Source organism: Rothia sp. CCM 9419, assembly GCF_048512815.1.
In the GTDB taxonomy this organism is placed as follows: Bacteria; Actinomycetota; Actinomycetes; order Actinomycetales; family Micrococcaceae; genus Rothia.
In genome coordinates, this window is the sequence record NZ_JBLXXY010000006.1 from 57,672 (window position 1) to 115,342 (window position 57,671).

Annotated in this window: 53 protein-coding genes (2 of these 53 cut by a window edge); 44 read left to right on the plus strand and 9 right to left on the minus strand. The window is 48.5% G+C overall.

The window, feature by feature from the left end; genetic code table 11:
* The 4 genes from ACN08W_RS06270 to dxr form a co-directional block, all read left to right on the plus strand.
* Positions 1 to 86: the 3' end of a phosphatidate cytidylyltransferase gene (locus tag ACN08W_RS06270; protein WP_419103284.1), read on the plus strand. 763 nt of this gene lie to the left of the window's left edge; 86 of the gene's 849 nt are visible here — the last part of the coding sequence; its start codon lies off the left edge, out of view; it ends in the stop codon at positions 84 to 86.
* 55 nt (positions 87 to 141) lie between these two features.
* Entirely contained in the window at positions 142 to 729 is a 588-nt protein-coding gene (locus ACN08W_RS06275) for a cell division protein DivIVA (RefSeq protein WP_419103283.1), read from the plus strand.
* Positions 730 to 880: 151 nt separating this feature from the next.
* The gene (locus tag ACN08W_RS06280) at positions 881 to 1,141 is read left to right on the plus strand and encodes a GlsB/YeaQ/YmgE family stress response membrane protein (RefSeq protein ID WP_419103282.1); all 261 of its coding nucleotides are present in this window, start codon (positions 881 to 883) and stop codon (positions 1,139 to 1,141) included.
* A 136-nt stretch (positions 1,142 to 1,277) separates the two neighbouring features.
* Positions 1,278 to 2,603, plus strand: coding sequence for a 1-deoxy-D-xylulose-5-phosphate reductoisomerase (gene dxr / locus ACN08W_RS06285; RefSeq protein ID WP_419103281.1), 1,326 nt, complete (start codon positions 1,278 to 1,280; stop codon positions 2,601 to 2,603).
* A gap of 121 nt (positions 2,604 to 2,724) precedes the next feature.
* On the opposite strand, the gene pflA is transcribed toward dxr, so the two are convergent.
* From pflA to pflB, 3 genes are all read right to left on the minus strand, one after another.
* Positions 2,725 to 3,576 carry a pyruvate formate-lyase-activating protein gene (pflA, locus tag ACN08W_RS06290; RefSeq protein ID WP_419109059.1) on the minus strand — a complete coding sequence of 284 codons (852 nt, stop codon included), beginning with the start codon at positions 3,574 to 3,576 and terminating at the stop codon, positions 2,725 to 2,727.
* A 44-nt stretch (positions 3,577 to 3,620) separates the two neighbouring features.
* The gene (grcA2, locus tag ACN08W_RS06295; RefSeq protein WP_419102155.1) at positions 3,621 to 3,875 is read right to left on the minus strand and encodes an autonomous glycyl radical cofactor GrcA2; all 255 of its coding nucleotides are present in this window, start codon (positions 3,873 to 3,875) and stop codon (positions 3,621 to 3,623) included.
* Positions 3,876 to 3,978: 103 nt separating this feature from the next.
* On the minus strand, positions 3,979 to 6,087 hold the full coding sequence (gene pflB / locus ACN08W_RS06300) for a formate C-acetyltransferase (RefSeq protein WP_419107247.1): 2,109 nt from the start codon (positions 6,085 to 6,087) through the stop codon (positions 3,979 to 3,981).
* Positions 6,088 to 6,645: 558 nt separating this feature from the next.
* Here pflB and ACN08W_RS06305 point away from each other — a divergent pair.
* From ACN08W_RS06305 to ACN08W_RS06320, 4 genes are all read left to right on the plus strand, one after another.
* Entirely contained in the window at positions 6,646 to 7,977 is a 1,332-nt protein-coding gene (locus ACN08W_RS06305; protein ID WP_419103278.1) for a M50 family metallopeptidase, read from the plus strand.
* A 222-nt stretch (positions 7,978 to 8,199) separates the two neighbouring features.
* Positions 8,200 to 9,369 (plus strand): flavodoxin-dependent (E)-4-hydroxy-3-methylbut-2-enyl-diphosphate synthase, encoded by a 1,170-nt coding sequence (ispG, locus tag ACN08W_RS06310; protein WP_419103277.1) that lies wholly within the window; start codon positions 8,200 to 8,202, stop codon positions 9,367 to 9,369.
* Between the two features lie 78 nt (positions 9,370 to 9,447).
* A complete protein-coding gene (locus ACN08W_RS06315; RefSeq protein WP_419109060.1) occupies positions 9,448 to 10,611 on the plus strand; it encodes a GNAT family N-acetyltransferase in 1,164 nt (387 codons plus the stop codon).
* A gap of 153 nt (positions 10,612 to 10,764) precedes the next feature.
* A complete protein-coding gene (locus ACN08W_RS06320) occupies positions 10,765 to 12,579 on the plus strand; it encodes a proline--tRNA ligase (RefSeq protein WP_419103275.1) in 1,815 nt (604 codons plus the stop codon).
* A 92-nt stretch (positions 12,580 to 12,671) separates the two neighbouring features.
* Here the strand turns inward: ACN08W_RS06320 and ACN08W_RS06325 are convergent, their stop codons facing one another.
* The gene (locus tag ACN08W_RS06325; protein WP_419109061.1) at positions 12,672 to 13,523 is read right to left on the minus strand and encodes a hypothetical protein; all 852 of its coding nucleotides are present in this window, start codon (positions 13,521 to 13,523) and stop codon (positions 12,672 to 12,674) included.
* A 182-nt stretch (positions 13,524 to 13,705) separates the two neighbouring features.
* Here ACN08W_RS06325 and rimP point away from each other — a divergent pair, with 182 nt between their 5' ends.
* The 9 genes from rimP to ACN08W_RS06370 all read left to right on the plus strand — a co-directional run bounded on the left by rimP (position 13,706) and on the right by ACN08W_RS06370 (position 22,727).
* Complete coding sequence (gene rimP / locus ACN08W_RS06330) at positions 13,706 to 14,296, plus strand: ribosome maturation factor RimP (RefSeq protein WP_419103273.1); 591 nt, start codon at positions 13,706 to 13,708, stop codon at positions 14,294 to 14,296.
* A 138-nt stretch (positions 14,297 to 14,434) separates the two neighbouring features.
* Entirely contained in the window at positions 14,435 to 15,430 is a 996-nt protein-coding gene (nusA, locus tag ACN08W_RS06335) for a transcription termination factor NusA (protein ID WP_419103272.1), read from the plus strand.
* A 173-nt stretch (positions 15,431 to 15,603) separates the two neighbouring features.
* Positions 15,604 to 15,909 carry a YlxR family protein gene (locus ACN08W_RS06340; RefSeq protein ID WP_419103271.1) on the plus strand — a complete coding sequence of 102 codons (306 nt, stop codon included), beginning with the start codon at positions 15,604 to 15,606 and terminating at the stop codon, positions 15,907 to 15,909.
* A gap of 199 nt (positions 15,910 to 16,108) precedes the next feature.
* Positions 16,109 to 19,027 (plus strand): translation initiation factor IF-2, encoded by a 2,919-nt coding sequence (gene infB, locus ACN08W_RS06345; protein ID WP_419109062.1) that lies wholly within the window; start codon positions 16,109 to 16,111, stop codon positions 19,025 to 19,027.
* A gap of 187 nt (positions 19,028 to 19,214) precedes the next feature.
* On the plus strand, positions 19,215 to 19,658 hold the full coding sequence (gene rbfA, locus ACN08W_RS06350) for a 30S ribosome-binding factor RbfA (RefSeq protein WP_419102167.1): 444 nt from the start codon (positions 19,215 to 19,217) through the stop codon (positions 19,656 to 19,658).
* A gap of 3 nt (positions 19,659 to 19,661) precedes the next feature.
* Positions 19,662 to 20,738 carry a tRNA pseudouridine(55) synthase TruB gene (gene truB, locus ACN08W_RS06355; RefSeq protein WP_419109063.1) on the plus strand — a complete coding sequence of 359 codons (1,077 nt, stop codon included), beginning with the start codon at positions 19,662 to 19,664 and terminating at the stop codon, positions 20,736 to 20,738.
* Positions 20,735 to 21,109, plus strand: coding sequence for a hypothetical protein (locus tag ACN08W_RS06360; protein WP_419103268.1), 375 nt, complete (start codon positions 20,735 to 20,737; stop codon positions 21,107 to 21,109). Before truB ends, ACN08W_RS06360 begins: the two co-directional genes overlap by 4 nt.
* A gap of 109 nt (positions 21,110 to 21,218) precedes the next feature.
* Positions 21,219 to 21,629: a hypothetical protein gene (locus ACN08W_RS06365; RefSeq protein ID WP_419103267.1), complete on the plus strand. Its 411-nt coding sequence runs from the start codon at positions 21,219 to 21,221 to the stop codon at positions 21,627 to 21,629.
* Positions 21,630 to 21,758: 129 nt separating this feature from the next.
* On the plus strand, positions 21,759 to 22,727 hold the full coding sequence (locus ACN08W_RS06370) for a bifunctional riboflavin kinase/FAD synthetase (protein WP_419109064.1): 969 nt from the start codon (positions 21,759 to 21,761) through the stop codon (positions 22,725 to 22,727).
* A 70-nt stretch (positions 22,728 to 22,797) separates the two neighbouring features.
* On the opposite strand, the gene ACN08W_RS06375 is transcribed toward ACN08W_RS06370, so the two are convergent.
* Entirely contained in the window at positions 22,798 to 23,625 is an 828-nt protein-coding gene (locus ACN08W_RS06375) for an aldo/keto reductase (RefSeq protein ID WP_419103265.1), read from the minus strand.
* A gap of 19 nt (positions 23,626 to 23,644) precedes the next feature.
* Positions 23,645 to 24,394, minus strand: a complete 750-nt coding sequence (locus ACN08W_RS06380; protein WP_419109065.1) for a 5'-methylthioadenosine/adenosylhomocysteine nucleosidase — start codon at positions 24,392 to 24,394, stop codon at positions 23,645 to 23,647.
* Between the two features lie 133 nt (positions 24,395 to 24,527).
* Between ACN08W_RS06380 and ACN08W_RS06385 the strand changes: the two genes are divergently transcribed.
* From ACN08W_RS06385 to ACN08W_RS06405, 5 genes are all read left to right on the plus strand, one after another.
* Entirely contained in the window at positions 24,528 to 24,893 is a 366-nt protein-coding gene (locus tag ACN08W_RS06385) for a hypothetical protein (RefSeq protein WP_419107254.1), read from the plus strand.
* A gap of 153 nt (positions 24,894 to 25,046) precedes the next feature.
* Positions 25,047 to 26,414: an amino acid permease gene (locus ACN08W_RS06390; protein ID WP_419109066.1), complete on the plus strand. Its 1,368-nt coding sequence runs from the start codon at positions 25,047 to 25,049 to the stop codon at positions 26,412 to 26,414.
* A gap of 185 nt (positions 26,415 to 26,599) precedes the next feature.
* Positions 26,600 to 26,869 (plus strand): 30S ribosomal protein S15, encoded by a 270-nt coding sequence (gene rpsO, locus ACN08W_RS06395; RefSeq protein WP_419102176.1) that lies wholly within the window; start codon positions 26,600 to 26,602, stop codon positions 26,867 to 26,869.
* Between the two features lie 289 nt (positions 26,870 to 27,158).
* On the plus strand, positions 27,159 to 29,402 hold the full coding sequence (locus tag ACN08W_RS06400; RefSeq protein ID WP_419103261.1) for a polyribonucleotide nucleotidyltransferase: 2,244 nt from the start codon (positions 27,159 to 27,161) through the stop codon (positions 29,400 to 29,402).
* 205 nt (positions 29,403 to 29,607) lie between these two features.
* A complete protein-coding gene (locus tag ACN08W_RS06405) occupies positions 29,608 to 30,939 on the plus strand; it encodes a M16 family metallopeptidase (protein WP_419107255.1) in 1,332 nt (443 codons plus the stop codon).
* 44 nt (positions 30,940 to 30,983) lie between these two features.
* On the opposite strand, the gene ACN08W_RS06410 is transcribed toward ACN08W_RS06405, so the two are convergent.
* Positions 30,984 to 32,981, minus strand: a complete 1,998-nt coding sequence (locus tag ACN08W_RS06410; protein ID WP_419109067.1) for an acyltransferase family protein — start codon at positions 32,979 to 32,981, stop codon at positions 30,984 to 30,986.
* Between the two features lie 183 nt (positions 32,982 to 33,164).
* On the opposite strand from ACN08W_RS06410, the gene dapB reads away from it, so the two are divergent.
* From dapB to dapF, 14 genes are all read left to right on the plus strand, one after another.
* Entirely contained in the window at positions 33,165 to 33,920 is a 756-nt protein-coding gene (gene dapB / locus ACN08W_RS06415; protein WP_419103258.1) for a 4-hydroxy-tetrahydrodipicolinate reductase, read from the plus strand.
* A 5-nt stretch (positions 33,921 to 33,925) separates the two neighbouring features.
* Positions 33,926 to 34,522, plus strand: coding sequence for a hypothetical protein (locus ACN08W_RS06420; protein WP_419107258.1), 597 nt, complete (start codon positions 33,926 to 33,928; stop codon positions 34,520 to 34,522).
* Positions 34,523 to 34,589: 67 nt separating this feature from the next.
* Positions 34,590 to 35,525, plus strand: coding sequence for a 4-hydroxy-tetrahydrodipicolinate synthase (gene dapA / locus ACN08W_RS06425; protein WP_419107259.1), 936 nt, complete (start codon positions 34,590 to 34,592; stop codon positions 35,523 to 35,525).
* An 80-nt stretch (positions 35,526 to 35,605) separates the two neighbouring features.
* A complete protein-coding gene (locus tag ACN08W_RS06430; protein ID WP_419103255.1) occupies positions 35,606 to 37,327 on the plus strand; it encodes a ribonuclease J in 1,722 nt (573 codons plus the stop codon).
* Between the two features lie 110 nt (positions 37,328 to 37,437).
* Entirely contained in the window at positions 37,438 to 40,560 is a 3,123-nt protein-coding gene (locus ACN08W_RS06435) for a DNA translocase FtsK (RefSeq protein WP_419109068.1), read from the plus strand.
* A 31-nt stretch (positions 40,561 to 40,591) separates the two neighbouring features.
* The gene (gene pgsA, locus ACN08W_RS06440) at positions 40,592 to 41,191 is read left to right on the plus strand and encodes a CDP-diacylglycerol--glycerol-3-phosphate 3-phosphatidyltransferase (protein ID WP_419109069.1); all 600 of its coding nucleotides are present in this window, start codon (positions 40,592 to 40,594) and stop codon (positions 41,189 to 41,191) included.
* A complete protein-coding gene (locus ACN08W_RS06445; RefSeq protein WP_419103252.1) occupies positions 41,188 to 41,661 on the plus strand; it encodes a CinA family protein in 474 nt (157 codons plus the stop codon). The genes pgsA and ACN08W_RS06445 overlap by 4 nt, the downstream gene beginning before the upstream one ends.
* 240 nt (positions 41,662 to 41,901) lie before the next feature.
* Positions 41,902 to 42,345, plus strand: coding sequence for a helix-turn-helix domain-containing protein (locus ACN08W_RS06450; RefSeq protein WP_419103251.1), 444 nt, complete (start codon positions 41,902 to 41,904; stop codon positions 42,343 to 42,345).
* Positions 42,346 to 42,420: 75 nt separating this feature from the next.
* On the plus strand, positions 42,421 to 42,645 hold the full coding sequence (locus ACN08W_RS06455) for a DUF3046 domain-containing protein (protein WP_419103250.1): 225 nt from the start codon (positions 42,421 to 42,423) through the stop codon (positions 42,643 to 42,645).
* A 201-nt stretch (positions 42,646 to 42,846) separates the two neighbouring features.
* The gene (gene recA, locus ACN08W_RS06460; protein WP_419103249.1) at positions 42,847 to 43,950 is read left to right on the plus strand and encodes a recombinase RecA; all 1,104 of its coding nucleotides are present in this window, start codon (positions 42,847 to 42,849) and stop codon (positions 43,948 to 43,950) included.
* A gap of 115 nt (positions 43,951 to 44,065) precedes the next feature.
* On the plus strand, positions 44,066 to 44,746 hold the full coding sequence (locus ACN08W_RS06465; RefSeq protein WP_419109070.1) for a regulatory protein RecX: 681 nt from the start codon (positions 44,066 to 44,068) through the stop codon (positions 44,744 to 44,746).
* A gap of 143 nt (positions 44,747 to 44,889) precedes the next feature.
* Positions 44,890 to 46,413: a tRNA (N6-isopentenyl adenosine(37)-C2)-methylthiotransferase MiaB gene (gene miaB, locus ACN08W_RS06470; RefSeq protein WP_419103320.1), complete on the plus strand. Its 1,524-nt coding sequence runs from the start codon at positions 44,890 to 44,892 to the stop codon at positions 46,411 to 46,413.
* A gap of 25 nt (positions 46,414 to 46,438) precedes the next feature.
* On the plus strand, positions 46,439 to 47,383 hold the full coding sequence (miaA, locus tag ACN08W_RS06475) for a tRNA (adenosine(37)-N6)-dimethylallyltransferase MiaA (RefSeq protein ID WP_419109071.1): 945 nt from the start codon (positions 46,439 to 46,441) through the stop codon (positions 47,381 to 47,383).
* A gap of 58 nt (positions 47,384 to 47,441) precedes the next feature.
* The gene (gene dapF / locus ACN08W_RS06480; RefSeq protein ID WP_419107265.1) at positions 47,442 to 48,371 is read left to right on the plus strand and encodes a diaminopimelate epimerase; all 930 of its coding nucleotides are present in this window, start codon (positions 47,442 to 47,444) and stop codon (positions 48,369 to 48,371) included.
* A gap of 61 nt (positions 48,372 to 48,432) precedes the next feature.
* Here dapF and ACN08W_RS06485 read toward each other — a convergent pair whose 3' ends face one another.
* Positions 48,433 to 49,053: a class I SAM-dependent methyltransferase gene (locus ACN08W_RS06485; RefSeq protein ID WP_419109072.1), complete on the minus strand. Its 621-nt coding sequence runs from the start codon at positions 49,051 to 49,053 to the stop codon at positions 48,433 to 48,435.
* Positions 49,054 to 49,177: 124 nt separating this feature from the next.
* On the opposite strand from ACN08W_RS06485, the gene hflX reads away from it, so the two are divergent.
* Both hflX and ACN08W_RS06495 read left to right on the plus strand, forming a co-directional pair.
* Positions 49,178 to 50,794, plus strand: coding sequence for a GTPase HflX (gene hflX / locus ACN08W_RS06490; RefSeq protein WP_419109073.1), 1,617 nt, complete (start codon positions 49,178 to 49,180; stop codon positions 50,792 to 50,794).
* Complete coding sequence (locus ACN08W_RS06495) at positions 50,791 to 52,830, plus strand: ATP-dependent DNA helicase (protein ID WP_419103243.1); 2,040 nt, start codon at positions 50,791 to 50,793, stop codon at positions 52,828 to 52,830. Before hflX ends, ACN08W_RS06495 begins: the two co-directional genes overlap by 4 nt.
* 73 nt (positions 52,831 to 52,903) lie before the next feature.
* Here the strand turns inward: ACN08W_RS06495 and lexA are convergent, their stop codons facing one another.
* Positions 52,904 to 53,614, minus strand: a complete 711-nt coding sequence (lexA, locus tag ACN08W_RS06500) for a transcriptional repressor LexA (protein ID WP_419103242.1) — start codon at positions 53,612 to 53,614, stop codon at positions 52,904 to 52,906.
* A gap of 283 nt (positions 53,615 to 53,897) precedes the next feature.
* On the opposite strand from lexA, the gene ACN08W_RS06505 reads away from it, so the two are divergent.
* The 6 genes from ACN08W_RS06505 to priA form a co-directional block, all read left to right on the plus strand.
* Complete coding sequence (locus ACN08W_RS06505; protein WP_419109074.1) at positions 53,898 to 54,287, plus strand: LysM peptidoglycan-binding domain-containing protein; 390 nt, start codon at positions 53,898 to 53,900, stop codon at positions 54,285 to 54,287.
* A 53-nt stretch (positions 54,288 to 54,340) separates the two neighbouring features.
* Positions 54,341 to 55,465, plus strand: coding sequence for a histidinol-phosphate transaminase (locus ACN08W_RS06510; RefSeq protein WP_419107267.1), 1,125 nt, complete (start codon positions 54,341 to 54,343; stop codon positions 55,463 to 55,465).
* Positions 55,466 to 55,595: 130 nt separating this feature from the next.
* Positions 55,596 to 56,219, plus strand: coding sequence for an imidazoleglycerol-phosphate dehydratase HisB (gene hisB / locus ACN08W_RS06515; RefSeq protein WP_419103239.1), 624 nt, complete (start codon positions 55,596 to 55,598; stop codon positions 56,217 to 56,219).
* A 2-nt stretch (positions 56,220 to 56,221) separates the two neighbouring features.
* The gene (gene hisH, locus ACN08W_RS06520) at positions 56,222 to 56,923 is read left to right on the plus strand and encodes an imidazole glycerol phosphate synthase subunit HisH (RefSeq protein WP_419107268.1); all 702 of its coding nucleotides are present in this window, start codon (positions 56,222 to 56,224) and stop codon (positions 56,921 to 56,923) included.
* Complete coding sequence (locus tag ACN08W_RS06525) at positions 56,920 to 57,090, plus strand: hypothetical protein (RefSeq protein WP_419103237.1); 171 nt, start codon at positions 56,920 to 56,922, stop codon at positions 57,088 to 57,090. Before hisH ends, ACN08W_RS06525 begins: the two co-directional genes overlap by 4 nt.
* A gap of 24 nt (positions 57,091 to 57,114) precedes the next feature.
* Positions 57,115 to 57,671: the 5' portion of a bifunctional 1-(5-phosphoribosyl)-5-((5-phosphoribosylamino)methylideneamino)imidazole-4-carboxamide isomerase/phosphoribosylanthranilate isomerase PriA gene (priA, locus tag ACN08W_RS06530; protein ID WP_419109075.1), read on the plus strand. It continues 193 nt past the right edge of the window; only the first 557 of its 750 coding nucleotides appear in the window; its start codon is at positions 57,115 to 57,117; its stop codon lies beyond the right edge, outside the window.

Sequence of the window (57,671 nt, forward strand, 5' to 3'; positions counted from 1 at the left end):
GTGGAGTGATGGACCGGTTAGATTCTATTGTTTTTTGTTTAGCTGTTGGATACGTGCTATTTACTGGTTTTGAATTCCTTTTTTAAGGTTTTACACGTGATGGAATAACATTTTCTTCACAGGTATTTTGAGGTGGTTTATATGGGAGAAAGACGTCAGCGCCTTCGTGAATTTCGTTTGGTTGAGCCGAAGAAACAGGGGTATTCTGCGCGTGAAGTAGACGCTTTCTTTGTTCAGCTGGTTGAGGATTTTGAAAATTTGCGTGCCGGACGAACTCACCCTGGGATGATGACCTCAACGACTATTCGCACCATGAGTTTTACACCGGTGCAGGGCGGTTACTATCCGGCTGACGTTGACGCGACCTTAGATCGTGTTGAAGACCGTTTCGCGTCTTTGGAACGTCGTCGTTATATTGAAAAATATGGTCGTCAGACATGGCGTCAGGCGGTAGAAGAAAGTGCTGAATTGGTGATGGGGCGTATCAACCGTGCTCCGGGTGAGCGTTTTCGCCGCCCTAGCTCTACACGGGTACAAGGGTATTTTGTCGATGATGTGGATGCCTTATGTGAGAAGCTGCGTCAGCATTTTCAAGGCGAGGGAGAACTTTCTGCGAGTCTGGTTCGTCGGGCAGTTTTTCGTAGCGCTGTAGGTTCTTTATGTTATGAAGAGACGCAAGTTGACGCATTTATGGACCGCTGTATTGAGCTTATGCTGGATTTAAAGTAGTTTTGTGTCGCTTTCATTACTCACCACAAACATAATTTCTTAAGAAAATATCACCCTGCTGACTATCTAGGTATAATGACTAATGGTTGAAGCATTTTCTGTCATCATACTTTCAGAGAGCGGAAACTCTCATAAAAATAGGGAGATAAAAATGGGTCTTATTACCTGGATTATTTTAGGCCTCATCGCTGGTGCACTCGCTAAGTTCATCATGCCCGGTAAACAAGGTGGAGGATTTATTGTCACCACCGCATTGGGTATTGTTGGTGCGTTCATCGGCGGATGGTTGGGAACCTTCATCCCCGGCCTTTCTAACGGAATCACTCAACTAAGCTTCGGCACTATTGTCACAGCTGTTATTGGTTCTCTTATTGCTCTCTTCATCTGGGGCAAACTAGGCGCAAAAAACTAAAAACTTATCACTACCGTGCGATGCGAGGCTGATAGCTCTCAACCGAGATGCTAGCACCCTCGCATCGTTATTTTAAACATGGCTACTGGTCCTAGCGTCCTCAAAGTGTTTCGGCAAAGACGGTAAACTACATACTATGAAATTTGGTGGCACAGCTGAACCGCGAACAAATACACATCCCCTAGAAACTCTCACTGACGAATACCTACAACATCTTGGAATAGGTCGAACTGTCAGTATTCTTGGCTCAACCGGTTCTATCGGAACTCAAGCCCTTCAAGTACTACGGCACTTATGCACCCTTTCTCAAACGCACCTACACGATGAGGGTGCCCCCCTTCGTGTCAAAGCTCTCTCTGCCGGAAGAAACTCCCTAGAACTATTAGCACAACAAGCGGTAGAGACCCGTGCAGAACTGGTTGCAACGAGCGGAACAGAACAAGACCGTATCACCTTACAAGAACTCATCCAACAGCACAGCACAGCACATGGATTATCTGGGTACAGCCCACAGATTATCTGCGGCGAAAACGCATCTTCTGAAGCTGCGAGCTGCGGTGCAGATATAGTACTGAACGGAATCACCGGTTCCATCGGTTTACGCCCCACCCTAGCAGGCTTAGCCTCTGGTGCTCAGGTTGCATTAGCAAATAAAGAGTCTCTCATCGCTGGTGGAGCTTTAGTCCGCCAAGCAGTAGATCAATCATCCCTTGAACAGCCACTTATCCCTGTTGATTCTGAACATTCTGCTTTGGCGCAGGCACTAGGCGCTGGTCACGATAGCGAAATTGAACGTTTAATCCTCACCGCATCGGGCGGGCCATTTCGTGGCATGACCAAAGAACAACTACAACATGTGACCCCTGAGCAAGCCCTAGCTCACCCTACGTGGGACATGGGCAAAGTGGTCACTACAAACTCTGCTTCGATGGTCAATAAAGCTCTTGAGGTACTAGAAGCACACTACCTGTTCGGTATAGACCTTGACCATATTGATGTGACGGTACACCCGCAATCAGTGGTACATTCTATGGTCCAATTTATTGACGGTACGACCATTGCCCAAGCTAGCCCACCGACCATGCTTTTACCCATTGCGTTAGGTCTTACCTGGCCGTATCGTATCCCTCGCGTTGCACCCGCCTGTAACTGGAATACCGCACAGAAATGGACTTTCGAACCTCTTGATGAAGAAGCGTTCCCAGCTGTTCGTATCATTAAAGAAGCTGGACGTCGTGGAGGAACCTTCCCTGCGGTATTTAATGCTGCGAATGAAGAAGCTGTAGAAGCCTTCCATGCGAAGAAAATTTCTTTTACCGCGATGATTGATACTGTTCAAAAAGTACTGGACGAACACGAATCCTCAAGTGCATATTGTTCCGAAAAAAACTTGACCTTGGACTCAGTTTTAGAAGCAGAGCGCTGGGCACGTATACGTGCCGGCGAAATACTGGCACAATAGTAGATGTACCAAAACGTGTTGACCACGGCGGCAAGCTCCTTGAGAACTTGCCGCCGTGGTCTTTAACAATACTTATTCGCCTGAGCTATCCAAAAAATGCGGAATCCCAGTAACACTCACCTTAGTAGACGGTAAGTCCGCGGTCCCGAAATTGTTGGCGTACCCGCTCTGTTTCTTCTTTGCTAGGAGGACGCACCTCTTCAAGCTTGTAGTCAAGACCCAAAGAACGCCATTTATCTGTTCCCATCTGGTGAAAAGGTAAAACTTCAACTCTGCGAACAGAACGAGGCCAACGGCATACAATATCTGCAACGTTCTCAACATTCTCATAAGAGTCGGTGTAACCAGGCACTGACACAAAACGAATCCACACATCTTTGCCCAGAGCATTGAGCCTATCACCAAAATCAATAGTTGGTTGTAAACGTCGTCCTGTCACACGATGGTAGGTTTCCTCATCGCCAGCTTTAACATCGAGAAGAACTAAATCTACTGACTCAAGAAAATCATCGGTAGCTGCTGCACCTAAATAACCAGAAGTATCAATACATGTATGGATACCTAAAGATTTAGCGCCCATAAGAACATTCCACGCAAAAGCACGTTGCATGAGAACTTCTCCACCAGAAATGGTCAAACCACCACCGGTAGATTTAAAAATTTTGCGATAACGCTTGATACGTTTGAGCAATTCTTGAGCCTCAACTGGCTGACCATCACGCATGTTAAACGTATCTGGATTATGACAGTACACGCACCGCAACGGGCAACCATTCATAAAAACTGTCATACGGGTGCCAGGCCCATCTACCGCGGTAACCAACTCCCAAGAATGAACAGAACCTAACTTCCCTTCTCTCATTCTTTTAAGCTGTTCGCTTCGTTCTAAATCGGTGAGTTCACCAAGACCCCACGTTCCAGCTCCTGCATGACGAGACGCTGGGGGAGCAAAGCCTTGTTCCCCCAACGGCATCGTTTCTACTGTTGATGTAGACATCATTAACCAGCGGAAGAGAGTTATGCACTCTGATGGAAAGTCCGTGAGAGAACGTCAAGTTGCTGCTCACGTGTCAAACGCACAAAGTTTACGGCATACCCAGAGACTCGAACGGTGAGGTTTGGGTATTTATCGGGGTTTTCCATTGCGTCTTCGAGGGTCTCACGGTTGAGGACGTTGATATTTGCATGGTATAGGCCATGCTGATCTGCCGGGACGTTAGCTCGGTTAGCTTTCATCTCTGCAAGACGTTCTTCAAAGGTTTTGACTGCCATGATAATTTTCTCCTTAGATTTTTCAAGTGATGTGTTGGTATATGCCTCAGCATGAGGGCATATACCAACACGAGGTAACCCATGGGGTGACCGTTATATGCGGTTAGTCTTCTTCTGGTAAGAATCCTGCATCAAGGATTCCTACAAGGTTCTGAACCTGTTCTTCTTTGGTGCGTCCCAATGCGGTGGGGGTGATGGTGTTGGTCAACGAGATACCGTCGAGAGCATCTTGATAGTCAAGTTTGCCAACAGAAAGCATGGAAGCCACCATGCCGTGTGTATCCATACCGTTTTCGGGGTTTGCGCCGGGGGAGAAGGGTGTTCCTGCACGGTGTCCGGAAGGGAAGTTTCCGGTAGCTTTACCGTAGACAACGTTTGAGGTAATCGTGAGCACTGACTGGGTGGGGATAGCATCACGATAAAGCGGGATAGCTTTAATCTTGCTCATGACAGTGTGAACGATTGTTGCAGCAATATCGTCTGCTCTGTCATCGTCGTTTCCGTATGCGGGGAAGTCTCCTTCGGTGATGTAATCAACGATGAGTCCTGTTTCGTCGCGGACTGGAGTAACTTTCGCATATTTAATAGCTGACAGTGAGTCCGCAACAATGGATAGCCCAGCGATACCGCATCCCATAGCTCGAATGACGTCGGAATCGTGAAGCGCCATCTCAATGGCCTCATAAGCGTATTTATCGTGGCAGTAGTGAATGATGTTGAGTGCTTCAACGTATGTTGCAATCACCCAATCGAGCATTTCTTCATACTTTTGCCAGACTTCGTCAAAGTCGAGAGGCCCGTCACCGGTGATGGGTTCGTACCCTTCAACGATGAGCTTCCCGCTCATCTCGTCTCGTCCACCGTTGATTGCGTAAAGCAATGCTTTAGCAGCGTTGACACGAGCACCAAAGAATTGCATTTGTTTTCCGACCTTCATGGGGGATACACAGCATGCAATGGCGGCGTCGTCTCCCCAAGTGTTTCGGATTTGTGGGTCGGACTCGTATTGGATGGAGGATGTTTCGATGGAGATAGCAGAGCAGAACTCTTTGTATCCTGCGGGAAGTTTTTCGTCCCAGAAGATGGTGATATTTGGTTCTGGGGCTGGTCCGAGGTTGCGTAGAGTCTGTAGGAGTCGGAAGGATGTTTTGACGACGAGGGTTCGTCCGTCGTCTCCGAATCCTGCATCGGACCATGTTGCCCAGTATGGGTCTCCTGAGAAGATTTGGTCGTAGTCGATGGTGCGTAAGAAGCGGACGATGCGTAGTTTGATAACGAGCGCGTCGATCATTTCTTGTGCATCAGATTCGGTGATGGTTCCGTTGGCGAGATCTCGTTCGAAGTAGATGTCGAGGAAGCCAGAGAGTCGTCCGATGGACATAGCGGCGCCGTCTTGTGATTTGACGGATGCGAGGTATGCGAAGTAGGTCCATTGGACGGCTTCTTGTGCGTTTTTTGCGGGCCCTGAGATGTCGAATCCGTAGGCTTGTGCCATGTTCTTGAGTCGTTTGAGGGCTTTGATTTGTTCTGAGTGTTCTTCGCGGTATCGTGCCCAGTGTTCGGAGAATCCTTGGTCAGCGACTTTGTGTTTGTCGGCTTCTTTTTCTCGGATGAGGAAGTCTACGCCGTAGAGTGCTACACGGCGGTAGTCGCCGATGATGCGTCCACGTCCGTAGGCATCGGGTAAGCCGGTGATGATGTGTGATGAACGGGCTGCTCGGATACGTGGGGTGTAGATGTCGAATACTGCGTCGTTGTGGGTTTTGCGGTATTCGGTAAATATTTTTTTGATGTTTGGGTTGGGTTCTTTGCCGGCTTCTTTGATGGCGGTTTCGACCATGCGCCAGCCGCCGTTGGGCATCATGGCGCGTTTGAGGGGGACGTCTGTTTGTAGTCCGACGCAGACGTCGTCGTCTTCGCTGATGTAGCCGGCAGGGAATGCGTCGATTTCTGCAGGGGTGTTGGTGTCGACGTCATAGACGCGTTGTTTGCGTTCTACAGAGAGGTATTTCTTTTCGAGGGTGTCCCAGACTCTGAGTGTTTTGTCGGTGGGGCCGGCGAGGAAGGAAGCGTCGCCTTCATAGGGGGTGTAGTTGCGTTGGATGAAGTCTCTGAGGTCTACATGTTCTTGCCATGGGCCTGGTGTGAAATCTTTCCATGCGACGGCGAAGATGTCGTGCTCTGCTGTGTGCGATTCCGTGGGAACGGTCATGTCTGCACTCCTGTTTGCGGTACCGCGTTTATTTGTGTGTGCGGTGTTTTTATGTGACGTTTTTATCGTATCTATTGAGCTGTTGAATGTTAAAAGGTGTGGTGGTTTTGCGGTAATGACGATTTCTATATCTCATTAATAAACATGCTTTGACTAGCTGTTTTAAAAATATTAGAAAATGTTATTGTGCATTTATGTGATACGTAACGTCTATTGTGTTCTTTTGTGAAGTTTTTGTGTTGGTGACATATAGTTAAAGTTCTGCAAGGTGTTGCGCAGAGGGTTTTTGTGACCATAAGGAGATTGTGTTCTTATGGTTTCATCTTTTCTTGTGTTGTTTTATGGAGGGAGGGGAACAACCTGCACAAATAACACTCACGCCTCGGCCCCGCACACAATAACCACCAAAAATACTGTAAAAACTACGCTTAACATCCCAGAAAAAACTGTGTACTAGCTCAATGCACGGTGCGTAGCACTGCCACAACACTCGAAAACATGGTTTGATAGGTGAAGTTTAAAGAATTTCACCACGAACAGCGCAGAGAGGAAACAAACATGGGTACCGCCTTATTTATTGGGGGAGTTGTCATCATGACACTCGCCATCATTCTCTCTATCGCTTTACACGAAATAGGGCACCTCGTCCCCGCAAAACTCTTCAACGTCAGAGTGCCTCAATACATGATTGGGTTCGGCTCAACCATCTTCTCCCGAAAAGTAGGCGAAACCGAATACGGAATCAAAGCCATCCCTCTTGGCGGATACATATCAATGATTGGGATGTACCCACCCGCCTCAAAAACCACTCGTCACAACCGCCTATCGCAGATTTACCAAGACGCACGCGATATCGACGCCGAACGTATCACGCCAAACGACGACGGCCGATTGTTCTACCAACTGCCAGTCTACAAACGCATTATCATCATGCTCGGCGGGCCCACCATGAACCTCCTCATTGGGGTTCTCTGCATGGCAGTGCTCATCCTCGGCTTTGGAAAATACCAGCCCACAACCACCATCGAAACCATCTCACAATGCGTACATACCGTCACTGCCACTAACGTAGACCAAGCCAACCGTGCCAGCTGCACCAATACAGATCCCGATTCTCCAGCACACGCGGCAGGTCTTATAGCTGGAGATACTATTACTGTTTTTGCCGGTGAACAGGTCACCTCGTGGGAACAGCTCACCTCTCTCATTCAACGGAACGCAAACCACGCTGTTCCAGTAACCGTTGAAAAAGATGGACAAACCCGAGAACTGACCATCACCCCGTTGGAAACGGTGAGACCGGTCTATAACCAACTCACAGGACAATATGAAAAGAACCCCGACGGAACCTACAAAACTATGACCGTCGGATTTATCGGCGTCAGCCCCACTAGCGAACTAACACCAGGGCATATTAGCCAAGTTCTCCCCGAAGTGGGGAACACCCTCGAACGTATTGGCGCAACAGTCCTCAAACTGCCAGCACGCGTATTTGCCGTGGGTGAATCGCTGGTAACAGGAAGCGAACGCCCCGCAGACTCACCGGTTTCTGTTGTTGGTGTAGGTCGAGCAGCTGGCGAAATTGCAGCAACAGACCGCATCGATTTACGTTCTAAAAGCGCTACGCTCATTTCTCTCATCGGTTCCATGAACCTCATGCTATTCGTCTTCAACCTCATCCCACTTCTGCCACTTGACGGTGGACACGTAGCTGGAGCGCTATGGGAGGGCCTCCGAAAAGGCTGGGCACGTCTGAGAGGAAAAGCAGATCCCGGACCCTTTGACCCCGTAAAGCTTCTTCCACTGACATGGGTTGTTGCTGGAGCATTCATCCTGATGTCTGTGGTGCTCATCCTTGCTGATCTCATCAAGCCCATTAATATTTTCTAAAAATATTATCTGTGACAAAACCGACAGTCGCTCTCATAAGGGCTGTATATCGTGGAAGAACAAACCAACACTCAAGCTCTTAACATTGCGCTGAGAGCTATATCTACAGCAGAAACTCGTAGCGAAGCCCACTGCATTCGAAAAAACACCGGTATCTAGTGCACAATAGATAACGGTATCGGTGCGCATCGCGCACCACCGACAAGTCTTTGGAGGAACATCTTGGCTTCGGTCAGTTTAGGTATGCCCGCACCCGCCCCGCTTACACTTGCGCCCCGCCGCAAAACCCGACAATTCAAAGTCGGCTCCGTAGGCGTAGGCTCAAACTCTCCGGTGTCGGTGCAATCAATGACAACCACCAAGACACACGACATTGGTGCAACCCTCCAACAAATTGCTGAACTTACCGCTGCCGGTTGCGATATCGTACGTGTCGCCTGCCCCACCGACAAAGACGCAGAAGCGCTCCCTATCATTGCGAAACAATCACAAATCCCCGTTATCGCAGATATCCACTTCAAACCCAAATACGTGTACGCCGCCATTGAAGCAGGCTGTGGAGCCGTTCGCGTTAACCCCGGAAACATCCGCCAATTCGATGACCAAGTCAAAGAAATCGCGCAGATGGCAAATGACCACGGAACCTCCATCCGTATCGGTGTTAACGCTGGATCCCTCGACAAGCGCCTCCTCCAAAAATACGGCAAAGCAACCCCCGACGCTCTCGTAGAATCAGCAGTCTGGGAAGCCTCACTCTTTGAAGAACACGACTTCTACGATTTCAAAATCTCCGTTAAACACAACGACCCCGTCGTCATGGTCGAAGCCTATAAACGCCTAGCAGAACGTGGAGACTGGCCCTTGCATTTAGGCGTTACCGAAGCTGGGCCAGCTTTTCAAGGCACTATCAAATCCGCAACGGCTTTCGGGGCGCTCCTGTCTCAAGGCATCGGTGACACTATCCGAGTGTCGCTTTCTGCTCCTCCCGTTGAAGAAGTCAAAGTGGGTTCACAGATTCTTGAATCGCTCAACCTCCGCCCCCGAAAACTCGACATCGTATCTTGTCCCTCCTGCGGACGAGCACAAGTCAACGTTTGGGAATTAGCAGAAAACGTCACCAAGGGGCTCGAAGGCATGAAAGTGCCACTTCGTGTTGCCGTCATGGGCTGTGTTGTGAACGGCCCCGGTGAAGCCCGCGAAGCAGATCTTGGTGTCGCATCAGGAAACGGCAAAGGACAAATCTTCGTCAAAGGTGAAGTCATCAAGACCGTACCCGAAGACCAAATCGTTGAAACTCTCATCGAAGAAGCCAACCGTATCGCCGAAGAAATGGAAGCTAACGGCGAATATATCCCAGAAGACGGGCCTGGCGCACAAGTCATCGTTAAATAACACCGCAACTACTGGTCAGGGAAGTACTAAAACCCTGACCAGTGTTGTACGCCCAACCCGAAGAAAGCTGCTGTTACAGTGCTCTCATTTTTTCAACGCAATACAGACGATGTCTTGATTCGTCCACTGACCACCGATGACTGGGACGAACTCGAAAAGATGATAGCCCTTGACCCCATTAAAAACCTATATGCCTCAGAACATCTAGAACGCTTCGGACTGCCAACACCCTCAGCACTGAGCGGATACCGCCACAACTATGGGTTTATGGGAATCTTCCTCCCCGTCTACGAGAACGCACCATTAGCTCAGCACGGTGTAGAACTCACCTACGGCACGTCAGAAGAAGGCCGGAAACCACTAGGCGGTAGTGAAAAAATCGGGCACACCGTCAAAAGAATCACCGGAAAACTCGTCGAAAAAATTACCCCAGAACTATTACGCCCCATTCCTTTACCCAACGAGATTCTTGACTCTGCAGAAAAAGGCTCTCAAGAACAACCCGCAACTTTTTTCACCATGGTTGGAGCCTTCTGGCTAGGGTCAAACTGCGTACCCATCCTAATCCCCAAGGAGTACCGTAAACACGTCAGCACTGTTATTGCTCGTTCGCTCAAATACATTGCTTGCATCATCGGAGAAGCAGAAGATGCACTGGGGCTATGGTCACTGCTTCAATCTAAAACAGGAACACCACATTCGGTATGTGAAAATCAACCGCTACTGTACCTCGACCCACAAAAATCTTTAGAAACACTCACCACACAAAAAATTCAACCTCTCCAAGCAACTCTTGACGTCCCACCCATTGCAGAGAACCCCGTCCGCTGGGCGCGCACCTCCGACCGAGACTCACTGCTCAAAGCCTCCGTTGCAATGTTCATCGAAGAAATCGGCTACGACCCGATGGACAGAGACGCCATCGGATACGCTCAACGCGTTGAAGAATACATCAGAACAGGGAGAAGCCTCGTCGCTACAAACGATGACGGTGTTGTCATCTTCAAAGCAGACCTTGGGTTAGCGTACTCAGACCTCTGCCAAATACAAGGGGTCTGGTTACACCCTGCCTATCGTGGGGTAGGGCTTTCTGCACCTTTACTCGCTCAATCTATTGAACTAATCCGCCCACGATTCCCTCATATTAGCTTGTACGTCAATAACCATAACCAGCCTGCATACCGCTTATATCAAAGCCTTGGTATGGAACAACATGGTACCTTCGCTACCATCACGTTCTAAAAAACTATCGTTTCTTATCCCGCAACATCGTCGGTGCCTTGCCCCGTTAAGGAACATCATCAACAGAGCATCTACGCTAAAATAAGTACAAATATTCCTCAACAAGTGTCATAAACACTCATGAGCACCCCACAATAAGAATGGATGATTTTGGTGGCTATTCGCCTTTCACAACTCTTTTTGCGCACCCTGCGCGATGACCCCTCCGATGCAGAAGTTATCAGCCATAAACTCCTAGTTCGTGCCGGATACATTCGCCGTGCCGCACCAGGTATTTACACATGGCTACCACTAGGGCTCTCGGTGCTCAACAAAGTACAGAACATCGTCCGCGAAGAAATGAACGCTATCGGCGCCCAAGAAGTACATTTTCCAGCACTGCTCCCACGCGAACCCTACGAAGCCACGAACCGTTGGGATGAATACGGAGATAACCTCTTCCGACTCAAAGACCGCAAAGGCGCAGATATGCTCCTTGCCCCCACCCACGAGGAAATGTTCACACTCCTCGTCAAAGACCTCTACACCTCGTACAAAGACCTCCCCGTCTACCTCTACCAAATCCAAACAAAATACCGTGACGAAGCACGCCCACGTGCTGGACTTTTGCGTGGCCGCGAATTCGTCATGAAAGACTCCTATTCTTTCAACCTTGACGACAGCGGACTCGAAGAAGCCTATAACGCACACCGTGGCGCCTATCAGCGTATCTTTGAACGACTCGGACTAGAAATCGTCATTGTCCAAGCACAATCTGGTGCTATGGGTGGATCTCGCTCCGAAGAATTCTTGCACCCAACACCCATCGGTGAAGATACCTTCGTACGTTCTGCTGGCGGGTATGCTGCAAACGTTGAAGCTGTCACTACTTACCCGCTAGAAACTGTAGATGCGAGTAACACACCGGCAGCAAGCGTCCGCCAAACACCTCAAGCGACCACCATTGAATCTCTAGTGCAGGTATCAAACGAGCTTTACCCTCGTGAGAACCGCCCATGGGAAGCAAAAGACACCCTCAAAACCCTGATTGTTGCGGTTATTTTGCCTGATGGAGAGCGTCGTCTGGCTGCTATCGGCATCCCCGGAGACCGTAACGTAGATCTTTCTCGTGTAGAGGTGAACATTGGTACGCTACTAGGTGTTGGCGGTGAAGTTGAGGTAGAACCAGCAAACGAGAACGACCTCAAAGACTTCCCGCAACTGGTCAAGGGATATATTGGCCCAGGTGTATCACGAGAGCAACAACTCTTAGGTGAAGAATCTGCTACAGGTATTCCTTTCTATGTTGACCCACGTATCGTAGAAGGAAGTGCTTGGATTGCTGGCGCTAACCAAGCTGAACACCACGTATATGACGCTGTTGTAGGCCGTGACTTCGTTGCAGATGCCGTCATCGAAGCATGCGAAGTACGCGAAGGCGATATGGCGCCCGATGGCTCTGGCGAACTATACACCGCACGAGGCATCGAAATGGGACATATCTTCCAGCTAGGCCGTAAATACGCTGAAGCACTTGAGCTCAAAGTCCTTGACCACGACGGAAAACTACAAACCGTTACGATGGGCTCCTACGGCGTCGGCGTCACTCGTGCACTAGCTGCTATCGCAGAAAAAAATAATGATGAGAAGGGCCTTATCTGGCCTCGAAACATCGCACCAGCAGACGTACACGTTGTGGCAACTGGAAAAGGTGAAGAAATCCTTGCTGGCGCTCAGAAACTTGTTGATGAGCTTGAAGCTGCAGGAATCGAAGTCATCTTTGACGACCGCCCGAAGGTATCACCCGGCGTTAAATTTAAAGACTCTGAACTGCTCGGTGTACCGACCATCATTGTTGTTGGACGCGGATACGCAGACGGAAAAATCGAAATTCGTGACCGCCGAACCGGCTCCTCTCGTGAAGTAAACCTTGATGAAGCCGTTGCACAAGTACAACACGAAATAACGGCCGAAGACCTCTGTGCATAAGCATAAAACGCACTAGAATAAGGGTGTTCGTACGGTATAACAACCGCACGAACACCCTTATCTATGCCATCACCTAAAAAATAGCAGAAGAACTAATCTTCTAAGAAAATACGAGTTGATAGAAGAAAAACTGGAACATCACTAGGTACAGTGCTATCAGCAACAACTGCCAAAGCATTCTTCTGCACCGCATCAGAATGCTCTTCTAAAAAGGTGTACCCTTGTGCAACATCAACCGGATACGTAACCTGTTGTGCCGGTAACTGATACTGACAAGACACCGCCTGAACAAGACGCTGCTCTAAGACCTTCGCCTGCTGCTGTAAACGCTCAATACCTGATATTTCTTGGGCAGAAAACTCTTCAACATCAGTTCTTGCCCCAATGACCTCACTAGCATAACGATACGCATAGCTTGTCTGAAGAAGACGCGTAATACTCTCAGGGGCAGGAGTACGCTCTGAAAGAGGACGGCAAGCAACTGTCTTTGGAGCTTTCAGCGCAGAAAGCTTAATCTGATGTTCTTGAGCAAAATCTTGTAACTGCTGAACAAACTCTAACGGTTCAGAACGAACAAAATTTTGAGCTTCGGATTGTTGATCTGCATTGATAAAAACCTCGTGATATAGCTTTTGTACAGAAGAATCAAAGATCTTCTCCCACGAGGGAGAATCATCCTTGGGGTGATCCTTGCTCGCTAGAATATTTGCCGAATGAGGTAACGAATCTAGTTGTTGTTGAACCAAAGATTTTAGCTCATCAGATACGGGAGTTTGCTGTGAAGCTAAAGAATCTTGTACCTCAATGAGAGCGGTAGATATGCGAGTGTACGGTGCCAAAGACTCTGCCTGATGACGCTCCTCAACCTGAGACCACACCCCGAGCGCTAAAACTATGGCAAGGGAACTGCCTGTTAACGCGCTCGCTAAAGTAGAAGATTTCATCGTGGTATCAACCTTTTCCTGTCATAACTGGTGTTGAGAGTGTACGACCTGCCCAATCTACCTTCTCTTTTTGCGTTAGCTCTCACACACCACCGTATTAGGGGTGTTCTCATAGAAAAAGTAGCGCCATAGACGGTAGGCTTAACCGCTAGTTCGATTTAATCTGAAAAAGAAAGTAGCTGATGGTACAACCTTCTCAAAAGAATACTATGAATGCTAGAGAGCGTCGCGCAGCTGAACGTGCTTTAGCTCGAGTATCTACACCCGAACAACACGGCGCATTTCTCAATGTCGAGGATGTCAAAGAGACAATCGAATCAGTCGTTGCACAATTTGACTGCGTACTTGAAAGTCTTAAAGCTCAAGGTTCTGGTGCTCACCGCACTCTAGAAGTTGTCGTTGACTACACTGAAGACCGCACCGATATGCTCTCCTTAGACACCCTAGCTGAAATTTCTGGAGCTCTTTCGAGTGCACTCGACGAAGCAGAAGACGGAAACGTCCCATACTCTCTAGAAGTTTCCTCTCCTGGTGCAACACGTGCACTCACCGAACTCCGACACTGGAAACGTGCTCGAGGCCGTCTCCTCGAAATAACTCTTGACTCCGGCGAACAATTTTTAGCTCGACTCGACGACATCGAAGAAGACGGAGCCGTGATCCGCCGTAAAAAACAGACGAAAAAAGGTCAAAAAGAATCGTACAAAGAGAGCGAAAAACTCCTATGGGAGGCAATTTCTGCCGCAAAAGTAGAAATTGAATTCAATCACTAGTGGGAAAATTCGCTAGAATCACTAAGTAGAGAAAACGTTAAACACGAAGGTTCATGCGGTATCTTCCGCCTGAATGTAAGAGAAGGCGGAGCCGGGGTACACGCGTGCCCCGGTCTGTTGTAGAAGGAAAGGCCTGCCATGGATATTGATTTGAGCATCCTGCGAAAGCTCGAAAAAGAAGGGGATATCGTCCTCGACGAGGTTATTCCCATGATCGAGAACGCACTACTTCTGGCGTATCACAAACAGCCTGGAGCCATTCGCGAATCACGAGCAGAAATTGACCTCACCACAGGAACCGTCACTATCTGGGCACCAGAATTAGACGAAAACGACGAAAAAATTGGGGAATTTGACGATACCCCCAATAACTTCGGACGTATCGCTTCCTCTACCGCTCGACAGATTATTCAGCAACGCCTCCGCGACGCTCAAGACTCTCAAGTTCTCGGTGTATTCCGTGACCGCGAAGGAGAGATTGTTTCTGGCATCGTTCAACAAGGCCCTAACCCTCGCATGGTACACGTCGATTTAGGAACTATCGAAGCAGTTCTTCCGACCTCCGAACAAGTCCCCGGTGAACGCTACCCGCACGGTTTACGCTTCCGCTCATATATTCTTGAAGCCCGACGTGGACCTAAAGGCCCCTCTATCGTACTTTCTCGAACACACCCCAACTTTGTGCGCGGACTTTTTGAACACGAAGTACCAGAAATTCAAGAAGGCCTCGTCGAAATCATGGAAGTTGCCCGCGAAGCCGGACACCGCACAAAAATTGCTGTTCGCGCCACCAAACCTGGTATCAACCCCAAAGGTTCTTGCATCGGAGAAATGGGCGCTCGCGTACGTGCTGTGATGTCCGAACTGAACGATGAAAAAATCGACATTGTTGATTATTCTGAAGACCCCACAGAATTTATTTCTGCGGCCCTTTCACCGGCAAGAGTTAAACATGTAACGGTGATTGACCCTAAAACCTTCTCCGCGCGTGCGGTAGTGCCAGATGATCAGCTTTCTTTGGCTATTGGTAAAGAAGGTCAGAATGCTCGTCTTGCTGCGAAACTTACTGGTTGGCGTATCGATATTCTTTCAGAATCCCGTTATAACCAAGCCATCGGAGAAGACGAAGAATAACACGCAGAATGCGAGTTAACTAACAAAGTTTCAGTTCTATCGACGAAGAACGATAGACTGATAGTGGTGTTACTAAAAATATGCGCCATCGGCGCAACCGTTTTCGTGAGTTATTAACACTAGAAAACGGTATGGAATATCCGAATATAGCAAGAAGGGATGAGCTCATACTCGTGAAACCCCAACGAACCTGTATCGGATGCCGTGAAGTAACAGCACAAGAAGAATTGGTCCGAGTCGCTTTAGACAATATCATCGTGGGGCAACCGCCTCGCGTGGTATGGGATATGCGACGACGACTACCCGGACGTGGAGCATGGTTACACCATAACCATGAATGTTTGAATAAAGCCCAGAAAAAAGGGGCTTTCAATCGAGCGTTCCGCACACGGGTCAATGCCGTAGAACTCGTTGTCGAAACATCAACGTCAGCGATGCTCTCCTCGGCTCGTCATCAGGCGAGTCGGGTGGCGAACTAATGTAAGTCAACTAGTTTGACGACTTCTTATTCGAAAGCGAGTCAGAAAACTGATGGAAACCCTATGAGTGCCGCACGATGAGTACTATTACGTGCTCTGACACTGGCAAAACGATGGGTGGTTACAACCGTAATACACCCGTTTATCTCAAGTACTGAAGGTTCGCGCCGTCCTCGGCGTGAGCCAGGACAGGAGAAAAGTGGCTAAACCCCGCGTACACGAGATCGCGAAAGATCTCGGTATCACCTCTAAAGAAGCCGTCGCAAAGCTTCAAGAACTCGGCGAATTCGTCAAAAGTGCGTCTTCGACCGTTGAACCTCCCGTAGAGAAAAAACTACGTGCAGCGTTCCCCAAGAAAGAAAACTCTGCAGAAAAAGCTGAAAAAGCTCCGCAGAAGAGTTCTTCCCCTAAAACAACAGGTGCAGCGAAGCCTGCGCCTAAACCTTCTACCAGCTCAGCTGTTAAACCTGGACCTAAACCTCCAGCTAAAGCACCAGTTGCGGAAGCTAAAACTTCTCAGCCTTCACCTGTTGCTAAGCCTGCAGCGCAGCCAGAGAAACCCGCTCAGCCTAAGAGCTCTGCAAAGCCCTCTGGTCCTCGCCCCGGCAACAACCCCTTCTCTACGCAACAGGGAATGGCTCAGCAGGCACCCACACCGGCTAATACCCCTAAACCAGGTGCTGTCTCTGCTAAGCCTGGGCCTAAACCTGGCCCTCGCCCCGGCAACAACCCCTTCTCTACACAACAGGGAATGGGCAAGAGCTCTGAACGCGGTGGACGCCCCGAACGTGGCGGTAATGCTTCTGCTCGTGGCGGACGCAACCAGCGTGGTGGCAACAACGCTCCTCGCCCCGGTGGCGCAAACGCTGGAGCACGCCCCGGTGGTGGACGTAATCCACGTCCTGCCGGAAATGGTGCTCCTCGCCCCGCAGGTAATAATGCTCCTCGCTCCGGTGGTGCAAATGCTCCTCGCCCAGCGGGTAATAACGCTCCTCGTCCTGCAGCTAACGCAGGTAGCGGAGCAAACCGTCCATCACCTAATATGATGCCGACGAAGATGACCCCTGGTGCTAGCCCTCGTGGTGGCGGCGCTGGTGGCAACTCTCGCCGTGGCGGCAATTCCGGTGGCGGATTCAACCGCGGACCAGGACGTGGTGGCCCCGGTGGCGGACGTGGAAATGCGCAGGGTGCTTTCGGCCGCGGAGGTGCCGGCTCTAAACGCAAGAGCAAGAAGCGTGCACGCATCAATCGTGACCTTGAAGAGATTCTACTACCGCACTTGGCAGGTGTTCAGATTCCTCGCGGTGACGGAAACACTCTCGTTCGTCTTCGCCGTGGTGCATCTATTACCGACTTTGCTGAGAAAATCAATGCAAATCCTGCATCGTTGATTACCGTGCTATTCCGTCTTGGCGAAATGGCAACGCAAACTCAGTCATTGGATGAAGAAACCTTTGAACTGCTCGGCGCAGAACTCGGTTACGTTGTTAAAATCGTTTCCCCTGAAGACGAAGAACGCGAACTCTTTGAATCCTTCGACATCAACCTTGAAGCAGAAACTGCTGCAGAAGATGACGATGTCCTAGAGGTTCGTCCTCCAGTGGTAACTGTTATGGGTCACGTCGACCACGGTAAAACCCGTTTGCTTGACGCTATCCGTAATACGAACGTGATTGAGGGAGAAGCCGGCGGTATTACCCAGCACATCGGCGCGTACCAGATTCACACGACTGTTGAAGGCGAAAAGCGAGCTATCACCTTTATTGATACTCCCGGTCACGAAGCGTTCACCGCAATGCGTGCCCGTGGTGCTAAAGTCACTGACATCGCAATTTTGGTGGTTGCAGCAGACGACGGCGTAATGCCTCAGACTATTGAAGCTATCCGTCACGCACAGGCCGCTAAGGTTCCTATGATTGTGGCTGTCAACAAGATTGATAAAGAGGGCGCTTCACCTGATAAGGTTCGTGGACAGCTCACTGAATACGACCTCATCCCTGAAGAATACGGTGGAGACACCATGTTTGTGGATGTCTCAGCACGCGATAACCTCAACATTGATGCGCTCTTGGAAGCTGTCTGCCTCACTGCAGACAACACCATGGTCCTTAAAGCGAACCCCCATAAAGAAGCTCGTGGCGTTGCTATTGAAGCAAACCTCGACAAGGGACGCGGCGCTGTGTCCACTGTGCTGGTACAGTCCGGTACCTTGCATATTGGTGATGCGATTGTTGCCGGTGTGGCTTATGGTCGTGTTCGTGCAATGTTCGATGAGAACGGTCAAGCCCTTACAGAAGCTGGGCCTTCACGTCCAGTTCAGGTACTTGGTCTTTCTACCGTTCCTCGTGCAGGCGATACGTTCATCTCCACCGAAGAAGAACGTACTGCACGTCAAATTGCTGAAAAGCGTGAAGCTGCAGACCGTAACGCACAGCTTGCGAGCCGTCGTAAACGCGTCACCTTGGAATCCTTCGATGACGCAGTTGCTGAAGGCAAGATGGACACCTTGAACCTCATCATTAAGGGTGACGTCTCAGGTGCTGTTGAAGCTCTTGAAGAGTCCTTGATGAAGATTGAAGCTGGCGGAGATGAAGTTCAGCTCCGTATTATTCACCGTGGTGTTGGTGCTATCACTCAAAATGACGTGAACCTTGCAACCGTTGATAACGCTGTGATTATTGGCTTCAACGTTCGTCCGGCAGAACGCGTGGCAGAACTGGCAGAACGCGAAGGCGTAGAAATGAAGTTCTACTCCGTGATTTACCGTGCAATCGAAGAAATTGAGCTTGCTGTCAAGGGCATGCTCAAACCTGAATACGAAGAAGTGGAGCTTGGTTCTGCTGAGATTCGCGAAGTATTCCGTTCTTCCAAGTGGGGTAACATCGCTGGTTCTATTGTCAAAGATGGAATTATCAAGCGTAACGCTAAGGCTCGTCTGGTTCGTGATGGCTCCGTTGTTGCAGATAACCTCAACATCGAGTCATTGCGACGATTCAAAGATGACGCTACTGAAGTTCGTGAAGGCTACGAGTGTGGTATCGGACTTGGATCCTTCAACGATATTCACGAAGGCGACATCATTGAGACGTGGGAACTCCGAGAAAAGCCACGCGTCTAAAAAACATATGATGCTAGGGTGAACACTACGTTAGATAGATGTGGCGGTTCACTCCGCTAATCTATCAAGGGTGAGAGCGCAGGTGAATCTGTGCTCTCACCCTTGATAGTTTTTGAGTGCGTTGACCTTTAACCGGTAGACTGACATAAGAACCGGTATATTAAAACTATTTTTCAAGGAGAGACTGATGGCTGATGCAGCTCGCGCCGCACGCTTGGCAGATCGTATCAAAGTGATTGTGGCTCAGGCACTAGAACGTCGCATTAAAGACCCTCGTCTAGGGTTCGTGACAGTAACAGATGCTCGCGTTACCAACGATTTGCAACATGCAACCGTGTACTACACCGTATACGGCACCCCCGAAGAACAAGAATCAACAAAAGCGGCTTTAGAATCAGCTCGTGGTATCTTGCGTTCTGAGGTAGGAAAAAATATTACTGCTCGTCTGACTCCGACATTAACTTTTGTTCCTGACGAGGTGCCGGTCAATGCTTCTCATATTGAGGAGTTGTTGCGTCAGGCACGCAGCCGTGATGAGGCTCTGGCACAAGAATCTGCTCAAGCTCAGTACGCAGGTGAAGCTGACCCTTATAAAAAACCTGCTGAAGATACCGAAGACGAAGAAGCATAACCGGTGGCACGCCGAGCACCTAACGGACCTTCGGGAATTGTTGTTATTGATAAACCTGCAGGTCTAACGAGTCATGATGTCGTTGGGAAAGTGCGCCGTTTAGCGCAGACCCGACGGGTTGGACATGCCGGAACTTTAGACCCTATGGCAACGGGCGTTCTCATCGTAGGCGTTAATAAAGCAACTAAGCTGTTGACGTGGATTACGGGGGAGTCGAAGAGCTATACGGCAACCATTCGTCTGGGTGGTACGACTCATAGCGACGATTTTGATGGTCAGCTTCGTTGGTTATGTTCTTCTGAACATCTCAAGACCATACGTGATGAAGATATTGTTCAGCAGACACAGAAACTGACCGGAGACATTATTCAAGTACCTTCATCAGTTTCTGCTATTAAGGTCGATGGTGTGCGTTCTTATGCACGTGCCCACCAAGGTGAAGACGTTGAGCTTGCTGGGCGTGCCGTGCATGTGGCGGCGTTTGAGGTACTTGATATATCTCATCAGATGGTACATATCGGACAGATGTCCCGTGAACTATCTGATGATGTCGTATCAGAATATGCTGACGATACAATCGTTCCTGTCATTGATGTACGTGTTGACGTGTCTGTTTCTTCTGGTACGTACGTACGTGCTTTGGCTCGTGATTTAGGGAAGAGTCTTGGTACCGGAGGGTATTTGACAGAATTACGTCGTACCCGCATTGGCAGTGTGAACTTAGAACAATCGGTGCCTTTAGAAGAACTGGCTGCCCAAGAAGAGACTGACGGGAAGATACAGCTGATTTCTTTGGAAGATTCTGTTCGAGCTATTTTCCCTTCTCGTACCCTCTTAGCAGAAGAAGCGACAGACATTTCTTTTGGTCGAGCCATTAAAGCTCGCTCTGAGGACGTCGCTTTATACGTGGCCCCTCAAGAGCCGAATGAGCACCCCCGTACTGAAGGTGTAGAAGCCGTTTTTGCTCCTGACGGTACCTTGGTGGCGTTGGTAAAAAACCAGAAGAAGCGTGGAAAGGTCTTGAGCTTTCCATTATTGGTGTGGGAATCAGGAAAAATATTTGAGGATCCAGAATCATGATGTTTGCTGGTTTAGACCTATGGTTTTGGGGGACTGCACTTTTAGGTGGGGTATCTTCTCTCATCTGTTGTTGGCAGTTTTTGCGAGGCCGTGTTCCCGATGACTGGTCTCAAGGTTCTGTTCTTATCCTTGAGCTATGGCTGGTGATATATCTCATCGGTTCAGTGATCATGCAACTAACTACTGACGGTCCTCGCGGAGACTGGTTAGAATACTATGGTTATCTCATCACCGCGATGCTCATTCCTGCCGGAACTTTTTTCTGGTCACTGTCAGAACGCACCCGTTGGTCTACTTTAGTGTTGGCGTTAGCTGGCGCGGTTCTGATTGTGATGGTGCACCGGATGAATATGCTCTGGTACTACTATTAGGCCGAAGCGTTTCTGCTCTATAGTGCAGGGCGGATGGGGTGCCACACTACCATGCACCTGATAATGGTGCTCGGGTTCTTTCCGAAAGATAAGAAGAGAAAAAGAGAATATGTCTAATCTCCCCGCAACAAAGTCTCGTGGCTTTGGCAGACTACTCATCGTGATTTATTGGGTGTTTTCTTTGTCTGCAACTGCCCGAGCTGGATACCAGCTGATTCGTAAGTTTGACCAAGCTCCGGTGTCTATTACACTTTCTGCTATTTCTGCGGTGGTGTATATTGTGGCAACTATTTTTCTTGCTCGAAAAGATGCAACCTCGTGGAAGCTCGCTGTTGGGGCAGTCAGCTTTGAACTAGTAGGTGTTGTGTCGGTGAGTATCCTTTCGTATGCGCGCCCTGACTTATTTCCTCTAGCGAGCGTGTGGTCTCACTTCGGTCAAGGGTATGGGTATATACCGTTGGTATTGCCTATCGTTGGTCTTTGGTGGTTGATGCGTACTCGGAAGCTTTCTACACCTTAATGGTGCATGCTATACCAGCTCGTAAGCTCTGAAACTTTTCTGTGAGTGTGTCCTGAACCGTGATGTGTTCTTGTGGTACGGGGTTCATTGCGTAGGATAGAGATAAGAGAACCAAACTCAAGGAGAACTGTGGACGTCTACCGTCATCTCAACGATATACCTGAACAAGGTGCACCTTCTGTGGTGACTTTAGGGAACTTTGACGGTGTGCATACCGGTCATGTTGCTGTACTCAAAACTGTTGTTGAGTATGCGCAAAAACATGCGTTGCGGTCGGTTGCTATTTCTTTTGACCCTCACCCAGCGCGGGTTCATCGTCCAGAGGTTTCTTTGGAAGAGATTATGGGTCAAGAAGATCGCCAAATTTTCTTAGAAGAGGTGGGTATTGACCATTATCTTCTCATGGAATACACTCACGATTTTTCTCTTCAAAGTCCTGAAGATTTCGTAGAGTCTACTTTCATACAATCTCTTAACGCTAAATATGTGGTGATTGGTGAAGACGTACGTTTTGGGCGGAATAATAGTGGCGATTTAGCTACGATGCGCCAGCTTGGGCAACGTTATGGGTTTGACGTTGTGACCATTTCCGACCTTAAAACAGGTGATGGGCAGCGAGTGTCCTCGACCCGTATTCGTGAATTATTAGCGCAAGGTAAGGTACGTCAGGCTGCCGAGCTTCTAGGGCGTCCTCACCGTATGCGTGGAGAGATTGTTCATGGTGCAGCTCGTGGACGTTTATTAGGTTTTCCCACGGCAAATATGTCTGCTGAGGCTGAAGGCTTCATACCAGCTGATGGCGTTTATGCAGGATGGCTGATAGATGAACAGGGAACTCGTCACCCTGTGGCAACATCGGTTGGGACGAATCCAACGTTTGAAGGTATTACACGCCGACAAGTTGAGGCTCATGTGTTAGGTCGTCCTGATGAGCCTATTGAAAACTTTAATCTTTATGGCCAACATGTTGTTTTAGAGTTTACGGAGCATCTTCGGGACATGGTTGCTTATACCGGTGTTGACGCTTTGGTTGAACAGATTGCTCAAGACGTCGTTGATGCTGAACGTGTTCTCTTATCGAAAGACGTATCAGCTTAGAATAGTCGTGAATATACACGTGGGGGTGAACCGTTACAGGTTCACCCCCACGTGTATGGTCAAGGATTTTTTACATTTCTTCGTGCTCTCGTGGATCGTACCCTTTGCACGGGGCGACTTTATCGTATTCGGTAATACGTTTCATCTGTTCAGGGTTGAGTTCCCACGTGAAGACGTCGATATTCTCTTCCATGCGTTGTGGGTTAGCACTCTTAGGGATAGGTACCATCTGTTGTTGTACTGCCCAGCGAAGTGCAACCTGTGCTGGGGTGACCCCAAGCTGTTGTGCAATGTCAGCAAATACTGCGTCATTTTTGAGGGTTTTCATACGGCCTAGGGGCGACCAGCATTGGGTAATAATTGCATTTTGTGCGTTGTACTCGGAGAGCTCTTTTTGACGGTAGAAGGGGCTTAGCTCAATTTGGTTGACGGCGGGGGTGACACCGCTGTCTGCCACGATACGTTCAATATGTTCGGGGAGGAAATTTGAGACTCCGATAGAACGAATTTTTCCTTCTTCTTGCATACGTACTAACGCTTTCCACGTGGGTACGTAGAGGTTTTGAGAAGGGTTAGGCCAGTGAATGAGGCACAGGTCAAGATACTCAACTTTGAGACGTTCTAAAGATGAGTGAACCGAATTAATCGTGGCGTCAAAGCCGTGGTCACGCCCTGGTATTTTGGTGGTGACGAAAAGTTCTTCTCGATCAACTCCGCATCGTTGAATAGCTTGCCCTACACCGTGTTCGTTGCGATAGTTTTGTGCGGTGTCAATGAGTCTGTAGCCTCGTCGGATAGCTTCTGCAACGGCAACTTCTGCTTGCACATCGTCCATACCGTAGGTGCCTAAGCCGATGGGCGGAATAGTATTTCCGTCACGCATAATGTGGTCTTGCATCTTAACCTTCCCCTGACAATTATTTCTTTATTTTTTCTATCATACGGAGTATGTATTGCGCTGAACGTGGAGCGACGATGTCCATGGAAAGATGAAAATCTTGGTCTGCAGCTGGTCCGCAAAGATCTGAGACGCATCGGACTGCGATAAATGGTACGCGATAGCTATAGCATACTTGGGCGATTGCGGTGCTTTCCATATCGGTAGATAGGGCAGCGGGGAAGACCGCTCGCGTGTCTTTGACGTTATGTGCAGTGACGAAAGAACCGCCAGCTAACATTAATCCAATTTTGACCGAGTGAGTGCTTTCTGCTTCTACAGTGCGTGCATTCTCTAGGAGTTCGGTATTGCTGTCGTAGTATGTTGGCATGCTGGGTACTTGTCCGCGTTCGTACCCGAATGCGGTGGCGTCTGCATCGGTGTAGGTGTATTGTGTGCCGATGATGACATCCCCAACGTTAACGTTTTGGTGGAGTCCTCCGGCTGTTCCACCGCATAGGACTGCGCTGGGATGTTTAATCTGTGAGAGGGCGAAACTGGTCGCGCTGGCGGCATTAACTAACCCGATTTTTGAGCGCACAAGCAAGATGGGGTGTGCTGTTTCTTGGTGCATATAGTAGCGGGGGAAGAACTCTGCTTCTCCGATGGTGTAGCTAGATGCCGCTTCGACGGTGCTATCGAGTAGCGGTGCAGCTTCTTCGTCCATAGCGACTTGGACGATGACAGCGTGCGAGAATGCTTCTGGTAGGTCAGGTGTTGTATGTTCCATATGTCTTATTCTCTCTCACCTCTATGTTTTTAGCTACTGGGGTGGGTATCTCTCATCTTGTTTGGGCGGGGTGCGAGAGATTATTCGGGTTTTACTCTGGTGTTTCTCAGGAGTGAACCATAGACTACAGAAGATGACTTTTGGCAGGTCGATACAAGAAAAATGTATTGACTGTGATTCCTTTGAGGAGAATAAGATGAGCGTGATGGTTCCTACGATTGCTAGCGTTACTGGTTTGATGGGCGGTTATAAGATTGCTCGTGTGACGGGTGTTCGTGCTCTTGGTGGTGTTGTGCTTGCTGCCGGTGGTGCTGTTGCGTATTCGGGGTGGAAGAAGAATGCGGGAACCTCTACTGCTCTTGCTTTAACGGGTGTGTATCTTGGTAGTTTTGGTTATTCTCATGTTCTTGCTCATAAGATTGGGGCGTGGCCTTCGGTGTGTGCTGTAACAGGTGCGACGGCTGCTGCCTCTGTGGTGTTTGGTCGTCAGGGGCGTTAACGTCTTGTATGGGGTTTTGTGACGGTAGTTGTCGTAGTTTTTTGAGTTTTAGTGTTTCTTATATCTCATATATGAGAATAACTATGCATTATTTTGTGTATTTATGTAACAATGAGGGGTCAGATTGATTCCCTAATTATTCAGGAATAGCTCATGAATGCTACCGCCTCCCCATCAACACCGGATACTTCCTCAGCGCTGAGGCGAGGACTATCTCTTCGCCACATCCTTTTTATCGCCCTCGGTTCAGCCATCGGAACCGGACTCTTCTACGGTTCTGCCTCAGCCATTTCTCTTGCTGGGCCCTCCGTCCTTTTGGCATATATGATCGGCGGCGCAGCTGTTTTTATGGTCATGCGCGCGATGGGGCAGATGGCTCTAGCACATCCTGTCTCAGGTGCATTCTCTGAATACGCCACTCGATACCTTGGCCCTTGGGCAGGCTTCACCACCGGATGGACCTACGCATTTGAAATGGCACTTGTCGCTATCGCAGACGTGACAGCTTTTGCCGTTTACATGCAGTTTTGGTTTCCATCTTCTCCTGCATGGGTATGGATTGGCGTAGTTCTATTGCTCATCATGGCCATTAACCTTGTCCAGATTAAAGCTTTCGGAGAAAGTGAGTTCTGGTTTACCACCATCAAAGTCGGCGCAATTATTGCGATGATTGCCGGTGGTATTGTGCTAATGCTCGTCGGCACCCAATCCGTTGCCGGAAACACCGCCTCCATTACAAATCTTTGGAGTCACGGGGGATTCTTCCCTCACGGCATTGCCGGTTTTGTCGCTTGCTTCACCGTCGTGATGTTCGCCTTCGGTGGTATTGAAACAATTGGTATTGCTGCTGGAGAAGCAGAAAATCCTCAAGTTTCTATTCCGAAAGCCGTCAATACCACGCCTGTGCGTATTCTTCTTTTCTACGTTTTAGCGCTAACTGTCATTATGTCTTTGATTCCTTGGAGCCAGATTCAAGGGCAGAGTTCACCTTTCGTACAAATTTTTAGCGCATTAGGTATTCCAGCAGCAGCTCATATTCTTAACTTTGTTGTGCTCACAGCGGCTGTTTCTGCTATCAACGCTGATGTTTATGGTGCTGGTCGTATGCTGTATGGTCTTGCCCAACAAAAAATGGCACCTCAGACGTTTACTCGTACCGCGAAAAATGGGGTTCCCTACATGACTGTTGTATGCACAGGTTTAGTCCTTATCGTGGGTGTTTTCGTTAACGTCTTCTTTGAAAATGCGTTCTTAGTGGTTGCTTCTCTTGCAACTTTTGCAACGGTCATGGTGTGGGTCATGATTCTCCTATCTCATATCGCTTTTGCGCGAAAGAGCCAGCATAACGTTTCTTCGCGTGGCTCTTATGTGGCATTGGCATTCATGGCCTTTATTGTGCTGCAATTTGCGTTCTTTGCAGATACCCGTTTAGCACTGGTTGTTGGTTCTATTTGGTGTGTATTCCTTGGCGTATTTTATGTAACTTTTGTCAAAAAGAATCAAGGAAGTTCGCTCCTGTAGTTCTCCTAGCGTTTTCTTTCAGGTAGAGTAAGAGAGATATGAGACTGCAGTCCGTGGTTGTCTCATAGTGTTCTTATTGCTTCTCGGCTCTTAGCGTTGCTAAATCTGAGGCGTAATATAACGAATCCCCGACAACAAAAATGTTGTTCGGGCCGTACACGGCACTAACTCTAGGAGTTATAACAGTGGCGCTAGATCCCGCAGTTAAACAGGAAATTATCAAGGAATACGCAACTCACGAAGGTGACACCGGTTCGCCCGAGGTGCAGATTGCAGTTTTGACTCGTCGTATCACCGACTTGACCGAACACTTGAAATTCCACAAACACGATCACCACTCTCGTCGTGGCTTGATGATCCTCGTTGGTCGTCGCCGCAACATGCTTGGCTACCTCAAGAGTGTTGACATCGAACGTTACCGTGCTCTTATCGAGCGTCTCGGTATCCGCCGATAAACAATAAACTTTGGGAGGGCGAAACCGGTGTAACATACTCTAACGGCTACGGCGATAAGAGTATGAAACGTCGGTGACGCCCTCTTTCGGCTTTAGAGAGTTTCCTAAACCTCTCAAAAGCCGTCACCTACTAAAAACAAAAAATAAGAACCGATACTCACTCAGAGGATTGACCGGTCCTCGGTTGCGGTTTGCGGAGCACCACATCAACTCGTGCGTGTGCCGAAAACTTCCATCGAAGATCGATCTTGTCTGAGAGAGATACCGGCAGAGAAGAAATGGAGGAACCTTGGAAGGTCCCGAAATTAAATTTGCAGAAGCTATTATCGACAACGGAAAATTCGGTACTCGTACCGTCCGTTTTGAAACTGGACGTCTCGCAAAACAAGCAGCAGGTTCAGCTCTCGTCACCATCGACGAAGACACCACCTTGCTTTCCGCTACCGCTATTAGCAAATCCCCGCGCGAAGGCTTTGACTTCTTCCCGCTGACCGTAGACGTCGAAGAACGCATGTACGCAGCAGGAAAGATTCCTGGCTCATTCTTCCGCCGTGAAGGACGGCCCACCACCGAAGCAATCCTTGCAGCACGCCTCATCGACCGCCCACTTCGTCCAGCCTTCACCAAAGGTATCCGCAACGAAGTTCAAGTAGTCGTTACCGTTCTGACCATTGACCCTGACGAAATCTACAACACCGTAGCAATCAACGCAGCATCATGCTCCACCACTCTATCGGGCGCTCCATTTAGTGGTCCTATCGGTGGTGTGCGTATCGCCCTCATCGACGGACAATGGGTGTGCTTCCCGAAACATTCACAGCTGGAAAACGCCGTTTTCGATATGGCTGTTGCTGGTCGTATCGTCACCAAAGCTGATGGAACAGAAGATGTTGCCATCATGATGGTTGAAGCAGAAGCAACCGACAATTCTTGGACACTCATTAAAGATAACGGTCAGCAAGCACCCACTGAAGAGGTTGTTGCACAAGGCCTCGAAGCAGCAAAACCTTTCATCAAAGCGCTATGCGAAGCTCAGCTAGCCCTTAAGAATGAAGCAGGTAAAGAGCCTCTTGATCTACCAACTTTCGGTTCACACGACGAAGACGTAGACAACGCTGTCAAGAACTTTGCAGCAGACAAGCTCGTTGAAGTGTACTCTATCGCTGGTAAACAAGAACGCGAACAGGCTGCTACAGAACTACAAACTGCGCTACTTGAAGCACTTACCGCTGAAGGACAAGAGTTCGAAGGCCGTGAAGACGAAGTAGAAGCAGCTTTTGCCGCTTTGACAAAACACACGGTGCGTCAGCGTATTCTTACCGAACAGGTACGTATTGATGGACGTGGTCTCACCGATATCCGCCAGCTGACCGCCGAAGTTGAAGTTCTTCCTCGCGTACACGGCTCAGCAATCTTCGAACGCGGAGAAACCCAGATTATGGGTGTCACCACGTTGAACATGCTCAAGATGGAACAGCAGCTTGACTCTCTACACCCTGTCAAAGCAAAACGCTACATCCATCACTACAACTTCCCTCCATACTCCACCGGCGAAACCGGCCGTGTGGGCTCACCGAAACGACGCGAAATCGGACACGGTGCTCTAGCAGAACGTGCGCTTACACCAGTGCTGCCTTCTCGTGAAGAGTTCCCTTACGCAATCCGTCAGGTTTCTGAAGCTCTTGGCTCCAACGGCTCCACATCTATGGGTTCTGTATGTGCTTCAACCCTTTCTCTACTCAACGCTGGCGTACCGCTACGTGCACCTGTTGCAGGTATTGCTATGGGACTTGTCTCCGATGAGGTTGACGGAGAAACCCGCTACGCAGCATTGACCGACATCCTTGGCGCAGAAGATGCTCTAGGCGATATGGACTTCAAAGTTGCCGGAACCAGCGAGTTCGTCACCGCAATTCAGCTCGATACCAAACTCGACGGCATCCCCGCATCTGTTCTTGCCGCAGCGCTAACTCAAGCTCGTGAAGCACGCCTTCATATCCTCGAAGTTCTCAACGCAGCTATCGACGCCCCCGACGAGATGAGCGACTACGCTCCTCGCGTGATTTCGGTACAAGTTCCTGTCTCAAAGATTGGTGAAGTCATTGGTCCTAAGGGCAAGATGATTAACCAGATTCAAGAAGATACCGGAACCGATATCTCCATCGAAGATGACGGAACCGTCTACATCGGCGCAGTGGACGGGCCTTCAGCAGAAGCTGCTCGTGCGGCAGTGAATGCTATCGCGAACCCACAGGTTCCCGAAGTCGGCGAACGCTACCTCGGAACCGTCGTCAAGACCACAACTTTTGGGGCGTTTATCTCTTTGACCCCCGGTAAAGACGGTCTGTTGCACATTTCTGAACTTCGTAAGCTCAACGACGGCAAACGAGTCAACGATGTTGAAGACGTTGTCTCAGTGGGACAGAAGATTCAGGTTGAAATCGCCAAAATCGATGATCGTGGCAAGCTATCTCTTGCTCCTGTCGTCGCCGGCGAAGAAAACACCGACGAAGAAGAAAACGACAACGAATAATCTCGTAGGTCGTCTCTGAAAAGACGCTACATCTGTAGCGTATTGTTTCAGTAGCCTGCATAAGTGTCTTGTGTACTTGTGCAGGCTACTCTTTTATAAGTTTTTAACCTTTCTAGAACAACGCCCAAAAACATACCCCCCCATCTAACGGTAAAAGCTGAGCGGGCTGAATAACACACTTAAAACACACACATTTAGGGGAATAATGGCTATATTGCTTCCAACTTCATGGAACGAACTTCGTGATGAACTAGACTACGAAAACGGAAAAATCATCGAACAAGGAGAAGGCGGCCACGAAGTCCGTCGTTCTGTTCTACCTGGTGGTATTCGAGTCATCACCGAAAAAATGCCAGCATTACAAAGTGTCTCTTTAGGTTTTTGGGTAGGTGTCGGCTCACGAGATGAACAAGCTGGAATGTACGGTTCCACCCACTTCCTCGAACACCTCCTCTTCAAAGGAACCGCTCAACGAACAGCTCTAGATATCGCCGAAGCCTTTGACAGCGTCGGCGGAGACTCCAACGCCTTCACCGCAAAAGAACAGACCTGCTACTATGCTCGAGTTCTGACAAAAGATATGCCCCTCGCCATAGACGTCATGGCAGATATGCTGGCGCACTCTTTACTGGATGAAGAACTTTTAGAAAAAGAACGCCAAGTGATTCTTGAAGAACTTGCTATGGGACAAGACGACCCTGTAGACGTAGCATTCGAAAGTTTCACAGAACAACTCCTTGGCACACACCCATTAGGGCGACCCGTGGGCGGTACGGTAACCGAAATTGAAGATGTACCTCGCCAATCTGTGTGGGAACACTACCGCCACTACTACACCCCTGAACAGCTAGTTATTACCGCCGCTGGTGGGTTAGAACACCGCGAGGTCGTCCAACAGGTTCTCGAAGCATTCTCTCGGTACGGCTGGGAACTACCCGAGAACACTGCTCCTATTGAACGACGCGCTCAAGGAATCAGCCACATCGCTGATGGAATAAACCACAAAATTATTGATAAAGGTTGCGAACAAACACACATCTTATTGGGCGTTCACGGCATTATCTCTCAAGACGATAGACGCTATGCACTGAACGTTTTAAACTCAGCTTTTGGGGGAGGGATGTCCTCACGTCTTTTCCAAGAAGTTCGTGAAAAACGTGGACTAGCATATTCGACCTCTGCCTTCTCGAACTCATACTCTGATGCCGGAATTTTTGGTATGTACGCAGGATGTTTACCCGATAAAGCTGAACAGGTACAAGAAATCCTCCGAACAGAATTCGATAAGCTAGCTCAAGACGGCCTACACCCAGAAGAGCTGAAAAAAGTAATTGGGCAGATGCAAGGCTCTATGTTGCTTGGTTATGAAAGTCCTGAATCACGTATGACTCGTTTAGGGGTTATCGAATTAGGTTCAGGTATCTATCGAACGTTAGAAGAAAGCAGCCAGAAATTATGTGAGGTCACTTTAGAGCAGGTACAAGAGCTAGCACAATTTCTCGCCCAACAAGAGATGACAACAACAATCGTCCGATAGAACACCTCAAATCAGTGTGCCTATCAGATACTCGACAAAGACCCTTACCATGCGGGGGAAGTGGCTGGCTGAACAGGTTCTGCCAGCTCTTCCTCCGCCGTATCTTGGCGCTCTAAATCTTTTTCCGCCTGAGCTACTGCTGTAGCAATAGTTTGGGCATAAACCTTTTGACCGATAGCTTGAGGATGCACACCATCCGAGACAAGATACTCTGGATGATGTTCAGCAGCCTTTGCCCAATCCGCAACAACAATATTCTTCGGATATTTTGCGGCAGCTTCTTTAATGACCTTATTAGAATCTTGAACCCACGTCAGATGCGCAGGAGCAGCACCCGTGACAAGAACAATTTTTCGTTGACCATGATCCGAAATATCTTTAACGAGCTGGTCAATCTCCTCCATCGAATACGTAGAATTAGTTGTTACCGAAAGTACGACAACAGAACCTAATTGTCCATGCTCGTTCAGACGAGAAATCACGGGGAAAGCTTTGACGATAGTGCGAGAGACTTCTCCGTCAATAATCGCTTCAGGCAACGCCTCGTGAAGGGCCTCTGCCGAAGCTAAAGACACTGAATCCCCAATAACCGTTACCGAAGGATTCTCTTCCTTCCTCGTCGCTTGTTTAGAGGAGCTTTCTTTCTCCGTAGCAGCCACAGAATCAGCGTCGGGTGCAGGCGTGGGCTTTGGGGCGGCGATATGTTCTTCATGAGCCTTTTGCGCTTGTGCTCCAGCTGCCACAATATCTTCTGCAGAGGTTGTCTTGGGCGCGGTAATGACTGCCGCTGTGGTAGCAGCAGTACACAGAAGAACCGCACCTAAAGCCACAAAAGAAGGTACTTTTTGTGAGCCAGAGAAAGCACCCCACACGGAGGAAGCACATGCCAGAAAACCGTGTTGGCGGATAGGCTCCTCAACGTACATATATGACAAGCCCGAAATGATTAAAGTCAAAAAGAGAACAAAGAACTCAACCCAAAATTTCTGATGGACACCAAAAGTGTAGTGTGCAAGAACATAGAGCGGCCAATGCCAGAGGTAAATACCGTAAGAACGTCGCCCAATCCACACTAAAGGAGCCCACGAAAGAACCTGACGTAGAACATCTGAAGCAGGATTATGCACGTCAGGTAAGAGAGCCTGAATCACCGCCAACGCTAGGAAACCAGCAAAGAACAACCCACCAGGCATAAAAAATATTTGGGTCTGTTCTAAAAGCGTTGCATAAAGTGCTAAACCAAAAAGGGCTAACCAACCGGCACCTGAACGTAAAGCACCCTGCCAATGCTCCCCATAACCGACCAGCTGATATAAACGAGAATCAGCTGGAGGATACATGCTCCACGGAATCATCAGCGCTAAAAGAACACCCAACATCAAAGGAAAAAGATGCGTATCCGTACCATAGTAGATACGGTTTGGAGAAACCTCGAAAACGTTGAGAACAACACATAATAGAACCGATAGCAACCCCAAAATAACGGGGATAAGCGCACGACGACTCCACCGCGAAACAAACATGAAAACAATAACAAGCACTACCGGCCACAGAATATAAAACTGCTCTTCAACCGCTAAAGACCAGAAATTAGTGAGCAACTCAGGGGAAGTCTGTGTGAAATAATCATTGCCAGAAAAAATATAGAGCCAGTTAGAAGAAAAAGTGAACGCACCAAAAATTTGACGCCCCAGATTCACCTGCGCATCATGGCCAATGATGAGCGTAAGTGTACCAACAACAATGATGAGCAGAACAATCGCTGGAATGAGTCGACGAGCACGACGAACCCAAAAATCAATGATGTTCATCTTGCCGGTGTAGGCACCTTCACGCAAAAGCAAAGCAGTAATGAGGTAACCGGAGATGACGAAAAAAATATCGACACCAATCATGCCCCCTGGAAGAACTCCGGGCCATAAGTGATAGACCACCACACACAATACGGCTAACGCTCGTAAACCATCTAAACCAGGTAGACGATACTTCCGTTGGCCTTCTGCAGGGTCAACACTGGAATAAAAGACATGCTCTTGATTCAACTGTTACCTCTAATTACCTACTGAGTTACTTCACGAGAAACGAAGTAACTGTATAAGTTTATGGCACAGTTGAGAATATATCCGCAATTTTTCTGCGCTACATTTAGAGTGTTATACAGACGCCGAAGAGAATAACGACCCTCTTACCTGCATCAAAACACACCTCAAGGAGAAAACGTGAGCATGAGCACCCCCTGGAAAGTTGCCATCGCCGGAGCCTACGGAAAAATGGGACAGGAAGCCGTACGAGCCGTAGAAAACGCACCTGACATGGAACTCGTCGCTCAACTCGGTTCTCACGATCCTCTAGAAAAGATGATTGAAGCGCAAGCACAAATTCTGGTAGATCTCACCGTCCCCAATAGCACCGAACAAAACGTCCATTTTGCTATTGAACACGGAATCCACGCCGTCGTTGGAACCACCGGATGGGATGAAGAAAAACTCAACCGGCTTACAGAAAAACTGACACAAAATCCAACAACCGGAGTGCTCATCGCCCCGAACTTCGCCATCGGAGCCATTCTCGCCACAGAATTTGCAGCACGGGCAGCCCAATACTTTGAATCAGTAGAAATTATTGAACTTCACCACCCACAAAAAGTTGATGCACCATCTGGTACGGCCGTACACACCGCACATAAAATAGCTCAAGCACGCAAAACAGCAAATCTGCCAGTATCTCCTGACGCTACTGTCACAGACACCGGAAACTCTCGTGGAGCACTCATCGACGACGTCAGAGTACACGCTGTACGCTTGCGAGGGCTCACTGCAAGTCAAGAGATACTTCTCGGAGACGAAGGGCAACAACTGACCATCCGCCACGACTCCTTTGACCGTTCCTCGTTCATGCCTGGGATATTACTGGGCATCCGAAAAGTCAGCTCTCACCCTGGCTTAACACACGGACTCGACCATTACCTCGAACTGAACTAAAAACCATGAACTCGCTACGAAACTTCACAGCGAGCGCATGTGTGCTCTTAGTCCTCACCATCTTCATACTGCCCTTAGAAAATCACACGAAACTTTCTCTAATCGCGGTTTTAGCCTGTAGCGCTCTATTCCTCTTCTGGGAGGTAACCGGACGAACCAAAGCCTTTGCATGGGCTATCATTATCGCGCTCACTCTTTACCTACTGATGAGCATGAGATATGCTCTGGCTTTATTCCAAGCAGGAACACCCACCGGTTATCTGATGGGCGCTGGCATGATAGGCCTACCAATACTAGGGGGGTGGGCCATGATACGAGAAATACTCTTTGGTATACGTGTTGAAAAACTTGAACAACAACTCCACCTCGACGACACCTCCAACTCGTATCGTGAACTGCTCCAACAATTAGATGACGGACAAGCCCAAGAGCTCTTTAATAGCGTAGAAGATCGTATTAAACACGAACCCCACAGCTGGAAGAACTGGTTTGTTCTTGGACGCATCTATGAAGTACTCAAAGACCGTAAACGGGCCAGAAAATCTATACGTATAGCGCTCGCCTTATCTGAAGGTAAAACACCCGCATCGTTAGAGGTGTAGAGGTGTTAGCGGAGATGATGAGTCGGCAAAATACAAAAACTGAGCAAAAGAGGGTAGTCTAAAGAATATGTCTGAGTCCTTAAACCACACTAAAGGTACGTTTGTTGAGCCGATTTTTGGCAGAATGCTCACCGCTATGGTGACTCCTTTTTCTGCTGACGGCTCTGTTGATGAAGAAAAAACAGCCCAACTGGCACAATACCTTGTTGATCATGGTCACGATGGGTTAGTTGTTTGTGGCACAACAGGCGAGTACTCCACCATGACAGACGAAGAAAATGAGCGGGTTTTCCGTATCGTCAAAGATGCGGTGGGGCAGCGTACCACGATTATTGCTGGTGTTGGTTCTAATGATACTGCCCATACTTTGCATTTGGCTCAGCGTGCTGAAGCAGTTGGTGTTGACGGTCTTTTAGTGGTGACACCGTATTACAATAAACCGACTCAGTCTGGTTTGCTCGGGCATTTTACCGCTATTGCAGATGCTGTACATACTCCTGTAATGCTTTACGATATTCCTGGGCGTGCGGGTATCCCTATCGCTCCAGCTACTTATCAGAAGCTTGCTCAACACGAAAATATTGTTGCTGTCAAAGACGCTAAGGCTGACTTTTCTGCGGCAACAGAAGTGATGGCAACAACCGATTTACAGTTTTATTCTGGTGACGACGGGCTCACCTTGCCATGGTTGGCTATGGGAGCTGTCGGACTGATCGGCGTGACAACTCATATTGCACCGCAATTATTCCGAACATTGATTGATGCCGTCGTCGCTGAAGATTTATCTCGAGCGCAACAGTTGCATCGAGAGCTCACTCCTATTGTTACGGCAACGATGTCGTGTGTTCCAGGGTGTGTAGCTGCCAAAAAGATTCTTACATGGCAAGGACTTTTGGATTCTCCAACGGTTCGCTTGCCACACGTGGAGCCGACGCAAACAGAGGAGACTCTCATGCGTTCTTATCTAGAGCAATCGTCGATAGCTTCCACTCTTATTCGCTAAAAACTCGGATGAAGCGGGTTCATGAACTCTTCTAGTTTGTGGACTCGCTTTTGCCATGACATATATTGAAGGACATAATATTGGCAGTATTTGATACAGAACTTCGCCAACCTAAAAAGTTGAAAAAAGACACTCTACGTGTTGTTCCTCTTGGCGGGTTAGGCGAAGTCGGACGTAACATGACCGTATATGAGATTAACGGTCAGCTTCTCATCGTGGACTGTGGTGTGCTCTTCCCTGAAGAATCACAGCCTGGTGTCGACCTCATTCTGCCCGATTTGAACTACATCAAAGACCGGCTTGACGACATCGCGGCAGTTGTCCTCACCCACGGACATGAAGACCATATAGGTGCGGTACCGTATCTATTGCGCCGTCGCCCTGATATTCCGTTGATTGGTTCTCAGCTAACTTTAGCGTTGGTTGAAGCGAAGCTTGCTGAACACCGCATCAAACCCTATACCCTCACTGTTGTTGAGGGGCAGACCGAAAAAATTGGTCCTTTTGAATGCGAATTTGTGGCTGTTAACCACTCTATTCCAGACGCTTTAGCAGTATTCATTCGTACAGCTGCCGGTAAAGTACTTCATACTGGCGACTTTAAAATGGATCAGCTACCTCTAGACGGTAGGCTCACTGACCTTCGCCATTTTGCGCGTTTAGGAGAAGAAGGCATTGACCTCTTCTTACCAGATTCAACCAACGCTGAAGTTCCTGGTTTCACCCCGACTGAAAAGAACATTGGTAAGGTTCTTTCTCAGGTTTTCCGTGACGCTACCCAGCGTATTATTGTGGCGTCTTTCTCCTCTCACGTGCACCGCGTTCAACAGGTACTTGAAGCTGCCCATGAGCGTGGCCGAAAAGTAGTGTTGGTGGGACGTTCAATGGTCCGTAATATGACCATCGCCGAGAAATTGGGATACTTGAAAGTTCCTCCAAATACTTTGGTTGATTTGAAGAAAATTGACCAATACCGTCCTGATGAAATCGTCATGATGTGTACCGGTTCTCAGGGAGAGCCTATGGCAGCTTTATCTCGTATGGCTAATGGGGATCATAAGATTCAGGTTGAACAAGGTGACACTATTGTTCTTGCTTCTTCTTTGATTCCCGGTAATGAGACGAGCGTTTATCGCGTTATTAACTCTTTGTTGAAGCTCGGTGCTGAGGTTATTCATAAGGGCAACGCAAAAGTTCACGTTTCTGGGCATGCGGCTGCTGGAGAGCTGCTGTACTGCTATAACATTCTCAAACCTAAGAACGTTATGCCTGTTCACGGTGAAGTTCGACATCTTATTGCAAATGGTAATTTGGCAATTGAGACGGGTGTTCCTGAAGAAAACGTCTTATTGTGTGAAGGCGGCACTGTTGTTGACTTGGCAGATGGTGTAGCTCAAATCGTCGGTCAAGTACGCTGCGACTACGTTTATGTTGATGGCCGTTCGGTGGGAGAAATTACCGAAGAAGACCTCAAAGACCGCTTGGTCTTGAGTGAAGAAGGCTTTGTCTCTGTTGTTGCTGTGATTGATCGTGAAGCAAAACGCGTGGTCTTCGGGCCAGACATTCACGCTCGAGGAGTCGCTGAAGACGATTCTGTCTTTGAAGATATTGCTCCTAAGATTACCGCTGCTCTTGAAGACGCGTTGCATCTTGCTCCCGAGAAGGTTCATACGACGCATCAACTACAGCAGATTGTCCGCCGTACGATTGGTTCGTGGGTTGCTCGTCGTCTGCGACGTAAACCCATGATTTTGCCAACGGTTTTGGACACTCCTTCGGCAAAGACTTCAACAACTGAATAAGTTAAAGATAAGGTTTAACTTATTAGTTTTTATTCGTTATGATTCAAGCGGGTGAAACGACCTTTGGGAAGGTTTCACCCGCTTGAACCCACTGAAAACTTACGGGATGTATGGCACGCAGAACAGCATCAGCTCAGAAATCGAACACGAAGCGTTCTTCAACACGCACGCAAACTCGAAAGAAGAGCACTACTTCGCGCTCTTCGGCACGTTCAACAGCAAAAGTTGAGCGTCCTTCATGGTTCTCTCGTACCATTCTTGGTACGTGGAATGGTTTTGCGCACCTGATAGGTGGGGCTATTCGACGTATGGGCGAACTCCGCACTGATATTGCACCAGAAGACCGTCGTGACGGAGGCGCTTTAGTCGTTCTGTTAATGGGTCTTATTACTGCCGGTGTTGAATGGTGGGCATGGGGCACCGTTGTCTTACCCTCTTGGGTTGAAACTCCTCTGCATGGGTGGCATGTGCTTGTAGGGGGAGTATGGGGGCAAGGCGCTCTACTCATTCCCTTCTTTGCGGTCTTCTTCGCCGTTCGTATTTTCCGCCATCCGTTAGAGGTTCGTTCGAATAACCGTATTGCTGCTGGGCTGACGATTATGCTCGTTGCAGCGTCGATGGTTGCCGCGAAACTGAATGATTTTCCAACCTTTGCTCAAGGTTTTGAGGGAGTGTGGAACGGCGGTGGCGTTGTTGGGCTGGTGGTTTCTGCTCCTGCGGTACGTCTTGTTGGCGGTATTAACATTCTTGAATGGGTTCTTTGCGGATTTGTCTTTGCCTTAGGTCTGTTGATTGCGACAAAGACTCCACTGCGCCATGTTGGCCCTCGTCTCGTGCATATTATGGGGATTCTCTTAGGAGAGCCTCCTGCTAAAATGCCTAAAAAGCATGAACCTGAAGATAAGGTTGAATCACAGGTTCCGGTGTACCACGACCGTAGTTACCTCTACGAGAACGAAACAACAGCTTCAGAGCCCTCTTCTTCACGTGGCTTACTCGCTTGGTTAGGCTTTGGCAAAAATGCCCACCGAGACACTTCACTGGATCGTTACGACGGAGATGAAGCCTTCGAAACTGCTCTGCTCACTGAAGAACTAGAACCGCACGAACAACTCTCTTCAGAATCTGCTGCACCACCACAAAAAGGTCGTTTTAAACGCCGTTCAGCACGAACCGAGCCTGACACACAAAACTTAGAGACGCTCGCCTCTGCCCAAAAACTTCACAAAAAAACACCTACTGTTTCTCAACCCACACCAAAACTCTTTGACCAAGACCAGTGGGCGACAAAAGAAACGAGCACTCTTGACGCTCCTGCTCAGCGTTTAGCGCAAGCTCAACAAGCTGCTATCGTTCATGGGCGACGAGAAGAACCTCAAGAACACGAAAAAATCTTCTCAACGGCTGAAGAACCTGCAACTTCTTACATTGAGCCGTCCTTTGACGCGCCAGAACCTGCTGTTGCTAATATAGAGCCACCTAACACGCCAGTAGAGCTAACACCTCCACCGGCTGAAAAAACCGCAACGCCAAAGCCCTCAACACCAAAGCCCGAAGTGGCCGAAAAACCTGCAATAAAGTCACCGCTGACAAACAACACTCTTAAACCAGCGGTGCAAGAGGCTCGCCCGCAACAGGTCGTACCGCTATCCACCGGCACTTACGCCCTGCCCGAAGAATCCATGCTGGTGGCAGGACCTCCTGCCAAAGAAAGCTCCGAGGTCAACGCTCAAGTCGTAGAATCTTTGACGAACGTCCTTGAACAATTCAACGTTGACGCAGAAGTGACTGGATTCTCTCGAGGACCTACCGTTACTCGCTATGAAATCGAACTAGGTGCTGGCACTAAAGTTGAACGTGTTACTGCACTATCCAAGAACATTGCTTATGCCGTGGCATCTGCAGACGTACGCATTCTTTCCCCTATCCCCGGTAAATCCGCAATTGGTATCGAAATTCCTAATACCGACCGCGAAACCGTAGCTTTAGGTGACGTACTACGTTCGAGCCAAGCACACCATAATGACCACCCCATGATTATGGGTGTGGGTAAAGACGTTGAAGGTGGATTCGTTCTAGCTAACCTTGCAAAGATGCCACATATGCTTGTTGCTGGTGCTACCGGCGCCGGTAAATCCTCGTTTGTCAACTCAATGATTACCTCTATCTTGATGAGGGCAACACCAGACCAAGTACGTTTGGTCATGGTCGATCCTAAACGCGTAGAACTGACCGCATATGAGGGTATCCCACATCTGATTACTCCCATCATTACGAACCCTAAGAAAGCTGCTGAAGCTTTGCAATGGGTTGTTCGTGAGATGGATGCTCGCTATGACGACTTAGCACACTACGGTTATAAGCATATTGATGACTTTAACAAAGCGGTCGAAGCTGGAAAGATTCAACCTGACCCAGGTAGCAAACGCACCATCAAAACATACCCGTATCTTTTGGTCATCGTCGATGAGCTTGCTGACTTAATGATGGTTGCTCCACGCGACGTTGAAGAAGCCATCGTTCGCATTACTCAGCTTGCGCGTGCTGCTGGTATCCACCTTGTCCTAGCAACACAGCGTCCTTCTGTTGACGTCGTCACCGGTCTGATTAAAGCGAACGTTCCTTCTCGTATGGCGTTTTCGACGTCTTCAGTCACCGACTCTCGAGTGGTCTTGGATCAGCCCGGTGCTGAGAAACTCATTGGGCAAGGTGACGCTCTATTCTTGCCGATGGGTGCTTCAAAACCGATGCGTGTACAGGGCGCTTGGGTGAGTGAATCAGAAATTCATCAGATTGTTGAACACGTCAAGACTCAGATGCCGGTGAACTACCGTGAAGATGTTCTACAATCGGCGCCGAAGAAACATATAGATGACGACATCGGCGACGACCTTGACGTTCTCTTGCGTGCTGCCGAGCTGATTGTGACCACACAATTTGGTTCTACCTCAATGTTGCAACGTAAACTGCGTGTAGGCTTTGCTAAAGCGGGACGTCTGATGGACCTCCTAGAATCTCGCGAAATCGTTGGCCCCTCAGAAGGCTCGAAAGCACGTGATGTTCTTGTTCCGCCTGAAGAATTACCCGCTGTGCTTGCACGTTTACGAGGTGAAGATGTGCCAGAGCCATCTGCTGGTTCACAAAATACAGGTGCTGATGAGTACCTGAACGTTGATGAGCCATCATCGGATGATGACTCAAGCGAAGATGCGTGGAGTTTAACCGGTCGGTAAAAATGACGACAGAATAGAGGAAGGTTCTATCATGGGCAGAAAAAAACAGCAGACGCTATGGAACGTGCCTAATATTCTCACCATGTTGAGAATTGCAATGGTGCCTTTATTTATGGTGCTGTTGCTGGCGTCAGGCCCATATGGGCATTCCTCGTCGTCGGCACGCTGGTGGGCAGTTGCTGTTTTTGCGCTCGCTATGCTAACGGATTGGCTTGATGGGTATATTGCTCGTTCTCAGAACCTCATCACAAATTTTGGAAAAATTGCAGATCCCATTGCTGACAAGTTGTTGACCGGTGCCGCCTTTATCGGATTCTCACTATTGGGCGAGCTGTGGTGGTGGGTGACAGTCGTTATTCTTCTGCGTGAATGGGGAATTACGCTCATGCGTTTCTTTGTGATCCGTTATGGCGTGATGGCCGCTGGCAAGGGTGGAAAACTTAAGACTGTCTTGCAAACTATTGCCGTGATTCTTATGCTTCTTCCGTTAGGTCTATTAGGTTTCTGGGCTTTATTGCCGGGGTATGTGGTATTAGCTGCGGCAACAGTTTTGACGGTAACTACTGGCGTTGAATACGTGCGTCATGCTTTAGAACTGCGTCGTACTGCTCGTAGAAGAAGGTTCTTATGACTTCTCAGACACTTGCGGAACAAGTGGTGTTCTATGCGCGACAACGACAGATTCTTATCGCTACTGCCGAGTCTTTGACCGGTGGAATGGTATCGCAACAGTTGTGTTCTGTTGCGGGGGCTTCTTCGGTGTATCGCGGTGGTATCGTTTCGTATGCAACAGATTTGAAGGCAAAACTTTTAGGTGTAGACGAGCAACTTCTAGAACGTGAAGGTGCTGTTCACCCTGAGGTGGCTCAGAGTATGGCTTTTGGTGCTGCTCAAGTGTGTGGGGCTGATTATGCTCTTGCTACGACGGGTGTTGCTGGACCTGAACCGTTGGATGGTCAACCCGTTGGTCGAGTATTTTTGGGTCTTTGTACTCCTGAGGGTAATTTTGCTCAGGGGAAGATGTATCAGGGTACACGTGATGAGATTCGTAAAAGTGCTTGTCAAGATGCTTTAGAACTCTTGTTAGGCTATGTGAAATGATTCAGCGAAAGATGTTTAGCTGAATTTTCAGTAAAACTACAGAAAACTTTGAGATAAAAGGGGAATGAAATAGCCTCTTTGTGCTGTTATATATAATGCATCTTTCAAGAACTTGATGATTCAAAAGTTCTTTGTGAATCAAGATAGTAGATGAGTGCTTGAAGATTCATCATGCGTTAGGCTATAGAAAATATAGCTTCGAAGATTCGAAGCCAGAAATATCAGGAGTTAGGTATAAAAATGACCAAGCAACCCGTATCCGTGAACGGTGTCGTCCGTTGGAAGGATGTGGGTCAGTCCACCAACACTGCACCCACTCAACACGAGCCAAAAGTACTTCTTTTGCGTCAAGCTATTGGTGAGGTGCTTCGCGATGTTCGTCAGCGTCAAGGACGTACGCTTCGTGAAGTTTCGCATAGTGCCCGTGTTTCTCTGGGATATCTTAGCGAGGTGGAGCGTGGGCAGAAGGAAGCTTCTTCTGAGCTTCTTGGTTCTATCTGTCAGGCATTAGATATTCCGTTATCACAGATGTTACGTGAGGTTTCTGACCGCATTTCTGGAGAAGAGCGGTTCAGTGTTCCCGATACTGTTCCTACAGAATTTTCAGAGCAGTTTAATCGTGAGTATGGTATTGCTGCAACATCTTCTAAAGATATCCCTGCTGAATGTGCCACAACACGCTAAAGTGTAGCGGTTCATAGAATATGAGGTACGGTTGCTTACTACGGTGGGCAACCGTACTTTATCTGTGAGGACATCATGCGTTTAAGTGAATTTTGGAGATTGATGGATGATGAGTTTGGTGCTCATTATTCTCGAGTGCTTGCCAAAGATGTTGTGTTGGGTGCTTGTGGTGATGTGACTGCTATTGAAGCGCTAGAGCAAGGTGTTGAGGTGCGTCGAGTATGGGAAGCTGTGTGCGATGTGCAGGATGTTCCTGAGTCTCGTCGTTTGGGGCGAGATATACCACCGCGAAAAAATTAGTAATTTTGTTCTATTTTATTTTCTGTGTTAGTAGAAAATGTGTTCGATAGAGGGTATGCTCTGTATTCGGAGCTTGAAGATATAACGCACGGTATCTTATCCACAGTTTTGTACTTCTCTGTTTTTCAGCGCTAACGCTTGTAGAGTGGTAACTAACAATAACAATAGTCATTCGGACGTGCCGAAGTGAGGTAACACAATATGGCAGCTAAATCTCGAAATACTCAGCAGGTAAGCCGAGTATCTGATGAAGGTCGCGAAAAAGCTTTAGAGACTGTTCTTGCCCAAATCGACAAGAACTACGGTAAAGGCGCTGTGATGCGCCTTGGCGACAAAGAAGCCGTTAAAGTGGAGACTGTCTCAACCGGCGCCTTGTCTCTGGACGCTGCTTTGGGTATTGGCGGATTGCCTCGTGGTCGTGTCATCGAGATTTATGGTCCTGAATCTTCTGGTAAAACAACGGTAGCTTTACACGCCGTTGCTGATGTTCAAAAACGTGGCGGTATCGCTGCATTTATTGATGCTGAGCATGCACTTGACCCAATCTATGCTGCAAAACTTGGTGTCGATACAGATGCCTTGCTTGTTTCTCAGCCTGATACTGGCGAACAAGCTCTAGAAATTATGGACATGCTCGTTGGCTCTGGTTCCGTAGACATTATCGTCGTAGACTCTGTTGCTGCTTTGGTTCCGCGCGCTGAGATTGAAGGCGAAATGGGGGATTCCCACGTTGGTCTACAGGCTCGTTTGATGTCTCAGGCGTTGCGTAAAATTACGGGTCGTTTGGCACAGACCGGTACTACCGCAATTTTCATCAACCAGCTACGCGAAAAAATCGGTGTGTTCTTTGGTTCTCCAGAAACAACAACCGGTGGTAAAGCTCTTAAATTCTATGCTTCCGTTCGTATCGACATTCGTCGTATCGAGACGCTAAAAGACGGTGCGCAGCCTATCGGTAACCGTACTCGAGCTAAAATCGTTAAAAATAAGATGGCTCCACCTTTCAAACAAGCTGAATTCGACATCCTATACGGCGAGGGCATCTCCGTTGAAGGTGGCATTATCGATATGGGCGTTGACAACGGCATCGTTAAAAAATCTGGCGCTTGGTTTACTTACGAGGGTGAACAGCTTGGGCAAGGTAAAGAAAACGTTCGTAAGTTCTTGAAAGACAATCCGGAGCTCACCGAAGAAATTAAATATAAGACCTTAGTTAAACTCGGCATCATCGAAGACGATACGCAGATTGGGGAGAGTGAAATTCAGGAGAGTGACCCTCTCAATAGCTCTTCAGACGGGCTCTAATATTTCTTAGATAGTGGGGTAAGGAGCGTATGCTTCTTACCCCACTATTTATTCGTGAACCATTGACGTTTCATGTTGAGCTATATTGCCTAGCATCAAAGTTGAGGAGAAGAACATGGAATCTTTTGACGAAGAGAACTATCCTTCATGGCACCCTGCAGCATGGGGCGCTGCAGAAGAAGACCTACTTAAAAGTTCTCAGGACTTCTCTGGCTCATCTTCAGCGGGGCAAAACCCCTGGGGTGATCAAAATGCCTCTGAGAGCAAAGAGCTCAGCGAAGAACAGAAAGCCCGCGAGTTTACGCACGCAAAAAATATTGTGTACCAGCAACTAGCGGCTTCTGCTAAGTCACGTTTTCAGCTTGAGAAAAAACTATCCGATAAAGGAATCTCTGCAGAAATTGCAGAAGATATTTTGCAACGTTGTGAAGCTGTTGGACTTGTTGACGATGAAGAATACGCCCAGATGTATGTGCGTACAACAGCAACGCTGAAGAAATTATCTCGTTCAGCACTACGACGAGAACTACAAGCTAAAGGGATTCGTGAAGAATATATTGAGCAGGCGTTAGCTCAACGTAGCGACACTGACGAATACGAAGATGCTGTGAGCCTTGTGCAAAAGAAATTACGTCCGTCAATGAATTTCAGCAACTATCGAGAAAAAGAGAAAATTATGCGTCGTCTTGTCTCCATGCTAGGACGTAAAGGATACTCTTCTTCTCTGGCATTTTCTGTAGTGCGTTCGGAGGTAGAGCGCATGGCTGAACATCAAGAACGTTCATCCTACGAATAAAGTTCACAACGAGATAGGGCAAGAGAACACATCGTATTGGTTGGCGCTATACGTGCTTTGGTATGAGTGACCAAAAACCCGTAAAATCTACTCTTAGTGACAGCCTGACAGTATATTTCATCGAGTAGGGTTAAAGAGTGACTTTGAATCTTCCTGAACAACAGACTTCTTCAACAACGTGTACAACAACCTCTAAGCCTTCACGAACCTACGAAGTTCGTACTTTCGGCTGCCAGATGAACGTCCACGATTCTGAACGCATGAGCGGATTGCTCGAAGCTAATGGCTATGTACCCGCCAGTTCAGAACAAACACCAGATCTCATCGTCTTTAACACCTGCGCTGTACGTGAGAATGCTGACAACAAGCTATACGGTAACCTTGGTCAGCTTGCTCCTGTCAAACGAGCCCATGAAGGAATGCAAATTGCTGTCGGCGGATGTCTTGCACAAAAAGATCAAGACACCATCATCAAAAAAGCGCCGTGGGTAGACGTCGTTTTCGGAACACACAATATCGGTTCACTACCAACATTGTTAGAACGCGCGCGACATAACCACCAAGCCCAAGCAGAACTTCTTGAATCTCTCGAAGTTTTTCCCTCCACGTTACCTACCAAACGCGATAACGTGTATTCTGGGTGGGTTTCTATCTCTGTAGGTTGTAACAACACCTGCACTTTCTGTATCGTGCCAAGCCTACGCGGTAAAGAGAATGACCGCCGCCCAGGAGAAGTCCTCGCAGAAGTTCAAGCACTTGTCGACGACGGAGCTATCGAAGTGACCTTGCTTGGTCAAAATGTGAACTCGTACGGGGTAGACTTTGGCGACCGTCAGGCCTTTTCAAAACTTCTACGTGCCTGCGGAAATATTGAAGGGCTTGAACGAGTCCGATTCACCTCACCACACCCTGCAATGTTTACCGACGACGTCATCGACGCAATGGCTGAGACGCCAAACGTTATGCCGGTGCTACATATGCCTTTGCAATCTGGCTCAGATAAGGTGCTTAAAGATATGCGTCGCTCATATCGGTCTAAGAAGTTCCTCGGCATCTTAGATAAAGTTCGTGCACGTATTCCTGAGGCCGTCATCACCACAGATATTATTGTCGGGTTCCCTGGAGAAACTGAAGAAGACTTCCAAGAGACACTAAAAGTTGTTGAACAAGCACGTTTCTCTTCTGCTTTTACCTTCCAATATTCGATTCGTCCTGGTACTCCCGCTGCAACTATGGAGAATCAAGTACCTAAAGAAATTGTTCAAGAACGCTATGAGCGTCTCATTGCTTTACAAGACCGTATTGCTGGTGAAGAAAACCGTAAACAGCTAGGTAAAACGGTAGAGCTGATGGTGGTTGCAGAATCCGGACGTAAAGCAGAACAAACTCATCGTCTTGCAGGACGTGCTCGAGATCAGCGTTTGGTGCACTTCTCTGTTCCTGCCGGTTGTGAGCAGCCTCGACCCGGAGACCTCGTCACTTTACCCATTACGGAAGCCGGTTCTTTCCACCTTATTTCAGACCCTAGCGCTGAAGAGTATTCTTTACGTCGTTCACGTGCCGGTGACGCTTGGGATAGAGCACAAGCTGATTCTTGCGGTACAACTGGCACTACTCAAGTTCCTGGGACACCGGTGAACTTGGGGTTCCCCACTTTTCGTTCCTAGCCGTTAAAGGTACTGTGTGATAGCCATGCTTGCTTCTCAAATGCAAGAAGAACACAATTTACCCGTTATTGCTGTTGTCGGCCCAACGGGTGCAGGGAAAACGGACTTTGCGATTGAGTTAGCTCAACATCTTGGTGGAGAGTGTATTAATGCTGATTCGATGCAGTTCTATCGTGGGATGGACATCGGTACGGCTAAAGTCACAGTAGAAGAGATGCGGGGGATTCCTCACCATCTTCTGGATATTCTCGACATTCGTGATGAAGCGTCTGTAGCCATTTTCCAGCAGCAGGCAAGAGAACTCTTCGACCAGATTCGTTCACGTGGAAAATATCCCATTATGGTGGGCGGCTCTGGGCTTTATGTTCGTGCAGCATTGGATATTTTAGATTTTCCTCCCACTGATGCTCAGATGCGTCAACGCCTAGAGCGAGAGCTTATTGAACAGGGGCGTGGCGTTCTTCTCCAACGTTTACAAGAAGTTGATCCTGTATCTGCTACTCGTGTGCGTGACGATAGACGTCTTGTGCGCGCTTTGGAAGTCTGGGAAATATCAGGGCGACCGTTCTCGTCCTTTATGCCAGAACGTGAGTATTATCAGCCTGCTGTACAAGTCGGGATTAATTGTGACCGTTCTCAGTTGCATCAGCGTTTAGAAGCTCGGGTTGAGAAGATGGTTCAACGCGGTCTTGTGGATGAAGTCCGAACACTAGAATCTTTAGGCCTTCGAGAGGGAAAAACGTCATCTCGTGCGATTGGGTATCGGGAGTTCTTACGTCTTATCGAGGCGGAAAGTTCTGCGTCAAAGAGCTATTCTTTGGAACAGGCTATGATGGATACGACGACTGCGACCCGTCAGTTTGCACGCCGTCAAATCACATGGTTTAACGCTGATCCTCGAGTCAGGTGGCTTGAGGGCGATACCTGCGAAAAACTCGCTCAGACGCAACAGCTTCTGGCAGAATACTGATAAACATTTTGATATCACAAGCAACGATAACGCGTGTTCTCATCGACGGCGAAAGGCAATGAGTATGACAGAAAATATGTGGGGAGATTTGACCGGTGTTCCACTCACCAAAGGACATGGAACCGGCAACGACTTTATTTTCGTCACTGACCCTGAAAAACAATTAAAACTACCAGAAGAACTCATTGCCCGTGTCTGCGATCGTCACTTTGGTATTGGTGCTGACGGTTTTATTCGTGCTGTTAAAGCGCAGATGATGGAATCTGACGCACCTGAAGACCGCTGGTTTATGGATTATCGTAATGCTGACGGAACCATCGCTGAGATGTGTGGTAATGGTGTTCGAGCTTTCGTAGAATATTTGGTTTCTGAAGACTTGTTGACACTTGAAGAAGGCGATCGGGTTCGTATCAGCACCCGTGCAGGGGTGAAGACTGTCGGCAAAACAGACAACGGATATGCCATTGATATGGGGCCATGGAGTTTCATCGATGGAGATGTCGCCCGTGAAAGTGGCGTAGACTCGCAGGTGAGCGTCCGAGGGCTTAAGACACCTCGTTCGGCGCTCTCCATTTCTATGGGGAACCCTCATACTGTTGTTGCTCTGGGCACTGACGGAAAACTAGACGGGCTGAGCCTTGATGCTGCTCCGAAAGTGAGCCCGACACCTGCCCACGGTACGAACGTTGAGTTTGTTGTTCCTGAAGAAATTGAGGATACAGAAGCTGAAACAGGGTTAGCGCATGTGGGCGCTATTCGGATGCGCGTTTATGAGCGTGGTGTGGGAGAGACTCTCTCTTGCGGTACTGGTGCTTGTGCAGCAGCTGCGGCAACCCGCTTCTGGGCTGGAGATGACGCCCCCGATGAATGGCTCGTGTACGTTCCTGGGGGAACTTTAGCTGTCACCTTTGTAACGGGCCCTGACGACCTCGAACATGTGGTGCTAGCAGGTTCGGCTAGTATGGTTGGAAAAGTCGTTCTTGTATAGTCGTGATGATGTGAAGTTCTATGTTTTGAGAACCTCACATCATCTTTTTAAGCGTTGCGAATTAAGCGTTGCGAACAACTTCAAGGATTCGGAACCCCTTAGAGGTACTGTAGCGTGATACGTGAAAAGTTCCCTGTGGCTGTTCTTCTAATTCGTGTGCTAACCATTTTTGTAAAGAATCTGCCCCGAGGTTCTTTTGAATCACGAGATATGCGCATCCGCCCACGTTTAACCGTGGAATCCATGTACGTAATATATTGTGTAGGACATCTTTTCCTACACGGATAGGTGGATTAGACCAGATGGTGTCAAACCGTAAATCTTGAGGTACTTCCTCTGGAGAGTAGACCGTCACATTGGTCAGCCCTAGCTTTTGCGCGTTGGTACGGGTGAGCTGCGCAGAACGTTCGTTAACCTCAACACCGGTGACCTGAGCTTGAGGGTTTTTTAACGCTAAGGTCAGGGTAATAGGGCCCCACCCTGTGCCGATATCAAGAAAAGAGGTGCCTTCTGGCTCGGGTACATTTTCAAGGAGTATTGCGGTGCCTTTGTCGATACCGCTGGGACTGAAAATACCTGATGCGCTTTGTACTCGTACTCGTTGGTTTGCTAGAGTGACGTCAATTTCACGAGGGGAGAAATCGCTATTGGGTGTAGCGGAAAAATAATGTTCGGCAACCATAGCTCACTACTTTACGGGAAAACAGAAGCTGGCGCTTGAACCTTCTTCCTCTGAGCTCGAAGAAATATCGTGGCTTCATACTGAATAAGGGCTGTAGAATGAGAGCAGATTGACGAAAGGTACTATGAATACTTCTGAATTTAATGAGCAGAATCCTCAGAAACTCCCTAGCGACGAACTGTTGAGGGAAACAGTAGACCGTGTTCTTGGGCGTTCTGCATCTTCTCGTTCTGGGGCGCGTGTTTTGGACGAACAAGCACGCGAAATATCTGCCGTGGATATTGAACATTCACACTATGATGGCGCTCAAGAAGATCTTGCTGAGCGTCGAGCCTTGCGACGTGTTGCGGGTCTATCAACAGAACTTGAAGACGTTACAGAGGTTGAGTACCGTCAGCTTCGTCTAGAGCGTGTGGTTCTTGCCGGATTATGGACAGAAGGTACCGTTGCCGATGCAGAAAATTCTTTGCGTGAGCTTGCTGCCTTGGCGCAGACAGCGGGTTCAGAAGTCTTGGACGGCATTATTCAACGTCGTTTAAAACCAGATCCGGGTACTTTTCTCGGTTCAGGTAAAGCACTTGAACTTAAAGATATTGTGCAGGCGACTGGTGCTGATACTGTTATTGTTGATTCAGAGTTGGCTCCTTCTCAGCGTCGTGCGTTAGAGGATATTGTGAAGGTCAAAGTCATTGACCGTACTGCTTTGATTCTTGATATTTTTGCTCAACACGCAAAGTCCCGTGAGGGTAAAGCTCAAGTTGAGTTGGCTCAGCTTGAATATATGCTTCCTCGTTTGCGTGGTTGGGGTGAATCTCTGTCTCGTCAGGCAGGTGGACGTGCCGCGTCGGGTGAGGGTATTGGTTCTCGTGGTCCTGGCGAAACTAAAATTGAGATGGACCGTCGTCGTCTTCGCGCTCGCATGGCAAAGCTACGTCGTGAGATTGCGGCGATGGCGCCCTCTCGCCAGACCAAGCGTTTGAACCGTCAGCGTCATGACGTTCCTTCTGTGGCGATTGCTGGCTATACCAACGCTGGTAAGTCTTCTTTGTTGAACCGTTTGACTGATGCTGGTGTCCTCGTTGAGAATGCTTTATTCGCGACTCTTGACCCTACGGTACGTAAAGCCCAGACACCTGATGGTGTGGGGTACACGCTTTCTGACACGGTAGGTTTTGTGCGTTCTTTACCTACTCAGCTGGTAGAGGCTTTCCGTTCTACGCTTGAAGAAATTGCTGATGCTGATGTGATTGTGCACGTGGTCGATGGGTCTCACCCTGATCCTGAGGGGCAGATTAAGGCGGTTCGTGAAGTTTTACACGAAGTGGATGCACACGAGATTCCTGAGATTATTGTTCTGAACAAGGCAGATGCCGCTGACCCGATGGTACTTGAACGTGTGCAACAACGTGAGCGAGATACTGTGGTGGTGTCTGCTCGTACGGGGCAGGGGATAGCGGAGCTTCAAGAGGTTATTGCGAAGCGTATTCCACGCCCTTCGGTTCAGCTGAATCTGCTTATCCCATATACGCATGGTGAGGTCGTTTCTCGTTTGCACCAGTGGGATGCAGAGATTCTATCAACAGCTTTTGTTTCTGATGGGACATATATTCAAGTGCTGGTTCGTGAACAACTTTCCTCTGAACTAGCAGAATATGCTTTAGACGACGAATTGATGGAAGTCTTACGACCAGAGATTGAACAAGCTCGTCAGGATGGTGCTGTTGAGGTTTCTTCTCGATGAGTTCTTGTGAAGAACCAGTGAGCGCTCCTACTGGAGAAGAGCTTGAGACGTTGCCTGGAGCGAAGCCTGCTCTTGAACTACTCGATCATGTGATTGCTTCTAGCGGGGGAGAACAGCGTGCTGGGCAACGGAAAATGCTCGCTCATGTGGCTCAGTCCTTTGAACTGAAACGTCATCTGCTGGTCCAAGCTGGTACGGGAACGGGAAAGTCTTTGGGCTATCTGATTCCTGCTGTTCATTATGCTCAATTTTCGGATAAGCCTATTGTGGTTGCGACGGCGACTTTGGCGTTGCAAACACAGATTATCAATCGTGATTTACCGCGACTTTTAGAAACCCTTTCGAATGTTCCTGAGGGGCAAACTGATGTTGCTGTTCTCAAGGGCCGTAATAATTATGTGTGTGTTCATAAGCTTGAGGGCGGTTACCCTGAGGATGAACAAGAGGACACTCTTTTCGCTGCAGATGTGGCCAGTGGTTCTGTTGGCCGTCTTGGTCAGGAAGTGTTGCGTCTTCGTCAGTGGGCTCAGACAACTGATACTGGTGACAGGGACGATATTAAACCCGGTGTCTCTGACCGTGCTTGGCGTCAAGTCTCTGTATCTGCTGCTGAATGTTTGGGTAAACGCTGTCCTTTGGTGGAGTCTTGCTTTAGTGAGCTTGCACGTGAGAAGGCCGCTCAATCAGACATTATTATTACGAATCATGCTCTTTTAGCGATTAATGCTTTTGAAGGTATTGGTGTTTTGCCGGAGCATGAGGTTGTTGTTATTGATGAGGCACATGAGCTGGCAGACCGTGTGACGGGTGCTGTGACGGGATCTCTTTCTGCCGGAATGGTATATTCGGCTGCTCGTTTGGTGCGTAAACACACGAAAGCTAGTTCTGATCCTTTAGAGCATGCTGGTAGCGCTTTAGAAACGTCTTTACGTGGTGTTGCTGCAGAGCTTTTACCTCGTGGCTTGACGGAGAGTATTGCTCATTCTGTGGAGCTGGTGCGTGAAGCTGCACGTGTAGCATTATCTGATACGAAAAGTGATTCTAAAGATAGTGATGCTCCTCGTCAGCTAGCTCGTAGCGCGCTGTCTGAGTTATTAGAGATAGCGGAACGGTTATTGGGCGCTGATGAGCATCATGAGGTGGTGTGGTTATCTCGTCCACAATCGTGGGAAGCTGGGCGTGGTTATGCTCCTGCTTCTGATGATGACCCCGCAACGTTATATATTGCTCCCTTATCGGTTGCGATGCAGATGCGTGATGGGCTTTTTGATGGGCGAACTGTGGTATTGACTTCTGCAACATTAAAGTTGGGGGAGTCCTTTGATATGGTTGCTCATTCTTTGGGGTTAAGTGGTGCCGGTGCTCCTCGTTGGGAGGGGCTAGATGTTGGTTCTCCTTTTGATTACCCTAAGCAAGGTCTGTTGTATGTTGCTGCTGATATTGCTAAACCATCTCAGGGGATTTCTACTGCTCAATTAGAGCGTATGCGTGAGCTGGTAGAGGCTTCTAACGGTGGTGCTTTGGGGCTTTTTTCTTCAAGGCGTGCGGCTGAAGAAGCTGCGGAGTATCTTCGTGAACATACTGATGTTTCTGTTCTGGTGCAGGGGGAGTCTTCGCTTGGCTCTTTGGTGAAGGAATTTTCTGAGGATAAAGATTCGTGTCTTTTTGGGACGATGAGTTTGTGGCAGGGTGTTGATGTGCCGGGGGATTCTTGCCGTTTGGTGCTGATTGACCGTATTCCGTTCCCTCGCCCTAACGATCCTTTGATGCAGGCTCGTACTCGGGCTGTTGCTTCTCGTGGTGGTAACGGTTTTATGAGTGTTTCTGCGTCATATGCGGCTGTTCGTATGGCTCAGGGTGTGGGGCGTTTGATTCGTTCTAGTGATGATCGTGGTGTGGTTGCTGTTCTTGATTCTCGGTTGGCTACTCAACGGTATTCTGGATATTTGATGAGTGCTTTGCCTCCTTTTTGGAAGACTACAAGAACTGATGTTGTATGTGGCGCTTTGCATCGCTTGCATGCACAAGTGAGTTAGCGCATAAAAATATTGGGTGTGTTCCTGTTAGAGGCAGGAATACACCCAATATATTTTTTATGTGGTTTTGGTATTAGAGACTTCGTAATACTGATACGACTTTGCCCATGATGGTGGCGTTGTCGCCGAGTATGGGTTCGTATCGGGTGTTTTGTGGTAGTAGCCAGGTGTGTCCGTCGCGTTGGCGGAAAGTTTTGACGGTTGCCTCGTCTTCGAGGAGTGCTGCAACGATATCTCCATTATTTGCGGTGTGTTGTGCACGGACGACAACCCAGTCTCCGTCACAGATTGCTGCATCAATCATGGAGTCTCCTTTGACGTGGAGCATGAATAAGTCTCCGTTGCCAACGATTTGGCGTGGCAATGTCATGACGTCTTCGACGGATTGTTCTGCGGTGATGGGACCGCCTGCGGCGATTCTTCCGACTAGGGGTACTACCGCAAAATCTTCGCTGTTGTGTTGAGGTGTTGGTAACTGAACGATGACCGATTCGGTGCTTTTTTCTTCAGTTGTTTCTTGTTCTTCTGCGAGTATTTCGATGGCTCGTGGGCGCTTGGGGTCTCGTCGGATGTAGCCTAATTTTTCTAGTTGTGAGAGTTGGTGTGTCACTGATGATAAGGATGCGAGACCTACGATGTCACCAATTTCTCGCATTGAAGGGGGGTAACCGTGGGTGTCTATAGCTTCAGAGATGGCAGTCAAGATGTGTTGTTGACGCGAACTGAGAGGTTTTCTGCCAGATTGTGGCGCAATAGTAGCGCTGGAGTATGTGTTATCGCTCACGGCGTTCCTTTGTCCATATTGAGGGGCCTGTCTAATGATGTTCTGGCGTAGCACCCCTAGCCATTGCTGAGATAGGGGATTTTAAAAGTCGTTAAACACTACCTGCCAATAAACAGTGTTAGGACAAGAGTATGGCACGTATCGAAAAAGTTCAAACATTTGTTCTAGTTTTTCTCGACTATATTCGAATTTTCTGATAGAACATATGTACTATATAGAACATAGTTTCGATTTATTCAGGGTGAATATTCGATATATAGCTCTATTGCTATCAGGAGGAAATATGTCAAACGTTCTGTATCTTCAGAGTTCAGCGTCTACACGTACCGCAGGTGCTTCACATCCAAATGCGCAGAACGCCTCAGGTATTTACTGGGGTAAGTATCGTATTTCCTTCTTGTTGGGTATAGCTCTTTGCTTCATAGCAATATTGACCTTATTGACTTCTCTCTACCTCGCAAATACCGCTCATGCTTCAACGATGCAAGAATTACAACAGGTGACGGAGCAAGTTACGGTTGGATACGGGGATACTTTATGGAGTATTGCCGAAGAACATTCTGCCGGTATGGACGTTCGTGACGTTTTGCTTCACATTATGCACATTAATGATTTATCATCAACATCCCTAGATGTTGGGCAAAAACTTGAAGTGCCTCTTTACTCATTATGAGAAGTATAAGAGAAGAATATGCGAGGGGTATCTGTTCTCGTTAGACTGTAAGAGTGAATGAAGCATTAGACCCCCTTTCAGTATTACCTATTCGTGACGACTTACGAGGGCGCTCTCCATATGGTGCTCCCATGATTGACGTTCCCATTACCCTTAACGTCAACGAAAATACGCACCCTATGCCTCAAGAAGTGATTGACGCAATCAGCTCAGAAATTGCGACAGTGGCGCAAACCCTTAACCGTTACCCCGATAGAGAGTTTACGACTCTTCGCGAAGAACTTGCCCAGTATCTAGGGCACGGTCTTAAACCTGAGAATATCTGGGCTGCTAATGGCTCTAACGAAGTGCTACAACAACTCTTTCAAGTGTTTGGCGGGCCTGGGCGAAGCGTCATGAGCTTTGTTCCCACCTATTCGATGTACCCTCTCTTAGCTGATGGGACAAATACTCGCTTCATCGCTGGGCAACGTGGCTCCGACTTCTCTCTTGGCCTCGAATCTGCCGTAGCTCAAATTCAAGAACATCGACCAAATATCGTGGTTTTGTGTTCTCCTAACAACCCCACGGGAACAGGGCTTGGGCTAGATGTTATCGAAGCTGTCTATGATGCGATGCAAGAACATGATGGCATTACCATCGTGGATGAAGCATACGCTGAATTCGCTCAAGATACCTCTGCGCACGCGCTAACACTTCTTCCGGGGCGCCCTCGACTAGTCGTAAGCCGTACCATGAGTAAAGCTTTTGCCTTTGCCGGTGCCCGACTAGGATACTTCGCTGCAGACCCTGCAATTGCTGATGCGGTACGACTTGTACGTTTGCCATACCATCTTTCTAGTGTCACTCAGGCTGTTGCAATAGCCGCCTTGCGCCACCGAGAAGGACTGCTCGCTAACGTGCAAGATATTAGAAACCAACGTGACCGTATCGTAAAAACTCTCAAAGAATACGGGCTACAGCCAGCCGTATCAGATTCTAATTTTATCTTTTTTGCTGGACTACGTAACGAAAAAGAAGCTTGGCAATGGCTCCTTGACGACGGCATCTTAGTCCGTGATAACGGCATCGCAGGACATCTGCGAGTGACTGCCGGAACAGCATCAGAAACAACAGCTTTCCTTGAAAGTCTTAAGAAGTATTTGGAACATTCTGGAGAACTACCCGCATCTTGCTAACATCATCGTGAGATGATTCTGGTAGTAGAACATTTCTCCTGAACTATCACTAAAACTAAGGTATCTGTCACCTAGTAGCGATAGATACCTGACGTGTACATCATATAAACCAAGAATATATAGGTAACCAATGCCAGCAAGCACTACAGGAATTGGCCCCCGCACCGCCAGACTAGAACGCACAACGAGCGAGTCCTCTGTCTTCGTTGAAATAAACTTAGACGGCGAAGGACGTTCTGACATCGACACTAGCGTGCCTTTTTACGACCATATGCTCACAGCTCTTGCGAAACATTCCCTGATTGACATGACGATCAAATGCAGTGGTGATACCCATATCGACGTGCACCATACGGTAGAAGATACCGGCATCGTCATCGGCGAAGTCTTACGCGAGGCTCTTGGTGATAAAGCTGGTATCCGTCGTTTTGGGCAAGCAACAGTTCCTTTGGACGAAGCATTAGCACAATGTGTTGTTGATATTTCAGGACGCCCCTATCTGGTGCACACGGGAGAGCCAGCAGGCTACGAATTTCACCTCATCGGAGGGCACTTCACCGGTTCGATGGTTCGCCACGTTCTTGAAGCTATCGCTTACCACGCAGGAATCTGCTTGCATATGACGGTGCTAGGAGGGCGAGACCCCCACCATATTGCAGAGGCACAGTTCAAAGCACTTGCACGTGCGTTGCGTCAAGCGGTTGAACCTGACCCTCGTCATTCTGGTATTCCTTCCACGAAGGGGGCGCTCTAACCATGGGCGTAAGCGTTCAATCCTCTCAGGACAAACCCGTTGTCGTCGTTTTAGATTATGGTGCTGGCAACGTTCGTTCTGCTGTGCGTGCTTTAGAGCAAGCCGGAGCTGACGTAATTCTTTCTCGCCAAGAATCCGATGTGCTTGGCGCAGACGGTTTGGTTGTGCCAGGAGTCGGAGCCTTCGACGCGGTGATGACGAGTCTGAAAAAAATTGATGCTCCTCGTCTAATTGGCCGGCGTATTGCTGGTGGACGCCCTGTACTAGGCATTTGCGTCGGATTGCAGATTTTCTTTGAACAAGGTAACGAACACGGGGTGCTTTCTCAAGGTATGGGAGAGTGGCCAGGTACGGTTGAAAAACTACGTGCTGAAGTTATTCCACATATGGGGTGGAATACTGTCTCTGCCCCCGAAGGGTCAGTGCTCTTTGACGGAATCGAAAACGAACGCTTCTACTTTGTGCATTCCTATGCTGTACAAGAATGGTCTTTTGACCAGAATAATGAAGCGATGTTGCCCCCACAGGTGACGTGGTCTACTCACGGCGTGCCCTTTGTTGCAGCTGTCGAAAATGGTCCGCTGAGTGCAACACAATTTCATCCAGAAAAGTCTTCTCACGCCGGTATTCGCCTCTTACGGAACTGGATTAATTCTTTGCCTCGCACGGGGCGCCTTAACTCCTCAGAAGGGAAGGAGCAATGAGCCCTTTTCTCTCTGGAAGCTTGTTGATGTTAGTGGGAGCTTTTTGCCTTGGTGGCACAATTTCTCTACGACAGCAAAAAGTTCCTCTTGTCGTTCAGGTCGCGATGCTGTGTGTGGCTTTACTGTTCATCGGCTATGGGGGATACGTCCTCTTTGCCTACAACTAAACTTTTACTTTTAAGGAATATGCGATGACAAATCTTTTAGAACTTCTTCCCGCCGTGGACGTTGCAAATGGGCAAGCAGTACGCTTGGTGCAGGGCGAAGCCGGCTCAGAAACTGGGTATGGTAATCCTGTTGAGGCAGCTCTTGCATGGCAGGATGCCGGCGCACAGTGGCTCCACCTTGTTGATTTAGACGCAGCATTTGGTCGTGGACATAACCTTGAGGTGCTCACCTCTGTTGCTAAACACCTCGATATTAATATTGAAATGTCGGGCGGTATTCGTGATGATGAGTCTCTAGAGCGCGCACTGTCTTTGAACCCTGCTCGCATTAATCTGGGTACTGCAGCTCTCGAAAATCCTCAATGGACTCGAAAAGTTATCGCAGAACACGGTGAGAAAATTGCTGTGGGGCTCGACGTGCGTGGAACAACTTTAGCTGCTCGCGGCTGGACTAAAGACGGCGGTCACCTGTGGGACGTACTAGAACGCTTAGAAGCTGACGGTTGCGCTCGCTATGTGTTAACAGACGTGACAAAGGACGGCACCTTGAGTGGGCCTAATCTTGAGCTTCTTAAAGAGGT

Coding starts and splice junctions, on each gene's coding strand:
- hisB (WP_419103239.1), top strand. CDS start 55,596: ATGCCAGCAAGCACTACAGGAATTGGCCCCCGCACCGCCAGACTAGAA.
- dapF (WP_419107265.1), top strand. CDS start 47,442: ATGAGTATGACAGAAAATATGTGGGGAGATTTGACCGGTGTTCCACTC.
- ACN08W_RS06450 (WP_419103251.1), top strand. CDS start 41,902: ATGACCAAGCAACCCGTATCCGTGAACGGTGTCGTCCGTTGGAAGGAT.
- ACN08W_RS06280 (WP_419103282.1), top strand. CDS start 881: ATGGGTCTTATTACCTGGATTATTTTAGGCCTCATCGCTGGTGCACTC.
- ACN08W_RS06445 (WP_419103252.1), top strand. CDS start 41,188: ATGACTTCTCAGACACTTGCGGAACAAGTGGTGTTCTATGCGCGACAA.
- ACN08W_RS06495 (WP_419103243.1), top strand. CDS start 50,791: ATGAGTTCTTGTGAAGAACCAGTGAGCGCTCCTACTGGAGAAGAGCTT.
- ACN08W_RS06325 (WP_419109061.1), bottom strand. CDS start 13,523: ATGAAATCTTCTACTTTAGCGAGCGCGTTAACAGGCAGTTCCCTTGCC.
- ACN08W_RS06305 (WP_419103278.1), top strand. CDS start 6,646: ATGGGTACCGCCTTATTTATTGGGGGAGTTGTCATCATGACACTCGCC.
- ACN08W_RS06525 (WP_419103237.1), top strand. CDS start 56,920: ATGAGCCCTTTTCTCTCTGGAAGCTTGTTGATGTTAGTGGGAGCTTTT.
- ACN08W_RS06365 (WP_419103267.1), top strand. CDS start 21,219: ATGTCTAATCTCCCCGCAACAAAGTCTCGTGGCTTTGGCAGACTACTC.
- ACN08W_RS06390 (WP_419109066.1), top strand. CDS start 25,047: ATGAATGCTACCGCCTCCCCATCAACACCGGATACTTCCTCAGCGCTG.
- ACN08W_RS06405 (WP_419107255.1), top strand. CDS start 29,608: ATGGCTATATTGCTTCCAACTTCATGGAACGAACTTCGTGATGAACTA.
- rbfA (WP_419102167.1), top strand. CDS start 19,215: ATGGCTGATGCAGCTCGCGCCGCACGCTTGGCAGATCGTATCAAAGTG.
- hflX (WP_419109073.1), top strand. CDS start 49,178: ATGAATACTTCTGAATTTAATGAGCAGAATCCTCAGAAACTCCCTAGC.
- grcA2 (WP_419102155.1), bottom strand. CDS start 3,875: ATGGCAGTCAAAACCTTTGAAGAACGTCTTGCAGAGATGAAAGCTAAC.
- pgsA (WP_419109069.1), top strand. CDS start 40,592: ATGGGCAGAAAAAAACAGCAGACGCTATGGAACGTGCCTAATATTCTC.
- hisH (WP_419107268.1), top strand. CDS start 56,222: ATGGGCGTAAGCGTTCAATCCTCTCAGGACAAACCCGTTGTCGTCGTT.
- ACN08W_RS06485 (WP_419109072.1), bottom strand. CDS start 49,053: ATGGTTGCCGAACATTATTTTTCCGCTACACCCAATAGCGATTTCTCC.
- ACN08W_RS06505 (WP_419109074.1), top strand. CDS start 53,898: ATGTCAAACGTTCTGTATCTTCAGAGTTCAGCGTCTACACGTACCGCA.
- dapA (WP_419107259.1), top strand. CDS start 34,590: ATGTCTGAGTCCTTAAACCACACTAAAGGTACGTTTGTTGAGCCGATT.
- recA (WP_419103249.1), top strand. CDS start 42,847: ATGGCAGCTAAATCTCGAAATACTCAGCAGGTAAGCCGAGTATCTGAT.
- miaA (WP_419109071.1), top strand. CDS start 46,439: ATGCTTGCTTCTCAAATGCAAGAAGAACACAATTTACCCGTTATTGCT.
- rimP (WP_419103273.1), top strand. CDS start 13,706: ATGGTACAACCTTCTCAAAAGAATACTATGAATGCTAGAGAGCGTCGC.
- ACN08W_RS06435 (WP_419109068.1), top strand. CDS start 37,438: ATGGCACGCAGAACAGCATCAGCTCAGAAATCGAACACGAAGCGTTCT.
- dapB (WP_419103258.1), top strand. CDS start 33,165: ATGAGCACCCCCTGGAAAGTTGCCATCGCCGGAGCCTACGGAAAAATG.
- ACN08W_RS06275 (WP_419103283.1), top strand. CDS start 142: ATGGGAGAAAGACGTCAGCGCCTTCGTGAATTTCGTTTGGTTGAGCCG.
- nusA (WP_419103272.1), top strand. CDS start 14,435: ATGGATATTGATTTGAGCATCCTGCGAAAGCTCGAAAAAGAAGGGGAT.
- ACN08W_RS06420 (WP_419107258.1), top strand. CDS start 33,926: ATGAACTCGCTACGAAACTTCACAGCGAGCGCATGTGTGCTCTTAGTC.
- pflB (WP_419107247.1), bottom strand. CDS start 6,087: ATGACCGTTCCCACGGAATCGCACACAGCAGAGCACGACATCTTCGCC.
- ACN08W_RS06465 (WP_419109070.1), top strand. CDS start 44,066: ATGGAATCTTTTGACGAAGAGAACTATCCTTCATGGCACCCTGCAGCA.
- dxr (WP_419103281.1), top strand. CDS start 1,278: ATGAAATTTGGTGGCACAGCTGAACCGCGAACAAATACACATCCCCTA.
- ACN08W_RS06375 (WP_419103265.1), bottom strand. CDS start 23,625: ATGCAAGACCACATTATGCGTGACGGAAATACTATTCCGCCCATCGGC.
- ACN08W_RS06360 (WP_419103268.1), top strand. CDS start 20,735: ATGATGTTTGCTGGTTTAGACCTATGGTTTTGGGGGACTGCACTTTTA.
- ACN08W_RS06380 (WP_419109065.1), bottom strand. CDS start 24,394: ATGGAACATACAACACCTGACCTACCAGAAGCATTCTCGCACGCTGTC.
- ACN08W_RS06385 (WP_419107254.1), top strand. CDS start 24,528: ATGACTTTTGGCAGGTCGATACAAGAAAAATGTATTGACTGTGATTCC.
- pflA (WP_419109059.1), bottom strand. CDS start 3,576: ATGCCGTTGGGGGAACAAGGCTTTGCTCCCCCAGCGTCTCGTCATGCA.
- ACN08W_RS06455 (WP_419103250.1), top strand. CDS start 42,421: ATGCGTTTAAGTGAATTTTGGAGATTGATGGATGATGAGTTTGGTGCT.